Consider the following 57,085-nt stretch of genomic DNA (forward strand, 5'->3'; position numbering starts at 1 on the left):
GCCGGCTGCTGCACAGGGTGATCGACGGGGTCCGCGCCGACATGGACGCGATCCGGTTCAACACCGCGATCGCGAAGCTGATCGAGCTGACCAACGGGCTGACCCGGCTGAGCGCGACCCCGCGTGAGGTGGCCGAGCCGCTGGTGCTGATGCTGGCTCCGTTCGCCCCGCACGTCGCCGAGGAGCTGTGGCGGCGGCTGGGGCACGCCGGCTCGCTGGCGTACGCGGACTTCCCGGTCGCCGACCCGGCGCTGCTGGTCGCCGAGACGGTCACCTACCCGGTGCAGGTCAACGGCAAGGTCCGGGGCCGGATCGAGGCGCCCGCCGACGCCGACGAGGAGACCGTGCGGGCGGCGGCCCTGGAGGCGGTCGCGGCCGTCCTGGCCGGCAGGGCGCCCCGCAAGGTGATCGTGGTGAAGGGCCGCATGGTCAGCGTGGTCGCCTGACGGGCCGGGGCGCCCGGTCCGTCCGGGAAACGACGGACCGGGCGCCCCGGCGGGCAGCGCCGTCACGGGTCCCGGCGGCGGACCGCCAGCACCGTGACGAGGGCGAAGACCACAGCCCACCCCGGCGTACGCGGCCCACGCGCCGCCCACCGTGCCCCGGTGCGCGACGTCCACCCAGGCCGGTGGCTCCCCGCTCTCCAGCAGCCGCTGCCAGGCGGCGATCGGCAGGGCGTGGCGCAGCGCCGCCGACCAGCGCTCCGAGTCGTCGACGGCGGTCGGCAGCAGGAGCAGCAGCGTCGTGGCGGCCACGATGGCCGGTCGCCCGTCTGTTCACCAAGCTCGGCGCCCGGGACCGGGTGCACCTGGTCATCGCCGCCTACGACGCCGCCCTCGTCGTCCCGCCCCGGTGAGCCCCGCCCCGGGGAGCGGGGCCGCGTGGACGAGCCGGCGGCGGGCGGTCCCGGCCGGCCGTCCACCCCGGCCCGCGTCCGGCGGCCCGCCCGGTCCAGCCCTCTGCCGGATCGTCCGTCCGGTCCAGCCGTCCGCCGGACCGCCCGCCCGCCCGCCCGGCCGGCCGGTCGGTCGGTCGGTCAACGGTCCGTCGGGGCGTCCGGACCGGCGAGCAGGTCCCGGCGGCGTCGCCGTTCGGCCCGCCACCAGTTGCGTAGCAGCGCCGCGCTGGCGATCAGCCCGAGCGCGGCGGGCGCGACGGCGTACCAGTTGATCCCGTCGGGGCTGCTGGCCGCCGCGCCGACCGCCGCGTAGCCGAAGGCGGTGGGCGCGGAGGCCAGCACGCTGCCGGTCAGGAACGGCAGCAGCCGCGCGCCGGTGGTGCCGTACCCGTAGCTGACCAGGCCGAAGCCGGAGATCGGCAGTAGCCGGACGGTCATCACGCCGAGCACGCTCTGCCGGGCGAACCAGCCGTCCAGGCGGGCCAGCCGGCCACGGGCGCGTTCGGAGACGAAGTCCCGGCCGAGGGCCCGGCCGACGGCGAAGCCGAGCGCGGCGGCGAGCAGCGCCGCGCCGAGCGCGTACGCGGCCCCTTCGAGCGCCCCGAAGAGCGCGCCCGAGGCGAGGGTGACGAAGGTCCGGGGCACCAGGGCGACCAGCAGCACCGCCCCGCCGACGACGCCGGCCACCGGGGCCAGCGCACCGAGCCGCTCGACGTGCCGGGGCAGCTCGGTCAGCTCCGGTCGGGGCGCCAGGAGCACCAGCAGACCGAACCCGCCGAGCAGCAGCAGCAGGGCGGCGAAGCGGACGGCCGACTGCTGCGCGAGCAGCCGCCGGACCGTCCCGGTCACGGCCGGCGGGCGGCGACCACCGCGGCGTGGCGTTCGGCGCGCAGCCGGTCGGGCCAGGTGTCGTCGAGCGGCGGGAGCTGGTGCGCCCCGGTGGCCCAGCGCAGCAGCAGGTCGGCCAGGGCCGGGTTGCGGGCCAGCGCCGGCCCGTGCGAGTACGTGCCGAGCAGCTTGCCCCGCCAGGCCCCCTCGGTCTGCCCGTCGTTGCCGACCCCGGCGGTGACCCGGGCCAGCGGCGCCACCCCCGGCCCCAGGTGGGTGCGTCCGCCGTGGTTCTCGAACCCGCTCAGCGGCGGCACGCCCAGCCGGGGGTCGATCTCGCCGGCCAGCTCGCCGACCGCCCGGGACGGCCCCCGGTCGGATTGCAGGTCGAGCAGCTCCAGGCCCTGGCACAGGGTGCCCTTGGCGAAGAACGACCGGCCGAGGAGCTGGTAGCCGGCGCACACCCCGAAGACCACCGAGCCCTGGGCGACCGCGCGGTGCAGGCCGCCGTCGGCGAGCAGCCGCTGCGCGCCGAGCGCCTGCGGGCCGTCCTCGCCGCCGCCGAGCAGGTAGATGTCGGCGGAGGTGGGTAGCCGCTGGTCGGAGCGGACCTCCAGGACCTCGACCGGCATCCCGCGCTGCATCGCCCGCCGGGCCAGGATCAGCAGGTTGCCCCGGTCACCGTAGGTGGAGAGCAGGTCGGGGTAGATCCAGACGATGCGCAGGCTCTCAGTTGACACGGTCCAACTCCGCTCGGATGTCCTGGAACGCGGTGTAATTGGCGATGACCTCCAGCCGGCCCGCGGGCACGCTGCGGACCGCGTCGTCGAACGTCCGGACGTGCTGGAACGGCACGTCGTTGACGTCGAGGCGGACGGCCAGGTCGTAGGCCCGGTCGCCGGTGATCAGCACCTGCCGGCCGCGCAGCGGCGCGAAGTCGACGTCGAACAGCCAGGAGGTGTCCAGGCCGTCGGGGTCGCGGGCGTTGATGGACAGCAGCGTCGGGGCGTGGTCGGCCATGTCGAACGCCTCCAGCCAGCTCGCCGGGTTCTTCGCCAGCAGCAGCCGGATGTTGCGGCCGTCCCGGTCGACCTGCGCGTACCGGCCGGCGACCGAGGCCACCGAGCCGAGCCGGGAGACCGCGTCCACCGGGCGTACGCCGAACTCGGCGGCCACCGCGAGGGCGGTGGCGGCGTTGCCGATGTTCACCCGGCCGGGCAACTGGAGGACGATCTTGTGCCAGGCGCCGGTCGGGTCGACCACCCCGTCGTCCTCGACCAGCCAGTGCGGGCGGGGGCGGCGCAGCGGGCAGCCGGTGCACCACCACTGCTCACCGGAGCGCTCGATGGACGAGCCGCACTCCGGGCAGACCCAGGAGTCGTCGTGCCAGCGCTGCCCGGCGCTGAACCAGGTCACGTGGGGCGGGGTGATCCGGTGGTCGTGGCTGGCCGGCGGGGTGGCGGCCCAGACCACCATCGGGTCGTCGGCGTTGGCGATCACCCGCAGCTCCGGGTGCCGCACCAGCGCGGCCCGCCAGAGCTGCGCCATCATGGCGACCTCCTTGGCCCGGTCGAGCTGGTCGCGGGAGAGGTTGAGCAGCGCCACCACGTGCGGCTCGGTGGCCTCCATGACCTGGGCCAGGTAGTGCTCGTCCACTTCGAGCACCGCGTACGGGGTGCTGCCGGCCTTGGCCAGCGCCGAGGTGTGCCCGGTGGGCATGTTCGCGCCGAACGAGTTGGTGGCGACCGTGCCGAGCACGCCGACCGCCGCGGCGGCGAGCCGGGTGGTGGTGGTCTTGCCGTTGGTGCCCGAGACCAGGGCGATGGCCCGGCCGGCCGAGAGGTGGGCCAGCAGGTCCGGATCGATCTTGAGGCCGATCCATCCGCCGATCACCGAGCCGTCCCCCCGGCCGGCGGCCCGGGACAGCGCCGCCGCCGTGCGCGACACGGAGCTGGCCACCTTTGCCCGCAGGGGCATCTTCGCGTCCGTCACGCGAGCGAGGTTACCGGACCGGTCGGCCCGTCAGATCGCCGCCGAGGGCGAACCGTTCGGGCGGGGACACCGGACCACCCGGCGGCGGGCGGCGCGCCGGGCGGCGGGCGGTGGCGCTCCGGCCGGTCGGAAAATGATCACCCGGATGGAGTCGATCTATGTCGGGAAACGGACGCCGACGATCTACCGGTTCCGCCCTCCACTTCGCTCCACCCCCTCTGACGTGCTGTTTTGTCGTTCCGGGCGGCGCGCCACGCGGGCGATTCTGGTTGCAGGTGGAGGGAAGTGGAGTAGAGTGGGGCCCAATGGTGAGGCCGGGAGGGCCCACCGGCCCGGGGGGTCAGCGGCGCCGCGAACGCCGCTCAGGGCGAGGGGGTTTGGGCCGTGTTCCTCGGCACCCACACTCCACGCCTGGACGACAAAGGCCGGTTGATCCTTCCGGCGCGGTTCCGGGACGAGCTTGCGGGGGGTGTCGTGATCACCAAAGGGCAGGAGCGCTGCCTCTACGTCTTCCCGCTGCCCGAGTTCCAGCGGATCGCCGACCAGTTGCGCCAGCAGCCGATGACACACAAGGCCGCGCGGGCGTACAGCCGGGTCTTCTTCGCCAGCGCCCACGACGAGGTCCCCGACAGACAGGGCCGCGTCACCATCCCGGCCCACCTGCGCGCCTACGCCGAGCTCGACCGCGACCTCGTGGTGATCGGCGCGAGCACCCGGGTGGAGGTCTGGGACCGGAGCAAGTGGGACGCCTACCTCGCCGAGAGCGAGGAGGAGTTCTCCGACATCTCCGAGGGGGTGTTGCCCGGCGGTCTGTAGGGCGTGACGACGCCCGACGTACTGCGAGATCTCCAGCCGCTTCGGCGTTCCTGGCACCCCTTCCCCGGTGCCAGGGGCACGATCCAGTCTCCTCGGACCGCGATCGGGGAGCGGACGGGAGCGGATGGGGATCTGGCGGTACGACGGGGCGTCGTGGCGGCGGGACAGACAACACGAGAGAGAAGGTTCACGCCAGTGGGGGTCGACATGGGGGAGCTACGCGTCACGCACGTGCCGGTGCTGCTCGGGCGTTGTCTCGAGTTGCTGGCCCCCGCTTTGGCCCGCGGGGAGCGGACGGTCCACGTCGACGCCACGCTGGGGTTGGCCGGTCACGCCGAGGCGGTGCTGACGGCGCATCCGCGCGCCGTCCTGATCGGTCTCGACCGGGACACCGAGGCCCTGGCCCACGCCCGGGCGCGGCTGGCCCGGTTCGCCGACCGGGTCCACCTCGTGCACGCCGTCTACGACGAGCTGCCCGACGTGCTCGACCGGCTGGGCCACCCCGCGATCGACGGGATCCTCTTCGACCTCGGTGTCTCCTCGCTGCAACTGGACGAGCCCGACCGGGGGTTCGCCTACGCGCGGGACGCCCCGTTGGACATGCGGATGGACCAGACCCGGGGGACGACCGCCGAGGAGGTGGTCAACTCCTACGCCCATCCGGACCTGACCCGCCTCCTGCGGGTGTACGGCGAGGAGAAGTTCGCCGGCCGGGTCGCCTCGGCGATCATCCGGGAGCGGGAACGGTCCCGGATCACCTCGTCGGCCCGACTGGCCGAGCTGGTCCGGGACGCCATTCCCGCGCCAGCCCGGCGAACCGGGGGACACCCGGCAAAGAGAACGTTTCAGGCTTTACGGATCGAGGTAAACAGGGAACTGGCGGCGCTGGAGACGGCGCTGCCAGCCGCGCTCGACAGGCTCACCGTGGGTGGCCGCATGGTCGTCCTGTCCTACCACTCCCTGGAGGACAGGCTGACCAAGGCGGCGCTCGCCGAGCGGGTCCGCAGTAGGGGCCCGATCGACCTCCCGGTCGAACTGCCCGGCACCGGCCCGACGTTCCGGCTGCTCAGCCGGGGCGCCGAGCTGCCCGGGGAGGAGGAGGTCACGGCGAACCCCCGGGCCGCGTCGGTGCGGTTGCGTGCCGCGGAGCGGATCGACCCCGACGCGGAACGCCAGGCGGGCACCGACCGCGAACGGTACCGCCGGCGACGGCAGGGGACGCCCCAGGGGACGGGGGCGACCGGCGACTCCACAGTGGGTCAGCGGTCGGCTCCGGGCGACGGCACGGCGACGGACGACGAAGAGGGAGAGGGGGAGGGACCATGAACGTCAACAAGCGCGACCGCCGGGACATCTCCGGCGGAGGGCAGCGTACACCGCGGTCGGGGGGCCGGACCACGGCGGCACGTGCCACGACGGACGGGGTCGGCCGCACCGGGCCGGACCACGCCCACCAGCAGGGTGGGGCTCGCGCTCGGGGGACGCGCGAGTTCCCGACCCAGGGCAGCGCCGCGCTGCGGCCGGCGCAGCGGCCCGACCCGACCGACCGTCCGGGCGCCCCGCGGCTGCGGGTCGCCCCGCCGCCGCCGGTGTCGGTGCCCCGGGCGCCTTTCGTCGGGCTGGTGCTGGTCCTGGTGGTCGGCGGGGTGCTCGGCATCCTGCTGGTCAACACCAAGATCAACGAGAACGCCTTCCGGCTGGAGAAGCTCCAGCAGCAGCAGGCCAAACTCGACGTCGACGAGCAGCAGCTCAAGAAGCGCATCGCCGAGAGCGAGGCGCCGGGCAACCTCACCGCCAACGCCCGCAAGCTGGGCCTGGTGGAGTCGGACGACCCGGCCTTCATCCAACTCCCGGACGGCCGGATGATCGGGGTGCCCCGCCCGGCGGGCGGGCAGCCGGCCATCACGAGCCAGCAGGGCACGGGAGGCTGACCCGTGACTCCGAGGTCGGAGGAACCGCGCCGGGACGCCACAGGCTCCCGGCGCGGTTCGTCGCGTTCCGGGCCGGAGGAGTCCCGCCGGGACGCGCCGACCGCCCGGCGCGGTTCCGCACGCGCCGCCGGGGGCCGCGGCGGCGATCCACGCGAGCCGGGCGTCGGGGGGATCTCCGACGCCCGCGCGTACACGCCCCGGGGCCGCACCGTCCGGGAGAGCCGGGGCGACCGCGAGGAGCGCGCCGGCCGGGCCGCCGCCACCGGACGGGACGACCGGGCGATCCGCCAACCGGCCACCGGCCGGACCGAGCGCCAACCGGCCACCGGCCGGACCGAGCGCGGGGCCCGCCAGCCCGGCGTCGGGCGGACCGAACGCGAGGAACGCACCGCGGCGGCCCGCCGCGCCACCGGCGACGACCAGCGGCGTACCCCCCGGGGCGGCCGGACGGTCGATCCGTTCCGGCCGGCGTTGCAGGTGCTCGACGGCGGCCGGGTCGGCGCCCGGGCCGGCCGGCGCGGCGCCCCGACCGGCGGCCGGGCCGCGGTGATCCGCACCGTCGACCCGCGCGCCGCCGACCCCGACGACGACGCCCCGCCGCCGCGGCGTCGCCCCTCCCGCCCGGCCACCGCCCGACGGCCGGCCCGCAAGCCGCGCCGCCCGCCGAAGCTCGCCGACCCGGGCCGCCGGCTGCGACTCGGCACCCTGCTCACCCTGACCCTCTTCGCGGTCATCGGCATCCGACTGGTCGTCCTGCAGGCCGTCGAGGCCCCCGCCTACGCCGGCACGGGCGTGGAGGTCCGCACGGTGGACCTGCCGGCCCCCCGGGGAGCGATCTACGACCGCTGGGGCAACACGCTGGCGCACAGCGTCGAGGCCCGGTACGTCTTCGCCGACCCGACCCGGGTGAAGGACGTCCCGGCCGCCGCCCGGGCGCTCGCCCCGCTGCTCGGCATCCCCCAGTCGGAGCTGGCCGAGAAGATGAAGCCCCGGATCCGTGAGGACGGCGTGGCCTCCCAGTTCGAGTACCTGGCGCGGGGCGTCGACATCGGCACCGCGCGCAAGATCGCGGCGCTGGGGCTGTCCGGCATCGGCGCCCACCGCGACGAGCGGCGCGAGGTGCCCGGCGACGACCTGGCCGCCAACCTGATCGGCTTCACCAGCCCGGACATGGTCGGCCTGGAGGGGCTGGAGGCCCGCTACGACGACCTGCTCGACGGCGAGGACGGCCGGCGGGTCTTCGAGGTCGGCGCGGGCGACCTGAGCGCGCCGATCCCCGGCGGCCGTCAGGAGACGACCGAGGCGAAACCGGGCAGCTCCCTGGCGCTCACCATCGACCGGGACCTGCAGTACCGGTTCCAGGAGATCCTCTCCGACCGGATGGCCCAGGTCAGCGGCAGCACCGGCGCGGCGGTCATCATGGAGATCCCCACCGGGGAGATCCTCGCCCAGGCCAGCCACCCCACGTACAACGCCGCCGACCCGCGCAAGAGCAGACCCACCGACCGGGAGGACGCGGCCACCAGCTTCGTGGTCGACCCCGGCTCGGTGCACAAGGCGGTCACCTTCGGCGCGGCGCTCCAGGAAGGGGTGATCACTCCGGACACGACGTTCCCGGTGGAGAACAGCATCGTCAAGGGGGACACCGCCTTCTCCGACACGCACCGGGCCGACGGGCGGCGGATGAGCCTGGCCGGGATGATGGCGTACTCGTCGAACGTCGGCACCATCAAGATCGCCGACCAGCTCGGCAAGGACCGCCTCTACGACTACCAACGCCGGTTCGGGCTGGGCAAACGGACCGACGTGGGGATGCCCGGTGAGGCGTCCGGCCGGTTGCTGCCCCCCGCGCAGTGGAGCGGGTCGTCGGAAGGGTCGGTCCCGATCGGGCACAGCGTGGACGCCACCCCGTTGCAGATGGCCGCCGTGTACGCGGCGATCGCCAACGACGGCACCTGGGTCCAGCCGCGACTGGTCCGGGAGACCATCGATCCGAAGGGGAAGCGCACCCCGGCCAAGCCGCCGGTCACCCGTCCGGTGCTCAGCCCGGAGAACGCCAGGGCGCTGCGCACCATCCTGGAGGCGGTCACCACCGTGGAGGACGCCACCGGCGTCACCGCCGCCATCCCCGGCTACCGGGTCGCCGGCAAGACCGGCACCGGCTGGCGGCTGGTCGACGGGAAGAAACAGCCCGGCGAGGTGGCCTCGTTCATCGGGATGGCCCCGGCGGAGAACCCGCGCTACGTGATCGCCGTGTTCGCGCACACCCCGGGCGGGGGCGGCGGGGCGATCGCCGGCCCGGCGTTCCGCGACATGATGGGCTTCACCCTGCGGCACTACAAGGTTCCCCCGACCAGCACGCAGCCGCCGGAGTTCGTCGTCTATCCACGCTGACCAGGCAGGTCGGGACATCATCGGTAGGTGGGGACGAACCACCGGGGCGGCTGTGCGGCCCACGGCCACCGACCGGGTAGGGTCTGACGCCGTGCCCGGCAATCCACGCCCCGAGACCGTGAACGACGTCCGGCTCGGCGAACTCGCCGCCCGGCTCGGCGCCGAGCCGCCGGCCGCCGCCGCGGACCTGTCGGTGACCGGGGTGACGCACGCCAGCCAGGAGGTCCGCCCCGGCGACCTGTACGCGGCGCTGCCCGGCGCGCGTCGGCACGGCGCGGAGTTCGCCGCCGCGGCCGCCGCCGCCGGCGCGGTGGCCGCGCTCACCGACCCGGCCGGCCTGCCGGCGGTCGCCGCGGCCGGCCTGCCCGCGCTGGTGGTGACCGACCCGCGCGAGGCCCTCGGCCCGCTGGCCTCCGCCGTGTACGGCGACCCCACCGCCGGACTGACCGTGATCGGGGTGACCGGCACCGCCGGCAAGACCTCCACCGCGTACCTGGTGGAGGCGGGGCTGCGCGCCGCCGGCCACGTCACCGGCCTGATCGGCACGGTGGAGACCCGGCTCGGCGACCTGGTGGTGGACAGCGTACGGACCACCCCGGAGGCCACCGACCTGCACGCCATGCTCGCCGCCGCCCGGGAACGCGGCGTCACCGCCGTGGTCATGGAGGTCTCCAGTCACGCGCTGGCGATGGGGCGGGTCGGCGGCGTCCGGTTCGCCGTCGGCGGTTGGACCAACTTCGGCTCCGACCACCTCGACTTCCACGCCGACGCCGCCGACTACTTCGCCGCCAAGGCGAAGCTGTTCGACGGGCGCTGCGCCACCGAGGTGCTCAACCTCGACGACCCGGCGCTGCGCCCGCTGTTCCGGCCGGCCACCGTCAGCTACTCGGCCGCCGGTGACCCGACCGCCACCTGGTGGGCCGCCGACGTCGACGAGGACGGCTACGCCCAGCGGTTCACCGCGCACGGCCCGGACGGGCTCACCGTCCCCGCCGGGGTGGCGCTGCCCGGCCGGCACAACGTCGCCAACGCCCTGCTGGCGCTGGCCTGCCTGGTCGCCGTCGGGGTGGACCCGGTCACCGCCGCCGCGGGCGTGGCCGCCTGCCCGGGGGTGCCGGGGCGGCTGGAGCTGATCGGCGCGCCCGGCCCGGTGCGCGGCGTGGTCGACTACGCGCACAAGCCGGACGCCGTCGTCGCGGCGCTGGCCGCGCTGCGCGAGCTGACCGCCGGCGCCGGCCGGCTGATCTGCGTGATCGGTGCCGGCGGCGACCGGGACCGGGGGAAACGCCCGGTGATGGGAGCGGTGGCCGCGGAGGGGGCGGACGTGGTGCTGGTGACCGACGACAATCCCCGGACGGAGGACCCGGCGGCGATCCGGGCCGAGGTCCGGGCCGGCGCCGAGGCCGCGGCGACCCACCGCCCGGCCGGGACGCCGGTGACGATCCTCGACGTGGCGGGCCGCCGCGCGGCCATCGACGAGGCGGTCCGGCTGGCCGGGCCGGGCGACGTGGTCGCGGTGCTCGGCAAGGGGCACGAGCGCGGACAGGAGGTCGGCGGCGAGGTGCTGCCGTTCGACGACCGCACCGAACTGGCCGCCGCGTTGCGGGCCCGATTCGGCGACCGGGTGAGGCAGTCGTGATCCCGCTGACCCTGGCCGAGGTGGCCGCCGCCGTCGACGGGCGACTGGCCGGCGCCGACCCGCGGGCCACGGTGACCGGTCCGGTGGAGTTCGACTCCCGCAAGGTGCGCCCCGGCGGGTTGTTCGTCGCGTTCCCCGGCGAACGGGTCGACGGGCACGACTACGCCGCCGGCGCGGTGGCCGACGGCGCGGTCGCGGTGCTCGGCCTGCGGGAGGTGCCCGGCGTGCCGACGATCGTGGTCGCCGACGCGCTCGCCGCGCTGGGCAGGCTGGCCCGCGCGGTGGTGGACCGGCTGCCCGGGCTGACCGTCGTCGGGATCACCGGCTCCTCCGGCAAGACCAGCACCAAGGACCTGATCGCCCAGCTCACCGCCCGGATCGGCCCGACCGTGGCCCCGCCCGGGTCGTTCAACAACGAGCTGGGTCACCCGTACACGGCGTTGCAGGCCGGGCCGGAGACCCGCTTCCTGGTGCTGGAGAAGGGCGCGCGCGGCGTGGGGCACGTGCGGTACCTGTGCGACGTGGTTCCGCCGCGCATCTCGGTGGTGCTCAACGTCGGGGTGGCGCACCTCGGCGAGTTCGGCTCCCGGGAGGCCATCGCCCTGGCGAAGGGGGAGCTGGTCGAGGCGCTGCCGGTCGACGGGCTGGCCGTGCTCAACGCCGACGACCCGCTGGTCGCGGCGATGGCGACCCGGACCCGTGGCCGGGTCGTTGGGTACGGCGAGGCGGTCGACGCCGACGTGCGGGCCGTGGACGTGACGCTGGACGAGCGGGGGCGGCCGTCGTACACCCTGGTCACGCCGGAGGGCAGCGCGCCGGTGCGGCTCGGGCTCACCGGCCGCCACCAGGTCTCGAACACTCTCGCCGCCGCGGCGGTGGCCCGGGAGCTGGGCCTGGGCCCGGCCGAGCTGGCCGAGGCGCTCGGCACGCTGGGGCTGGTCTCCCGCCGGCGGATGGACGTCTTCGACCGGCCCGACGGGGTCACGGTCGTCGACGACTCGTACAACGCCAACCCGGCGTCGATGGCGGTCGCCCTGCGCGCCCTGGCCGGCCTGCGCCGGGACGGGCGGACGATCGCGGTGCTCGGCTACATGGCCGAGCTGGGGACCTTCGAGGTCGAGGGGCACCGGGAGGTCGGCCGACTCGCGGCCGAGCTGGGTGTCGACCGTCTGCTCGTGGTGGGCGAGGCGGCGACGCCGATCTGCGCAGGCGCTTCAGCGGTAGAAAACTGGGGAGGAGAATCGGTGCTGCTCACCGATCAGGCGGCGGCCGTCGAGGTGCTGCGAAGTGAGCTACGGCCAGGCGACGTGGTCCTGGTGAAGGGCTCCCGGTACCGCACCTGGGAGGTCGCCGACGCGCTGCGCGCCGACGGCCCGGCGGGGGTCGCCTCATGAGGGCCGTCATCGTGGCCATCGGGGTGGCCTTCCTGATCTCGCTGCTCACCACACCGATCGCGATCAAGGTGTTCACCCGGCTCAAGGCCGGGCAGCCGATCCGGGCCGAGGGCCCGATCATGCACCAGGGCAAGAAGGGCACCCCCACCATGGGCGGGGTGGTGTTCATCGTCGCCACGGTCATCGCGTACGTGGCCGGGCACCTCGCCCTGACCACCCTGCCCGACCAGCAGATCGCCCAGGTCGAGCCGACCATCACCGCGTTGGTGCTGCTCGGTCTGATGGTGTTCTCCGGCGCGGTGGGCTTCCTCGACGACTTCCTCAAGGTGCGCAAGCGCAACAGCGCCGGCCTCAACAAGCGGGGCAAGCTGTTCGGCCAGATCCTGGTCGGGGCGGTCTTCGGGGTGGTGGCGCTGTGGTACCCGAGCACCATGACCGACGTCTCCGGGGCGGCGACGAACGTCGAGACGGTCGGCGCGACCACGCTCAGCTTCATCCGGGACATCCCCGCCCTGGAGGTCGGCAAGGTCGCGTCGGTGATCATCTTCATCTTCGTGGTGATGGCGGCGACCAACGGCGTGAACCTGACCGACGGCCTGGACGGCCTGGCCACCGGCGCGTCGGTGATGGTGCTGGCGGCGTACGCGCTGATCGCGTTCTGGCAGTACCGGCACTGGTGCGCGGACCCGAACTACACCGAGGACTACTGCTACACCGTCCGTGACCCGCTGGAGATCGCGTTGATCGCGGGCGCGGCGGCCGGCGCCTGTGTCGGCTTCCTCTGGTGGAACACCTCGCCGGCCCGGATCTTCATGGGCGACACCGGGGCGCTCGGGCTGGGCGGGCTGATCGCCGGCATGGCGATGTCCACCCGTACCGTGCTGCTGCTGCCGATCATCGGCGGCCTCTTCGTGATCATCACGATGTCGGTGGTCATCCAGATCATCTCCTTCCGTACCACCGGTAAGCGGGTGTTCCGGATGTCGCCGTTGCAGCACCACTTCGAGCTGGCCGGGTGGAGCGAGGTCAACATCGTCGTCAGGTTCTGGATCATCGCGGGGATCGGCGTGGCCATCGCGCTGGGCCTGTTCTACAGCGAGTTCCTCGCCCACGTGGGCTGACGCCGCCGGCCGGCGCCGTCGGAGAAGGTCCCCTGCCATACACCAGGCGTCGGCAGGGGACCCTTCTGCGCGGCCCGACACGCCGAGAGTCGGGGTTCCGCGGGAACGGGCCGGCGGCAGCGGCCATGATGAGCGGGTGGGGGAGGACCGAGGGACCAGCAGGCCGACCGCCGGACCGCAACGTGCCGGCGGCGCGGGGACGCAGCGCGTCGGCGGGCAGCAACGGGGTGGCGGGTCGGGCGGTACGCGTACCGCCCGACCCGCCACCCCGTTGCTGCGCGGCCTGGACGCCGCCGGCGGGCTGGCGGCGCTGCGCGGCCTGCTCGCCCGGCCGCTGGCCTCCTACTACCTGCTGATCTCCAGCGCCGGCCTGCTGCTGGTCATCGGGTTGACCATGGTGTTCTCGGCGACCAGCGTCAAGGCCTACGCCGAGCAGGGCAACGCCTTCGCCGCGTTCACCAAGCAGGCGATCTTCGCGGTGATCGGCCTGGTCGCGTTCTGGGCCTGCCAGCGGCTGCCGGCGCGTACCTTCCGGGTGCTGGGCCTGCCGGTGCTGGGCCTGTCCGTGGTGCTGCTGTTGCTGCTGAACCTGCTGCTGGCGTACGGATCGCTGGCGGACACCGCGCCGCGCGTCGGCCCGTTGGAGGCGAACCTGCTCTGGCTCTACCTCGGGCCGATCCAGGTGCAGCCGTCCGAGCTGGCGAAGTTCGGCCTGGTGCTGTGGGGCGCCGACGTCATCGCCCGCAAGGGGGTCAAGCTGGGCTGGTGGCGGGAGCTGGCCACCCCGCTGTTCCCGGCGGTGGCGCTGCTGTTCGTGCTGGTCGGCTACAACGACCTGGGCACCATGCTCTGCCTGCTGGCCCTGGTGGTCGGCCTGCTCTGGGCGGCCGGGGTGCGGATGCGGGTGTTCGCCGCGCTGTCGGTGGTCGGGCTGGCCGGCATCGGCCTGCTGGTCGCGGTCGCCTCGCTGGGGGCCGGCTCCGGCGAGAAGGGCGAGCAGAACTACCGCCTGGCCCGACTGACCATGTTCATCAAACGCCCGGACGACTGCAACCTGGCCGACTGCTACCAGGCCGACCAGGCGCGTACCGCGATCGACCTGGGCGGCTGGTTCGGCGCCGGGCTGGGGCAGGGCAAGCTCAAGTGGGACTGGCTGCCCGCCGCCAACAACGACTTCATCTTCGCGGTGATCGCCGAGGAGTTGGGGGTGGTCGGCTGCGCGGTGGTGCTGGCGCTGTTCGCCGTGCTCGCCTACACCGGGCTGCGGATCGCCCGTCGGGTCGACGACCCGTTCCGCCGACTGGCCGCCGCCGCCGTCACCACCTGGCTGGTCAGCCAGGCCGTGATCAACATCGGTGGCGTGGTGGGATTGCTGCCGATCACCGGTCTGCCGTTGCCGTTCATCTCCGACGGCGGCAGCGCCCTGGTGGTGACGCTCGCCGCGATCGGGATGCTCGCCTCGTTCGCCCGCGCCGAGCCGGACGCGGCCCGGGCCCTGCACGCCCGTCCGCCCGCCCGATGGGTCCGACTAGTCTGGGCCCCGCTGCCGCCGCTTCCCGGCCGGCGTCGCCGCCCGGCGACGCCCCCGACCGCCCGCGGGCCCGTGCCCCGGTCGCGCGCGCGGCAGGACGACGACGAGACCGCGCCGCGCGGCGCCCGGACCAGCCGGACGCGCGCCGGGTCGGCGAGTGAGAGGAGACGCTGATGGGTCCGCTGCGTTCGGTGGTGCTCTGCGGAGGTGGCACGGGAGGACACATCTACCCGCTGCTCGCCTTCGCCGACTGCCTGCGCCGGCACGACCCGGGCGTCCGGATCACCTGCCTGGGCACCCCGAAGGGCCTGGAGAACGAGCTGATCCCGCCGCACGGCTACGACCTGCGGACCATCCCGGCGTACCAGCTTCCCCGCTCGGTCAACCTGAACCTGGTCAAGACCCCGGGTCGGATGTGGACCGCGGCCCGCGCCGCCGGCAAGGTCATCGACGAGGTGCGCGCCGACGTGGTCGTCGGCTTCGGTGGGTACGTCTCGGTGCCCGGCTACCTGGCGGCCTGGCGACGGGAGCTGCCCATCGTGATCCACGAGGTGAACGTGCCGCCGGGGGTCGCCAACCGGATGGGCATGAAGTTCACCAGGCACGTGGCGGTCGGCTTCCCGCACCAGCCGCGGCAGGCCGAGGCGCTGCGCGACGCCCGGGTGGTCGGGGTGCCGCTGCGCCGGGGCATCGCCGGGCTGGACCGCGCCGCCCAGCGCGCCGCCGCCCGGGCCCGCTTCGGGCTCCGCCCCGACCTGCCGGTGCTGTTCGTCGCCGGTGGCTCGCAGGGCGCCCGGTCGATCAACCTGGCCGTCTCCGGGGCGGCGAAGGAACTGGCCCGCCACGGCATCCAGGTGTTGCACGTGATGGGCGCGCGCAACGAGCCGGTGCCGGTCCCGACCGACCTGCCGGTGCCGTACGTGAGCCTGCCCTACCTGTCCGAGATGGAGCTGGGGTACGCCGCCGCGGACCTGATGCTCGGCCGGGGCGGCGCCATGACCTGCGCCGAGGTGGCCGCGATCGGGCTGCCCACGATCTACGTGCCGTACCCGCACAGCAACCAGGAGCAGAAGCGCAACGCGCTGCCGGTGGTGGAGGCCGGCGGCGGTCTGCTCGTCGACGACGCCGAGCTCACCCCGGACTGGCTGGAGCGTACGGTGATCCCGCTGATCCGGGACCCGCGCCGGCTCGCCGCGATGGGCGCCGCCGCCGCGAACTACGGCCGGCGCGACGGCGACGAGGCGCTGCTCCGCTTCGTCCACGAGGCAGTGGCCCGGTGACCCGGGTCGGCAGCACGAGCCCGGCGCCCGGCGCCGGCGCGACGGGAAGGTACCGCTCATGAACACCGTACGGTTCTCCCCGGCCGGCACGCTGACCGCCGAGGATCTGGGCACCATCCACCTGATCGGGGTGGGTGGGGTCGGGATGAGCGGCCTGGCCCGGCTCTTCCTGACCCGGGGCATCCGCACCACCGGCAGCGAGCTGCGGGAGTGGCCGTCGCTGGCCGGTATGCGCGCGCTCGGCGGCACCGTCCACATGACCCACGAGACGGCCAACCTCGACGGCGTCGACACGGTCGTCTACTCCTCGGCCATCCCGCAGGACCATCTGGAGCTGGTGGAGGCCCGTCGGCGTGGCCTGCGGGTGCTGCACCGCTCCGAGGCCCTGGCCGCGGCGATGACCGGCCGCCGGGCGGTCGCCATCGCCGGCACGCACGGCAAGACCACCACCACCTCGATGGTGACCATGGTGCTCCAGCAGGCCGGCGAGGATCCGTCCTTCGTGATCGGCGGGGAGATCTCCGAGGTCGGCTCGGGCGCGCACCACGGCACCGGGCAGTACTTCGTGGTGGAGGCCGACGAGAGCGACAGGTCCTTCCTGATCTACCGGCCGTTCGTCTCGGTGATCACCAACATCGAGCCGGACCACCTCAACACGTACGGCGACTTCGCCACGCTGAAGGCCGCGTTCGCCGACTTCGCCCGGCTGACCGATCCGGCCGGTCTCGTGGTCACCTGCGCCGACGACCCGGGCGCCCGGGAGCTGGCCGCCACGCTGCGCGCCGAGGGCCGGCGGGTCCACACCTACGGCGAGTCGCCCGACGCCGACCTGCGGCTGTCCGACATGGTCTCCTCGGCCCGGGGCGTGCGCTACCTGGCCGAGGTGGACGGCCGGTCGCTGGGCGAGTTCCAGTTGCCGGTGCCGGGTCGGCACATGGGGCTCAACAGCGCCGCCGCGGCGCTCACCGCGTACCTGCTGGAGTTGCCGGTGACCGCGGCGGAGGCCGCGCTGGCGGCTTTTCCCGGGGTGCGGCGGCGGTTCGAGCGCAAGGGCGTCGCCGACGGCGTGCTGGTCTACGACGAGTACGCCTACCACCCGACCTCGATCACGTTGGCGCTGCGGACGCTGCGCGAGGTGGCCGGGGACGGCCGGCTGATCGTGGTGTTCCAGCCGTACCGGCTCTACCGGACCCGGGACCTGCAGGCCGAGATCGCCGAGGGGCTGGCCATCGCCGACGAGGTGGTGCTGCTGGAGGTGTTCGGCCCGGGTGAGCTGCGGCAGCCGGGGGAGGGCTCGGCGGCGCTGATCGAGGCGGTCGACCTGCCCGCCGAGCGTAAGGTCTTCGTCGACTCCTGGGAGGCCGTGCCGGTGGAGGTGGCCCGCCGGGCCCGCCCCGGCGACGTGGTGGTGACCATGGGCGCGCCGCCCATCTCGCTGATGGGTGACCTGCTCCTCGACGCGCTGCTGGCCCGTACCGGGGATCCGGGCGCCGCCGGCACGACCGTGGGCCCGGACGGCGACGCGGCGCGTCCGGCCGGATGAGTCCCGGTCCGGCGCGGGGTCGCGCCGCCGGCGTGGATTCCGGCGGCGGTCGACGTGGCCCGGCCCGACGGTGGCAACTGGTCCGGGCGGGCAGTGACGCGGTCCCGCCGTCGACCCGGCGGTTCATGCGCCGGGCCCGGCAGCGCCGGATGCGGGCCGCCCTGCCGTGGGCGGTGGCCGGCGTGGCGCTGGCGCTGTCCGGGCTGGTGGCCTGGCTGCTGCTGGGCACCGGCCTGTTCGGCGTGCGGGAGGTCCGGGTGGTCGGGGCCGACCTGGTCACCCCGGTCCAGGTCCGGGGGGCGGCGGCGGTGCCGGACGGGGTGCCGCTGGCCCGGGTGGACCTGGCCGCGGTGGCGGCCCGGATCGGGAAGCTGCCCCCGGTGGAGCGGGTGGCGGTGCGCCGGGACTGGCCGGACGCCCTGGTGGTGCAGGTGGTGGAGCGGACCCCGGTGGCGGTGGTGCCGCGGGGGGACCGGTTCCTGGTGGTGGACCGCGCCGGGGTGGTGTTCCGGGACGAGCCGAGCCGTCCGGCGGGGCTGCCGCTGGCCCGGGTGGCCCGGCCGGGCGCGTCGGATCCGGAGACCCGGGCGGCGTTGCAGGTGTTGGCCGCGCTCACCCCGCCGCTGCGCGAGGCGTTGGTGGAGGTGACCGTGGAGGGGCTGGCGCGGATCACGGTGCGGCTCTCCGGTGACCGGACGATCGTCTGGGGCGACGCGACCCGGGGTGACGACAAGGCCCAGGTGGCGACCAGTCTGCTCGGTCGGAAAGCTGACACCATCGACGTGAGCGCGCCGGACGTGGTCACCTTCCGTTGAGTCGTCCGGTACGCGGCACGACCGGATCCGCCCCGGCCCGGGCGACCGGGGATCCGGAAAAGGTGAGGCTTGCCGCGATCCGGGACGACACGCCGAGCAGGTCCTTGGCTCATCGCGTGGCGGCGCTTACGTTGCCCCGAAGAGAAGCAATAGTTGACATAACTGTAAGCCTCTAGTAGAGGGTTAGGGTTAGCCCTTCTCCTCGCGGGTGATAGTTGACGTCGGCGGCGATCCGGGGCGGCCGTGGCGTCGGCGTGGCCAATCTCGAAGGGAAAGGACCGGAGATGACACCTCCGCACAACTACCTGGCGGTCATCAAGGTCGTCGGCATCGGGGGCGGCGGCGTCAACGCCGTCAACCGGATGATCGAGGTTGGGCTCAAGGGCGTCGAGTTCATCGCGATCAACACGGACGCGCAGGCGTTGCTGATGAGCGACGCCGACGTCAAGCTCGACGTCGGCCGGGAGCTCACCCGGGGGCTCGGCGCGGGCGCCAACCCGGACGTCGGCAAGAACGCCGCCGAGGACCACCGCGACGAGATCGAGGAGGTCCTCAAGGGGGCCGACATGGTCTTCGTGACCTGCGGCGAGGGCGGCGGCACCGGCACCGGCGGCGCCCCGGTGGTGGCCAACATCGCCCGTAAGCTCGGCGCGCTCACCATCGGCGTGGTCACCCGGCCGTTCTCCTTCGAGGGCAAGCGTCGTCAGGTCCAGGCCGAGGCCGGGATAGACGAGCTGCGCAACCAGTGCGACACCCTCATCGTCATCCCGAACGACCGGCTGCTGGCCCTCGGCGACCGGGGCATCAGCATGATGGACGCCTTCCGCACCGCCGACCAGGTGCTCCTCTCCGGCGTCCAGGGCATCACCGACCTGATCACCACCCCGGGTCTGATCAACCTGGACTTCGCCGACGTCAAGAGCGTGATGAGCGGCGCGGGCAGCGCGCTGATGGGCATCGGCAGCGCCCGCGGCGAGAACCGCGCGGTCGAGGCGGCCGAGGCGGCCATCTCCAGCCCGCTGCTGGAGCAGAGCATGGACGGCGCGCGGGGCGTGCTGCTCTCCATCGCCGGCGGCTCCGACCTGGGCCTGTTCGAGATCAACGACGCGGCCCAACTGGTCACCGACGCGGCCCACCCGGACGCCAACATCATCTTCGGCGCGGTCATCGACGACGCCCTCGGCGACGAGGTGCGGGTGACCGTGATCGCCGCCGGCTTCGACGGTGGCGCGCCCGCGTACAAGGCGGTCGAGCCGGCCCGCAAGAGCAACCAGAACCAGCCGACCACGCCGCCGGCCCCGGTGACCACGCAGAGCGCCATGCCCCCGCCCACCCAGTCGCCGCGTCGCGTCCTCTTCGACGACGTCGACGTGCCCGACTTCCTCAAGAACGGGTCCTGAGCCGCGCCGATGACCGATCGAGCCACCCCCGACCGCCGTGCCGAGCTCGCCGCCGGGCTGGCCCGGGTCCGGGCCAGGATCGCCGACGCCTGCGCCGCCGCGGGGCGGGACGACGCCGACGTGACCATGGTCGCGGTGACCAAGACCTACCCGGCCGGTGACGTGCTCGCCCTGGCCGACCTGGGCGTCGTGGACATGGGCGAGAACCGCGACCAGGAGGCGGCGCCGAAGGCCGCCGAGGTCGCCGCGGCCGGGTCGACCCCCCGGTGGCACTTCGTCGGCCAGCTCCAACGCAACAAGTGCCGCTCGGTGGCCCGTTACGCCGACGTGGTCCAGTCGGTGGACAGCGTCCGGCTGGCCGAGGCGCTCGACGGGGCGGCCGGCCAGCTCCGGGACCGTCCGCTGGAGGTGCTGGTCCAGGTCAGCATCGACGGCGACCCGGCCCGGGGTGGGGCGCTCCCGGGCTCGACCGACCCCGACCGGGGGCTGCTCCGGGTGGCCGAGAAGGTGGCCGCCGCCGGTGCTCTCCGGCTGGCCGGGCTGATGGCGGTGGCCCCGCTGGGCGGGGACCCGGAGCGCGCGTTCGCCCGACTCGCCGAGGTGGCCCGGGGCTTCCGGGCGGCCCATCCGACGGCGGTCGCGCTCTCCGCCGGGATGAGCGGCGACCTGGAGGTCGCGATCCGGTACGGCGCGACACATGTCCGCGTCGGCAGCGCGTTGCTCGGCATGCGTTCCACGCTGCGGTAGCCTGGCCGGGGAAGCGCAAATTACAACAGTGTTGTTTGGGCCGGCGTCCCCGTGTCGGGGGTCAGGCGGACGACCGCGAATCGTCCGCCCGGGGTTGCCGGGCCGTTGGGCGGGGGATGGCCCACCCGCGACACGCGACACGGGCACGGGGGCGCGTGCCGCACGGCGGACGGAAGGGCGCGGCGATGGGTGCACTGCGCAAGGCGGGGGTCTGGCTCGGTCTCGTCGAGGAGGACGACGAGCGGGGCTACGACGACGGTGGCTACGACAAGGGGGGCTACCGGGAGTCGCGGTACCGGCAGAGCCGGTACGCCGAGGAGTTCGCCGACGAGAACGACGACGAGGACGACGAGCCGCCCACGCCCCGGCCACGGGCGGGCGAGCGGAGCCGGCTGTCCGAGCGGGCCGGCGCGCGCGCCGACAGCGACCGGACCGAGTCCGACCGGCCGGAGCGTCCGGAGCGGGCCGAGCGGGCCAGCGTCCGGTCCATCACCCGGTCGGGCGCGGACGCCTCGGGCGCGCTCACGTACCACACCCGGGACAATCTCGCCCTGGCGCCGCAGGCGCAGCCCCGGGAGCGGGCCGTGGTCGCCGAGGAGGAGCAGCGGTACCAGATCACCACGCTGCACCCGACCACGTACCGGGAGGCCCGGACGATCGGCGAGCACTTCCGCGACGGCGTGCCGGTGATCATCAACCTCACCGAGATGGACGAGGCGGACGCCCGCCGTCTGGTGGACTTCGCCGCCGGACTGGCCTTCGGCCTGCGGGGTACGATCGAGCGCGTGACCAACCGGGTGTTCCTGCTCTCGCCGGCCAACGTCCAGGTCACCGCGGAGGACAAGGCCAAGATCGCCGAGGGCGGCTTTTTCAGCCTGGGTTAACACCCCCCGAACGAGGGACGTCGCCTGTCGTGTTGTCGATCGTGCTGCAAGTGGTCTACCTGGTTCTCTACGTCTTCCTGCTGCTCCTGCTGGCCCGGTTCGTGCTGAGCGCCGTGCTCCAGTACGGTCGTCGCTGGCAGCCGGGACGGGGAGCGTCGGTGGGACTGGAATCCGTGTGGAGCGTCACTGATCCGCCTCTCAAGGCGTTGAGGCGAGTGATCCCTCCGCTGCGGATTGGTACCGTGAGCATCGACCTGGCTTCCCTTGTGCTCCTGGTTATCCTGTTCGTGCTGATGGAGTTCGTGTTAAGGCGGCTGATCCTCGGGTGAGCACCCGGGGCCCAGCCCGCTACGCGGCCGCAACTGACCCGAGGAGTTTCGATGCCGCTTACCCCGGCCGACGTCCACAACGTCGCCTTCAAAAAGCCGCCGATCGGCAAGCGGGGGTATGACGAGGAGGAGGTTGACGCCTTCTTGGACGAGGTCGAGCGCGAGCTGGCCCGTCTGATAGAGGAGAACAACGAGCTCCGCGCCCAGGTGGAGCGCGGAGGTCGGGGCGGCGCGCCCGCCGGCCCCGGCGCCGACGCCCGTCTCGCCGCCGAGCTGAACGACGTCAAGGCCCAGCTCGACCGGGTGCAGCGCGACAAGGCCGCGGCCGAGCAGGCCGCCCGCGCGATGCAGGCCGAGCTGGAGCAGGTCCGCACGCAGGGCGCTCCGGCCGCCACCGGCGACGGTGAGCAGCAGGCGCTGCGGGTGCTGATGATGGCCCAGCGCACCGCCGACGACCACCTCTCCGACGCCCGTCGTGAGGCCGACCAGCTTCTCTCCGAGGCCCGGTCGAAGGCCGAGGAGGTCACCCGCGAGGCCCGCGCCAAGGCCGACGCGCTGGAGCGGGACGCCCGGCAGCGGCACCAGGAGGCCATGGGTGGCCTGGACGCCAAGCGCACCGCGCTGTCCAAGCACATCGAGGAGCTCAAGCAGTTCGAGCGCGAGTACCGCACCCGGCTCAAGGCGTACCTGGAGAGCCAGTTGCGTGACCTGGGCGCCCGCGGCCAGGACATCGAGGCCGACCTCAACGGCAGCGAGGGCGCCCGCAGCGTGGGCGGTGGCGGACTCGCCACCGCCGGCCTGGGCGGCGCGTACGGCGCAGGGCGCTCCAACGCCCTCGAAGCCGGGCACTGAGCCCGACCCACACCGGAACCGGTTCGGACACGACGCGGCGGGGGTGAGCCGTGATAGTCGGCAGTCTTCTGCTCATCCTCGTCGCCGTCGTGCTCCTGGTGGCCGGGCTGGTCGGCGGGTCCAGCCTCCTGCTGGTCTCCTCCATCGCGGCCAGTCTGCTGGCCGCCGTGGCTCTCGTGGTGGGCGCCCGCCAGGCGGCCGCCGCCCGGGTCGCGGCGGAACAGGGCACGGACGGGCCCGACGGCGACCGTCCGCGCCGGGTTGACGTCGCGGCGACCGGCGCCGCCCGCAGGTCGGACGCCGACCACACGACCGACGCCGGTCACGCGACCGCGCCGGATTCCGGCCACCCGGTCGGCGCCGGCTATCCGACCGGGCCGGATGCCGGCTATCCGGCCGACACCGGCTTCGCGGCCGACGCCGTGCGGGCGACCGCGCCGGATTCCGCCGACCCGGCCCGGCCCCGCACCGAGCAGACCGTGCCGGTCCAGTTCGTCCCCGCCGGGGCCGACGACGACGGATGGCGGCAACCATCCGAGCCGTCGACGGTCGCGGCGGCGCCGTCCGACCCGCGTGCCCCCGACGCCAGGGCCGCCGCGGCTCCGGCCGACGAGCCGGACGTTCAACCGGTCGACCCGGCCGACGCGGCCCGGGTGGCCCGGCTCGACGACGAGGTGCTGGTGGTCGACGGCCGACCCCGCTACCACCTCGCCGACTGCGTGCGCCTGATCGGCCGGGACCCGGAGGCGCTACCGGTGTCCGAGGCGGTGGAGCTCGGCTTCACCCCCTGCGCGGACTGCGCCCCGGACACCGCGCTGCTGGCCGCCGACTCCCGGCCGTCCTGACCACGTGCTGGCGGACGACACGCTCACCGTCGCGGTCCGGGTGAAGCCGGGGGCCGCCCGGGTCCGGGTGGGCGGTCGGTTCGACGGGCCGTACGGCCCGGCCCTGGTCGTCGCGGTGCACGCGCCGCCGGTGGACGGGCGGGCCACCGAGGCGGCCCGGCTGGCCCTGGCCCGCGCGCTCGGCGTACGGCCGGCGGCGGTGTCGTTGCGGGCCGGCGCGGCCAGCCGCGACAAACTCTTCGTGGTGGCCCACCCGGATCCCGTGGTGGCGCAGGCGCTGTCCCGGCTGCGGGACGGGTCGGGCGGGTGACCCGGCTGGGTCGGCGACGCCGGTGACCACCGAGCTGGACGTCGCGCTCCTGGTGGGGGCGGCGGTGCTGCTGGTGGCGGTCGGCGCGGTCCGGTTCTCCACCCGGCTCGGGCTGCCGAGCCTGCTGGTCTACCTGGCGCTCGGCGTGGCGATCGGCCGGTCCGGGCTGGGCATCCGGTTCGACGACGCCGAGCTGACCCGCGTCCTCGGTTTCTGCGCCCTCATCGTGATCATCGCGGAGGGTGGACTGACCGCCCGGTGGAGCGCCCTGCGGCCGGTGCTCGGGCTGGCCGCCACGCTGTCCACCGTCGGGGTGCTGGTGAGCATCGTGGTGGTGGGGCTCGCCGTGCACCTGCTGCTCGGGCTGGACTGGCGGCTGGCGCTGCTCTACGGCGCGGTGCTGTCGTCGACCGACGCCGCCGCGGTCTTCGCCACCCTGCGCCGGCTGCGTCTGCCGCCCCGGCTGGTGGCGACCCTGGAGGCCGAGTCGGGGATGAACGACGCCCCGGTGGTGCTGCTGGTGGTGCTGCTGTCCCGGGGGTTCCCGCTGCCCCACCCGTGGTGGCAGGAGACGCTCCTGATCGGCTACGAGCTGGTCGGCGGCGCCCTGGTGGGTCTCGCCGCCGGGTGGCTCGGCCGGTCGGCGTTGCGCCGGGCGGCGCTGCCCTCGGCGGGGCTCTACCCGATCGCGGTGGTCGGCTTCACCGTGCTGGCGTACGCGGCCGGGGCGTTGCTGCACGCCTCCGGTTTCCTCGCCGTCTACGTCGCGGGGGTGCTGCTCGGCAACGCCCGGCTGCCGCACCGGCAGGCGATCCTGGGCTTCGCCGACGGGTTGGCCTGGTTGGCGCAGATCGGGCTGTTCGTGCTGCTCGGCCTGCTGGTGACCCCGGCGCGGCTGGACGAGGCGGTGCTGCCCGCGCTGGTCGCCGGGCTGGCGCTGCTGTTCCTGGCCCGGCCGGTGAGCGTGGCGCTGTCGGCGGCGCCGTTCCGCTTCGGCCTGCGGGAGCAGGCCTTCCTGTCCTGGGCGGGGCTGCGCGGCGCGGTGCCGATCGTGTTGGCCACCATTCCGCTCTCCGAACGGGTGCCCGGCGCGGACCGGCTCTTCGACTCGGTCTTCGTGCTGGTGGTGATCTTCACGGTGGTGCAGGCCGGGACGCTGGCGTCGGCGGCCCGCCGGCTGCGGGTGACCGCGCCGGCGGAGGCCGCGGAGCTCCGGGTGGAGACGGCCCCGTTGGAGCGGATGCGGGCCGACCTGCTCCAGGTGGCCGTGCCGGCCGGCTCCCGGCTGGCCGGCGTGCACGTGGACGAGTTGCGGCTGCCGCCGGGCGCGTCGGTGACCCTGGTGACGCGGGACGGCGGCGGGTTCGTGCCGGGGCCGGACACCCGGCTCAGGGTGGGCGACGGTCTCCTGATCGTGGCGACCGTGGAGGCGCGGGACGCGGCGGAGCGTCGGCTGCGGGCGGTCAGTCGGCGGGGCCGGCTCGCCCGGTGGTTCGGGGAGGACGGCGCGGACCGAGGCGATTGACGCAGGTTGCCCCTTTACCCCGATTGGTCATTGTTCGGAACTGAAATACGGGATCCTGGTGCGGCACGTTGTCGGACGCCTGTACGTTCCGTATTCTTGCGATTCTCCGGAGTGCGCGGCTGCTGCCGCGCGCCCCTTTTGTTGGTGGGGGACGCCAGGCTGACCAGCCGCGGCGGCGCCCCTCCAGGCACCGGCGATCGGCGCGGGTGCCGCGGCCGAGGGAGGCACGATGGCGAAGCCAGCCGACACCAGGACCGCCGGACGCAAACCGGCGGCGAAGGGCACCCGCAGCGCCGCGGAGACCGAGAAGATCCGGGCCGCCCTGGCGGCCCGCCGGGACGAGTTGCGCGCCGAGTACGATCAGACCCTGAGTGAGATCACCGAGCTCCAGCGCGACCGGTTGACCGACTCGGCCGGCGACGACCCGGCCGACACCGGCTCCCGGACCTTCGAGCGGGAGCAGGAGATCTCCCTCGCCAACAGCATCCTGGAACGGATCACGCAGGTCGAACGGGCGCTGGAGCGGCTCGACGAGGGCGGCTACGGCTGGTGTGAGCGGTGCGGCAACCCGATCCCGGTGGAGCGGCTCGCCGCCTTCCCGGCGGCGACCCTCTGCGTGACCTGCAAGCAGCTGGAGGAGCGACGCTGAGGTGTCGTCGCTCCCCGGCCCCGGATGGAGAGCCGGTGAGCGATCACCGCGGAGCGTCGATGGGGAGCAGATGACGGCAGCACGGCCGACCGGGCCCGTAACCGCCGAGCCGGGCGGGGGCGTGGCCCGGCGCCGCGCGGTCGTGGTGCTCGCCCTCACCGCCGGGTCCGCGTTCCTGGCCGATGTCTCCACCAAGCACATCGCGCTGGCCACCCTCGACGACCGTGAGCCGGTACGGCTGCTCGGCGGCGCGGTCTACCTCACCCTGACCCGCAACAGCGGCGCGGCGTTCAGCCTCGGCGCCGACCACACCTGGGTGTTCTCGGTGATCACCCTGGGCGTGATCGGCTGGATCGGCTGGATGGCGCTGCGGCTGCGGTCGACGCCCTGGGCGGTGTCGCTCGGCCTGGTGCTCGGCGGGGCGCTGGGCAACCTCGCCGACCGGATCTTCCGGGCGCCCGGGCACTTCGTCGGGCACGTGGTCGACATGGTCAGCCTCTTCGACCCGTACGGGCGGGTGTGGCCGGTGTTCAACCTGGCCGACAGCGCCCTGGTCAGCGGGGTGGCCCTGGCCATCGGGCTGGAGCTCACCGGGCGTCGACGCGACGGCGGGCGGGTCGGCCGGGGCGACCCGGACGCCGCGCCGGACGGGGCCCCGACCACGACCGACGCCGTCCAGCGGGAGCGCGCGTGAGCGCCCCCGGTGGCGGCGACCACCGTTCCCTGCCGGTCCCCGACGGCCTCGACGGGATGCGCCTCGACCAGGCCGTGGCCCGGCTCTTCGGGCTGTCCCGCACCGCCGCCGCCGCCCTGGTCGACGCGGGCGACGCGATGGTCGACGGCGTCGCGCGGCCCAACTCGCACAAGGTCAAGGCGGGGTCCTGGCTGGACGTCACCCTGCCCGCGCCGGTCGCCCCGCCCACCGTGGTGCCGCAGGCCGTGCCCGGCCTGCGGGTGGTCCACGCCGACGACGACATCGTCGTGGTGGACAAACCGGTGGGGGTGGCCGCCCACCCCAGCCCCGGCTGGACCGGCCCCACCGTCATCGGTGGGCTCGCCGCGATCGGGCACCGCATCTCCACCAGCGGCGCGGCCGAGCGGCAGGGCGTGGTGCACCGGCTCGACGTGGGCACCACCGGGATCATGGTGGTCGCCAAGAGCGAGCAGGCGTACACCGCGCTGAAGCGGGCGTTCAAACACCGCGAGGTCGACAAGCAGTACCACGCCGTCGTGCAGGGCCACCTGGATCCGCTGCGCGGCACCGTCGACGCCCCGATCGACAGGCACCCGCACCACGACTACCGCTGGGCGGTGGTCTCCGGCGGCAAGCCGAGCGTCACCCACTACGACACGGTCGAGGCGTTCCCGGCGGCGAGCCTGGTCGACGTGCGGCTGGAGACCGGCCGGACCCACCAGATCCGGGTGCACTTCTCCACGCTGCGCCATCCGTGCGTCGGTGACCTGACCTACGGCGCGGACCCCACCCTGTCGGCCCGGCTGGGCCTGTCCAGACAGTGGCTGCACGCCCGCGCGTTGAGCTTCCTGCACCCCCGAACGGGGGACGAGGTCCGCTTCGTCAGCGACTACCCTGACGACTTGGACCGCGCGTTGCGCCGCCTGCGTGACTGAGCCGGGCGCCCACCGGCGGTCCACGAGCGCCGAGGTGAGGAGAGGACGGTCGGGTGCGTACCGGTGAGCTGTTGCGCCGACTGGACCAGCGGCTCCTGCCGCCGTTGGCGCGGGCCCTGACCGGCCGGAGCGACGCCCGGCCCCGGGCGCTGGCCTGGGTCGCGTTCGCCTCGGTGGGCGCGGTCCTGTTCACCGCGGTCTGGACGACCGGCCGGCCGCCGGCGGGCGATCGCACGGTGGGCGAGGTCACCCGGGTCGGGGTGGGCGACGGCGACTCCATCCCCGGCTATCTGCGCGCCGCCGACGACGAGCTGGCCGCGCTGCCCGACCCGGCGCCGTCCGGTGCGGCCACCTGGGCCCTGGTGTCGCTGGCCGAGTACCTCCCCCCGGCGCGGCTCGCCCCGGTGCTGGGCGACATCGGGGTCTCCGCGGTGTTCGGCCGGGTGCCGCTGCCCGGCCGGCAGACCGAGATCGTCCGGATTCCGGCGCTGCGGGTGCCGGACGACGTGGTCGCCGGGATGACCGAGCTGGCCGTCCGCAAGGACCGCGAGGCCGCGGACTACCGCGCCCGGGGCGCGGAGCTGGCCGGCGGCGATCCGCAGGCCCGGGAGCTGCGCGAGTGGTACGACAGCAGCGCGCGGGTGGCGGCGGCCGAGGCGGCGGCGTACCGGGCCGGGTGCTCGTGCGTGTACGCGGCGGTGGTCCGCGCCGAGCCGGCCAAGCTGCGGTCGGTGGCCGGTCGACCCGGTGTCCGCGCGGTCGATCCCGCGCCCGAGGTGCGGCGGCTGGACCGGACGGTCTTCACCCCGCCCCTGCCCGAGCAGCGGGACGAGGCCCGCCCGCCGGCCGACACGGAGCTGCCGACCGTGCCGTCGTCGCCCCGGACGAGCCCGGCCCCGTCGGCCACCGGGTCGACCGGCGCGCCGGCCACCGGGTCGACCGACGCGCCGGCCACCGGCCCACCGAGCGTTCCGGCGCCGACCACCGCCGGGCCCGCGCCGACCACCTCCGTCGCGCCCGGGGGCGTCCCGTCGCCCGTGCCCACGACGGCGCCCTCGACCGCGGCGATCGACGGGAGCGATTCCGCACCGACACCGTGAGACCGGCGACGGGGAGGTGCGCGTACCGGTGTGCTCCGAATAGGGTTGACTTCGTAGCCTGTCGGGCGGAGATCGATGGCGCTGGGAGGGCGAGCCTTGGACGGCACCGAGACCGGTTGGGGTCGCTCGGCCGAACCAGCACCACGTTGGCGCACGCTTCTCGACCGGGCTCGCCTCGGTGGTCGCGGCGGCGTGGAGCCGGCCGAGGTCGATCCACGGGCGGACGAGCCGTTCCTGCCCCCGGCCGACGAGCCCTTCCTGCCCCCGGCCCCGGACCCGCTGCCCCGGCGTGGCGGCAACGGGTACGCCGGCCGGGCCCGCCCGGTCGAGCCCGGCTACGGCCCCGAGCCCGGCTACCGGCCGGATCCGACGTACTCTGCTGATTCCGGCTATTCGCCTGATTCCGGCTATTCGCCGGAGCCCGGTCGCCCGACCGACGCCGGGTACCGGGCCGAACCCGGCTACCGGCCCGAGCCGGGGTACCGCGGCGAGCCGGCCCGCCCGCCGGCGGACGCCTACCCGGCCGAGCCGACGTACCGCTCCGAGGTGGGCTACCGGTCCGAGGCGGGCCGTCGAGCCGAGGCGGGCTACCGGGCCGGCCCCGGCTACCGGGCGGACCGGGGTCACCGCGCCGAGCCGGCGTACCAGCCCGAGCCGCCGTATCAGGCCGAGCCGGCGTACCAGGCCGAGCCGCCGTACCAGCCCGAGCCGGCGTACCAGGTCGAGCCCGAGCCGCAGCCCCGTTCAGAGCTCGCACGTCGGACCGGGCCGGGGTACCCGGTCGAGCCGGTCTACCGGGCCGGCCCGCCCCACCCGGCGAACCCGGTCGGCCCGACGCGCCAGCCCGGCCAGACCACTCCGGGCGGCCTGACGCGCCAGCCCGATCCGGCGCAGCCGGCCGGTCCGACGCGTCAGGTCGGTCCGGGCTACCAGGCGGAGCCGGCGTACCGGGCCGATGCGGGGTACCAGACCGAACCGGCGTACCTGGCGGACCGCTCGTACCCGGCGGAGCCGAAGCCGCCGGCCGAGTCGCGCTACGCGCTGCTGGAGCAGTACCGGCACAACCCGGCCGGCCACGCCGCCGAGAGCCGGTACCGGACCCCGGACAACGGCTACCGCCAGGAGCCGGGCCACCCGCCGGTGGCGGCACGGGCGGCGGTGCCCACGGTCACCGACCGCGGCTACCCGGCCCGGTTGGAGTGGCGACCGCCGGTGGCCGCCGGGTCCGACCAGGACCGGGCGGCGGCGATCCTGCGGCGGGACTTCGGCAGCCCACGGGTGCTCGCCTTCGCCAACCCCAAGGGCGGCGTGCACAAGACCACCGCCACCGTGCTGGCCGCCGCGACCATCGGCAGCGTACGCGGTCGTGGCGTGCTGGCCTGGGACGACAACGAGCTGCGCGGCACGCTCGGACTGCGCGCCGGCAGCGCCCGGCACGCCCGCACCATCCGGCACCTGATCAACGACCTCGCGACCATCGAGATCACCCAGGGCGCCGACCTGACCGAGCAGCTCGACGACTACCTGCGGCACGCCTCCGACGGCTCGTACGACGTGCTGGCCGGCGAGGAGAGTCCGCGCTTCGCCCAGAAGCTCGACAAGCACACCGTGCAGCGGGTGCTCGACCTGCTGCGCCGGACGCACGACGTGATCTGTGTGGACACCGGCAACAACGTGGAGAGCGCCAACTGGCGTACCGTCATGCAGGCCGCCGACCAGCTCGTGCTCACCACGGTGCCCCGCGAGGACGCGGCGTTCAGCGCCGACTGGATGCTCGACTGGCTGCACGAGGTCGGCATGGGCGAGCTGGCCGACAACGCGGTCACCCTGCTGTCCTGTCCCAACCCGGAGCGCTCGTCGCTGCTGGACGACTTTCAGCGGCACTTCGCGACCCGCACCAGGGCGGTAACCGTGGTGCCGTACGACCCGGCCCTGGAGACCGGCTCGTCGATCGAGTACCACCAGCTCCAGCCGGAGACCCGGCAGGCGTGGCTGCGGGCCGCCGGGGTCATGCTGGAGCCGTTCGGCCGGTGAGCCCCACCCTGCCACCGCGGGCCCGGCACGTCGCGCCGGCCTGAGAGGATCACCGGGTGAGCCCGGCGAATTCCGACCCCGACCCCGACCGCGCCGACGCGACGTCCCCGCCGCCCCCGAGCGCCGCGTCCCCGTGGGCCGAACCGGCCGTCCCGTCGCCACCCGACGACCCGGCCCGTCCCGGCCCGCCTGTCCCGCCCGGCGGGCCCGTCCCGGCCGGCACGGTCCGCCGACGGGCCGTGCTGGCCGCCACGGTGACGCTCGTCCTCACCGTGCTGGGCGCCGGGCTCGGCCTGCTCTGGGTGGCGCTCGCCCCCGGCACCCCGGTGGTCCGCACCGCCGACGGGGCGGTCTACGCCGAGCCACAGCCCGAGCAGCCGATCGCGGCGGACGGCTGGTTCAGCCTGCTCGGCCTCGGCTTCGGGGTGCTCGCCGCGATCGGGCTGTGGCTCCTGCTGCGCCGGCACCGGGGCCCGCTCGGCCTGTTCGCGGTGGTGCTCGGTTGTCTGGGCGCGGCGGTGGTGGCCTGGCGGCTGGGCCGGACGATCGGCCTGTCCCGGTACGAGCGGCTGCTGACCGAGGCCCCGGTCGGCGTCGGCTTCGACCGGCCCGTCGACCTGCGCGCGGGCGGGATCGAGGTGTACTTCGGCGTGCTGCCCCTGCCGTACGGGGACCTGCTGCTGCCGGCGTTCGCCGCCGCCGTCACGTACACCCTGCTGGCCGGCTGGTCGCGGTGGCCGTCGCTGCGCCCCGAGCCGGTCGACCTCAGTTGGGCGCCGGCGGCCCCGACAGCTCCCGCAGCGGCACCGGAACCGCCCGCACCTGACGCAGCAGAGCCGCCTCGCGGTTGAGCAGCCGCAGCTCGGCGCGGAGCCGGTCGGCGGTGTCGTCAACGGCGAGCAGCCGCTGCCGGTCGGCGACGGTCAGCGCGGCGGTCGCCGCGACCAGGTGGGACAGCACGGTCGGATCCTCCGGCAACTGCTCGGCGATCGCCTCCGGGTCGGGTCGGACCAGGCCGAGGTACTGCCGGAAGACCGCGATCACCCGGGCGGCGAGCACGCCGGTGACCTCGTCCGGCTCGGCCGGCTCGGGCAGCCACTCCACCTCGGCGGTCAGATACGGCGCGGAGCGCTCGTCGACCGAGGTGAGCCGGAACCGCCGCCGGCCCACGGTCACCACGTCGAAGCCGCCGTCGGGCAGCTCGGTGACCTGCCGCAGCTCCGCCGTGCAGCCCACCTCGTACAGGGTGACCCCGGCCAGCCCGACCGGCGACCCGTCGGGCGGGGCGGGCGGGGCGACCTCGGAGCCGCGCCGGATCGCCACCACCCCGAACTCGCGGGGCACGCCGTCCGGCAGCTCCACCAGGCGCCGGATCAGCGCCCGGTAGCGTTCCTCGAAGATGTGCAGGGGCAGCACCAACCCCGGGAAGAGGACTGTCCCGAGCGGAAACACCGGCAGCCGCGCAGTCACGCCGTCGAGGGTAGCCCGATCGACGCCGACGTGGCTGGCCTCACCGTCCCGCCGTACGGACGCCCCGGGGCCCTCGCGACCGGGCCGCCTAGACTCGCAGGTGTGCTGAACCGGATCGACCTGCGCGGGAGCACCCGTGACCCGCGCCGTCTGCTGCCCCGTGCCCAGCTCGACGTCTCCGTGGCGGTCGAGCGGATCCGTCCGATCGTGGAGGCGGTCCGGGAGCATGGCTACTCCGCGATCCGCGAGGCGAGCGAACGTTTCGACCAGGTGGCCCCGGCCCGGCTCCGGGTGCCGGCCGAGACGATCGCCGCCGCCGAGGGCGCCCTCGACCCGCAGGTACGCGCCGCGCTGCTGGAGTCGATCGCCCGTGCCCGCCGGGTCCACGCCGACCAGCGGCGCGTCGACCACACCACCCGGGTGGCCCCGGGCGGCACGGTCACCGAACGCTGGCTACCGGTGGACCGGGTCGGCCTCTACGTCCCCGGCGGCCTGGCGATGTACCCGTCGACGGTGGTGATGAACGTGGTCCCCGCCCAGGCGGCCGGGGTCCGGTCGCTGGTCGTGGCCAGTCCGCCGCAGCGGGACAACGACGGCCTGCCCGACGCCCGGGTGCTCGCCGCGTGCGCGCTGCTCGGCGTGGACGAGGTGTACGCGGTGGGCGGCGCGCAGGCGGTGGCGATGCTGGCGCACGGGTCCACCACCGACGCCGAGGGCCTGACCACCTGTGACCCGGTCGACATGATCACCGGGCCGGGCAACATCTGGGTGACCGCCGCCAAGCGGCTGCTGCGCGGGGTGGTCGGCATCGACGCCGAGGCCGGGCCGACCGAGATCGCCATTCTCGCCGACGACACCGCCGACCCGGCGCACGTCGCCGCCGACCTGATCAGCCAGGCCGAGCACGACCCGCTCGCGGCGAGCGTGCTGGTCACCCCGTCGACCGTGCTGGCGGACGCGGTCGACGCGGAGCTGGCCCGGCAGGTGCCGGCCACCAAGCACGCCGACCGGATCGGCACGGCGCTGGGCGGTGAGCAGAGCGGCGTCGTCCTGGTCGACGACCTGACGGCCGGGCTGCGGGTGGTCGACGCGTACGCCGCCGAACACCTGGAGATCCAGACCGAGAACGCCCGCGAGTGGGCGCTGCGGGTACGCAACGCCGGGGCGATCTTCGTCGGCCCGTGGTCGCCGGTGTCGCTCGGCGACTACTGCGCCGGCTCCAACCACGTGCTGCCCACCGGCGGCTGCGCCCGGCACTCCTCGGGCCTGTCCGTGCAGTCCTTCCTGCGCGGCGTCCACCTGGTGGAGTACACCCAGGAGGCGCTGCGCGAGGTGGCCCCGCACGTGGTCGCCCTGGCGACCGTGGAGGACCTGCCCGCGCACGGCCAGGCGGTCACCGCCCGCTTCCCGCAGGCCCGCCCGTGACCGGCATCGACGACCTGCCGATCCGCGACGACCTGCGCGGTCTGTCGCCGTACGGGGCGCCGCAGCTCGACGTGCCGGTGCGACTGAACACCAACGAGAACTCGTACGCGGTGCCCGAGCCGGTGGCCGAGGCGATCGGCAAGGCGCTCGCCGCCGAGCTGCGTGACCTCAACCGCTACCCGGACCGGGACGCCGTGGCGCTGCGCGCCGACCTGGCCGGTTACCTCGGGCACGGGCTGACCGTCGACCAGGTGTGGGCGGCCAACGGCTCCAACGAGATCCAGCAGCAGCTCCTCCAGACCTTCGGCGGGCCGGGCCGGCTGGCGTTGGGCTTCACCCCGGCGTACTCGATGCACCCGCTGCTGGCGTTGGGCGCCGGCACCGCCTGGCAGCCGGCCCGCCGCGGCGCGGACTTCGGCCTGACCGCCGACGGCGCGGTCGCCCAGGTCCGCGAGTACCGGCCCGACGTGGTGTTCCTCTGCTCGCCGAACAACCCCACCGGCACCGCGCTGGACCCGGCGGTGGTGGCCGCGGTGCTGGACGTGGCCCCCGGCATGGTGGTGGTCGACGAGGCGTACGCCGAGTTCGCCCGGCCCGGCACGGTCAGCGCCCTGGCCCTGCTGCCCGGTCACCCCCGGCTGGTGGTGACCCGGACGATGAGCAAGGCCTTCGGGTTCGCCGGCGGCCGGCTGGGCTACCTGGCGGCCGACCCGGCCGTGGTGGCGGCGGTGCAGCTCGTCCGGCTGCCGTACCATCTCTCGGCGCTGACCCAGGCCGCCGCCCGCGCGGCGCTGGCCCACCGCGACGCCCTGCTCGGCACGGTGACCGCGATCATGGCGCAACGCGACCGGATCGTGGCCACCCTGCGGGCCCGGGGGCTGCGGGTGGCCGACAGCGACGCCAACTTCGTCCTGTTCGAGGTCGGTGGCGACCAGACGGTGGCCTGGCGGGCCCTGCTCGACGCCGGGGTGCTGGTCCGCGACGTGGGCCTGCCCGGCTGGCTGCGGGTCACCGCCGGCACCCCCGCCGAGACCGACGCGTTCCTCTCAGCCCTTTCTGCGATGGAGAAACCAACATGAGCCGGACCGCCCGGGTGGAGCGGATCACCAAGGAGACCAAGGTCCTGGTCGAGATCGACCTGGACGGCGCCGGCGCGGCGGAGATCAGCACCGGCGTCGGCTTCTACGACCACATGCTGAACCAGATCGCCAGGCACGGCGGCTTCGACCTCACCGTGCGGACCGTCGGCGACCTGGAGATCGACGCCCACCACACGATGGAGGACACCGCGCTCGCCCTGGGCGCCGCGTTCGACCAGGCGCTGGGGGACAAGGCCGGCATCCGGCGGTACGGCTCGGCGACCGTCCCGATGGACGAGGTGCTGGTCCGCGCCGCGGTGGACCTGTCCGGCCGCCCGTACGTGGTGCACGACGAGCCGGTGCTGGCCCCGTACATCGGGCCGGTGTACCCGACCAGCATGACCCGGCACATCTGGGAGTCGTTCGGCCAGGCGGCCCGGATCACCCTGCACGTGGACGTGCTGCGGGCGGCCCGCCCCGGCGGCCACCCGGACGCGCACCACGTGGTGGAGGCGCAGTTCAAGGCGGTGTCCCGGGCGCTGCGCGAGGCCACCGCGATCGACCCCCGGTCGGCCGGCGTGGTGCCCAGCACCAAGGGCGCGCTGTGACCGCGTCCGCGCCCGGCCCGGCTGTCGTGCCCGGCGCCGGCGCTGTCGTCGGGTGGGCGCGGCGGGAGGGCCGCTGATGTCGGGGGTGCTGCCGGCGCTGCTGCTGATCCTCGGCGGCGTCCTGGTCGGCGGGGTGTGGTCGCTGCGCCGGCAGGGGGCGTCCCGGGGGGCGGTCGTGGTGACCGCGGTGCTCGCCGTGCTGGCCACCGCCGGGGGCGTGCTGTGGCTGATCCCGGAGGTGACGTCGTGAGCCGGGTCGTGGTGCTCGACTACGGGTCGGGCAACCTGCGTTCGGCGGAGCGGGCGCTGGAGCGGGCCGGGGCCTCGGTGACGGTCACCGCCGACCTGGCCGCCGCCGCCGGGGCGGACGGACTGGTGGTGCCCGGGGTGGGCGCGTACGCGGCGTGCATGGCCGGGATCGAGGCGCTCGGCGCGGGGCCGGTGATCGCCGACCGGGTGACCGCCGGCCGTCCGGTGCTCGGCATCTGCGTCGGCATGCAGGTGCTGTTCGGCTACGGCGAGGAGCACGGCGTGGTGACCAAGGGGCTGGGCCTGCTGCCCGGCGGGGTGACCCGGTTGGCCGCCCCCCGGCTGCCGCACATGGGCTGGAACACGGTCCGCCCGCCGGCCGGCTCGACGCTCTTCGCCGACCTGCCCGAGGAGAGCCGCTTCTACTTCGTGCACTCGTACGCGGTGACCGACGTGCCCGCGCTGACCGCGGCCGGCGTGGCGGTCACCACCGCGCGGCACGGCACGGACTTCGTCGCCGCGGTGGAGCGGGGCGCCCTGTCGGCCGCGCAGTTCCACCCGGAGAAGTCCGCCGACACCGGCGCCGCCCTGCTGCGCAACTGGCTGGCCACGCTGTGACCGGTCCGGCCCGTCGCGGTGACCGGAGTGGCCGGTGAGCAAGGAACGCGCCCGGCTCCGGGCGGCCCGGGAGGCCGAACGCGAACGCCAGCGGGCGGCCCGGGCCCGTACGGTGGCCCGCCGGCAACGTCGGCGGGCGCTGCTGCGCCGGTTGCGTCCGCGCTGGCGGGGGCGACGCACCGGGCGGCTGCTGGCCCGGCGCAGCCGGGCCGAGCGCGCCGGCATCGTGGTGCTGACCCTGGCGGTGCTGGCGTTGATCTGGACGCTGGTGCCCGACCCCGCGTTGCGGATCCTGCTCGTCGTGCTGTTGCTGCTGGTCCTGCCGGCGGTCGTGGTGATCGCCCTGGACCGTCGCACCTGATCCGCCCCCGCACCTGATCCACCGTCGTACCTGATCCACCGTCGTACCTGACCGAGGAGAACACGTTGACTCTGACCCTGCTCCCCGCCGTGGACGTCGCCGACGGCCAGGCCGTCCGTCTCGTCCAGGGCGCCGCCGGCAGCGAGACCACGTACGGCGACCCGCTGGAGGCGGCGCTGGCCTGGCAGCGCGACGGCGCGGAGTGGATCCACCTGGTCGACCTGGACGCGGCCTTCGGGCGGGGCTCCAACGCCGGGCTGCTCGCCGACGTGGTCCGTCGGCTGGACGTGCGGGTGGAGCTCTCCGGCGGCATCCGGGACGACGCGTCGCTGCGGGCCGCGCTGGCCACCGGCGCGACCCGGGTCAACATCGGCACCGCCGCGCTGGAGGACCCCGAGTGGTGTGACCGGATCTGCGGCGAGTTCGGCGACCGGGTGGCGATCGGGCTGGACGTGCGGGGCCGTACCCTCGCCGCCCGGGGCTGGACCCGCGACGGCGGCGACCTGTACGAGGTGCTGGAGCGGCTCGACAAGGCCGGCGCCTCCCGGTACGTGGTGACCGACATCACCAAGGACGGCACCATGCGCGGGCCGAACCTGGACCTGCTGCGTGCGGTGTGCGCGCGTACCGACGCGCCGGTGATCGCCTCCGGTGGCGTCTCCACCCTCGACGACCTGCGCGCCCTGGCCACCCTGGAGCCGGTCGGCGTGGAGGGCGTGATCGCCGGCAAGGCGCTCTACGCGGGCGCGTTCACCGTCGCCGAGGCCCTCCGGGCCCTGTCCGAGGAGCAGTGATCCATGCCGAACCGGGAGATCCACCTGGCGTCCCGACCGCAGGGCTGGCCGACGGCGGAGAACTTCCGCCTGGTCGAGACGGCGGTGCCCGGCGCCGCCGACGGGCAGCTCGTGGTCCGCAACCTGGTCATGTCGGTCGACCCGTACATGCGGGGGCGGATGAACGACGTCAGGTCGTACGTGCCGCCGTTCCGTCTCGACGCCCCGCTCGACGGCGGCGCGGTCGGCGAGGTGGTGGAGAGCCGGGCCGCCGGTTTCGCGCCCGGGGACGTGGTGGCGCACCGCCTCGGCTGGCGCGAGTACGCCCTGCTCGACGCCGCCGACGCCCGGAAGGTGGACCCGACGCTGGCCCCGGTGAACGCGTACCTGAGCGTGCTCGGCATGACCGGGATGACCGCGTACGCCGGGCTGCTGGAGGTGGCCGGGATGCGGCCGGGCGAGACGGTCTTCGTCTCCGCCGCGGCCGGCGCGGTGGGCAGCCTGGTCGGGCAGATCGCCAGGCTGCGGGGCGCGGCCCGGGTCGTCGGCAGCGCCGGCTCGCCGGCCAAGGTGGCCCGGCTGCGTGAGCTCGGCTTCGACGCGGCGTTCGACTACCACGACGCCCCGGTTGCCGAGTCGCTGGCCGCCGCCGCCCCGGACGGCGTCGACGTTTACTTCGACAACGTCGGCGGCGACCACCTGGAGGCGGCGATCGGCGCGTTGCGCCCGCACGGCCGGGCGGCGATCTGCGGCATGATCGCCCAGTACAACGCGACCGAGCCGCCGCCCGGGCCCCGCAACCTCGCCATGGTGATCGGCAAGCAGCTCACCCTGCGCGGGTTCCTGGTCCTCTCCTACGAGCACCTGCGGGAACAGTTCGTCCAGGAGATGTCCGGCTGGCTGCGCGACGGGCGGCTGCGCTACGACGAGACGGTCGTCGACGGGCTGGCGCAGGCGCCGGAGGCGTTCATCGGCCTGCTGCGCGGCGAGAACCTCGGCAAGATGCTGGTCCGGCTCTGACGGCGCGGGTGGCGGCGTCGTGCGGCGGGAGGCCCCGTCGTGCGGCGGGAGGTGGCGTCGTGCGGCACGGGACGGTGGAAGGGGCGCCCGGTAGGCTCGCGGGCATGACGGTGGCGGTACGGGTGATCCCCTGTCTCGACGTGGACGCCGGACGGGTGGTCAAGGGGGTCAACTTCGTCGACCTGCGCGACGCCGGCGACCCGGTGGCGCTCGCCGCCGCGTACGACCGGGCCGGCGCGGACGAGTTGACCTTCCTGGACGTGACCGCCTCCTCCGACGCCCGGGGCACCATGCTCGACGTGGTCCGCCGGACCGCCGAGACGGTCTTCATCCCGCTCACCGTCGGCGGCGGGGTGCGCAGCGTCACCGACGTCGACGTGCTGCTGCGTGCGGGGGCGGACAAGGTCGGGGTGAACACCGCGGCCATCGCGCGTCCCGAGCTGATCGCCGAGATCGCCGAGCGGTTCGGCCGGCAGGTGCTGGTGCTCTCCCTGGACGTGCGCCGCGACCCGACCGGCGGCACCGGCAGCGGGTTCGAGGTGACCACGCACGGCGGCCGGCGGGGCACCGGTCTGGACGCGGTCGACTGGGCGCGCCGGGTGGCCGAGCTGGGCGCGGGGGAGATCCTGCTCAACTCGATGGACGCCGACGGCACGAAGGCCGGGTTCGACCTGGCGCTGATCTCCGAGGTCCGCGCGGTGGTCGACGTGCCGGTGATCGCCTCGGGCGGGGCCGGCGCGGTGGCGCACTTCCCGCCGGCGGTCGCCGCGGGCGCCGACGCGGTGCTCGCGGCCAGTGTCTTCCACTTCGGGGAGCTGGGCATCGGCGAGGTCAAGGACGCCCTGCACGCCGCCGGGCACCCGGTGCGCCGCCCCTCGGTGGCCACCCCGGCCGGCTGAGCCGCGCCGCCCGGCCCGGCCCGGAGCGCCCGTCCCGTTCCCGGGCCGGCGGGGCCCCGGCCGGGCGGGAACGCGTCGTCCCTGGCGGCCCAGGCGGGTCAGGCGGTACTTCGGGTCAGCGGCGCCCGTGGGCCGGGCCGTCGTCCTCGGGCGAGCGGCGGGGCGTCGGGACGGACCGTTTGACGTACTCGTGCACCGCGGCGGTGTGCTCGTGCTCGTCGAGCACCCAGTCGCCGTGGCCGGGCGCGTGCCGTCGGGTCAGCGCGGTCTGCACGGTGTCCACCATGGTGGACATCCCGACGTGCGGGCGGTTCCGCCAGAGCTGCTCACCGGCGGGGGTGACCCGGAACCAGCCGTCGGTCACGCTGACCAGGCCCGCCCCGGCCAGCCGGCGGACCGCCGTCTGCACCTCGTGCCGGTCCGGGATCGCCTGGTTGAGGTGGTCGGCGGTGGAGAGCACGTCGGTGAGGCGTACGCCCTCGGGCCGTCGGCTCGCCGGGGCCCGGCGGTGCCGTCCGGCCCCGCTGGCGATGACCAGTGACACGAAGATCCAGGCGTCCGTCCAGTGCCATCCCTCAGCCCCCATGGGGAAATGATGCCGGCTGTCGAGCCCGGAGTAAAACATCCGGTTTCCGACTCGGGAGGGGGCCGCAGCTCAGCCCGGTCGGCGGCGAGGTCGGCCGGCGTGGCGGACCGGTCGCTCCGGACCTCGGAGTGGACGCGTCCCGCGCCGGGCGACCGGTCGGACCCGGCGGCCGGCCCGGTGGCGGGCCCGCTGACCTCCCCCGGGGCGGAACCGACGCCCCACTGCCGGGCCGGTCACGCCCACGCCGTTTACTCGCCGCCCCTGGCCCCGGCCCCTGGCCCCTGGCCCCGGCCCCCGGCCTTGGCCTGACCGGCGCCGGTGCCCGGACCCGACCACCCCTGCGGTCGCCGCTATGCCGAGGGTGGCCCCCGGACGGGGCGGACGGGATGGGCGCTCGTCACGATCGGTAAGACCCGGGCCGGAAGCTGCTGTCACTTCTCGGCCCTTTGCTCTGCACCCACGACCGCGCCAGACACATCCCGTAGTGAACCGTTGGCGCTCTTATCTGCGGTGCCGTTGTCGACTGAGCTGCTCAGCCCACCTGATGCTGATACGGGTGCAGAGCAAAGGCTGGCGGGGGCTACAGGTTCCTTGCCCTGACCTCACGCTGAGTCACTCTGGGGCGCCAGGCCAGGGCGGTCACTTTCGGTGCAAGCCGGTGCTCCAGCGGCGGCAGCGGCAGCGGCGGCGGCGTCGCCTGCCGCGCCGCCGTCGCCTTTCGCGCCGGCCGTCGGAGGTGGCCAGCACACCGCCCGGACTTCCGCCACCCCGGGGGCGTGCCTGGTGAGGCCACCGAACCGGCGGTGGATTCCCGGTTGCCGCGACCGGTGCCACATGCCAATCTGAAGGCCAATCCGCAGGCGGGAGAGCCAATCGGGGGGAGTGGCGGTGACCGGTCAGGTCCGCGGGGGGCAACTGGCCCGCCTGCTCGGCCAGTGGCATGCGCTGCCCGGCCGTCGCCGGCACCCCGACTACGCCGCGCTGGCCGGTTCCGTCCGAGGGCTGCTCGCCGACGGCCGCCTGCCCCTGGGGGTGCGCCTGCCGGCCGAGCGGGAGCTCGCCGAGGCGCTGCGGATCAGCCGTACCACGGTCACCGCCGCCTACCGGGAGCTGCGGGAGAGCGGTCATCTGACCAGCCGGCGCGGCGCGGGGAGCTGGACCACCCTGCCCGGCGGGCACCGGGTGGCCAGCTCCGGCCTGTGGACCCCGCAGGACGACCTGGACATGATCGACCTGGGTATCGCGGCGCTGGCCGCCCCGCCGGAGCTGGTCCCGGCGACCCGGGCCGCCGCCGAGGACCTGCCCCGCTACCTGGGCAGCGCCGGCTACCACCCGACCGGCATCATCGAGCTGCGCGAGGCGGTCGCCCGGCACTACACCGGGCGGGGGCTGCCCACCAGCCCCGAGCAGATCATGGTCACCAACGGCACCCAGCACGCGCTGGACCTGGTGCTGCGGCTGGTGCTGCCGCCCGGCGGCGGCGTGCTCGTCGAGTCACCCACCTATCCCAACGCGTTGGCCGCCCTGTCCGCGCGGCGGGCCCGCGTCGCCACCCACGGTCTCGCCCTGGACGCCGGCTGGGACGCCGAGCTGCTGCTGGGCAGCATCCGCCAGTCCCGGCCACGACTGGTGTACGTGATCCCGGACTTCCAGAACCCGACCGGCCACCTCATGCCGGTCGAGCTGCGCGAGCGGGTCGTCGGCGCGGCCCACGCGGCGGGCGCCGACGTGGTGGTCGACGAGTCCTTCGTCGACCTGCCGCTGGACGACACCCCGCTGCCCCCGCCGACCGCCACCTTCGACAGGCACTCCCGCGTGGTCAGCATCGGCGGGATGAGCAAGCCGTACTGGGGTGGGCTGCGGATCGGCTGGGTGCGCGCGTCGGCCCCGCAGGTGCAGCGGCTCGCCGCCACCCGGATCGGGGTGGACATGGCCAGCCCGGTGCTGGAGCAGCTCGTCGCCGTCCACCTGCTCGCCGACGGGGAGCGCATCGTGGCCGCCCGGCGGGCGTTGCTGACCGCCCAGCGGAACGCGCTGCTCGCCGCGCTGGCCGACCGGCTGCCGCAGTGGCGGGTGGCCGTGCCGCCGGGCGGGGTGACGCTCTGGGCCGAGCTGGACGGGCCGGTCTCCAGCGCCCTGGCCCGCGCCGCCGAGGAGGTCGGCGTACGTCTCGCGCCCGGCCCCCGGTTCGGCCTGGACGGCACCCTGGAGCGGTTCCTGCGGCTCCCGTTCACCCTGCCCGCCGCCGACCTGGTCGAGGCGGTGCAGCGGATCGCCGCGGTCCGCTACGACCTGGACCGGGCCGGCCGGCAGCCGTGGCGGGAGCCGTCGGTCATCGCCTGAGCCGGCCGTGCCCGTGCGCCCCCGGGAGCGCGCCGGACGGCGGCGCCGGCGGCCGAACGGGTTGTCGGCCGGCCGCCGGTCGGGCGCCCGTCAGAGCTCGGCGAGCGCGCCGTCGTACATCCTGTCGATCTCGGCGGCGAAGTTGCTCTCGACCCCGCGCCGCTTGATCTTCAGGGACGGGGTGATCTCGCCGTCCTCGATGGTCAGGTCCCGCGGCAGGATGGTGACCTTCTTGATGGTCTCCCAGCGGTTGAGCCGGCCGTTGAGCTCCGCGACGTACCCCTCGACCATCTCCTGCGCCTGCGGCGAGGCGGCGATCGCGGGGTAGTCCCGCCCCTCCAGCGGGCCGCCGACGGCCCAGGTCCGGATGGCGTCCGGGTCCAGGGTGACCAGCATGGTGCAGTAGTTGCGGGCCTGACCGATCACCACCACCTGGGAGGTGTACGGGCAGATCGCCTTGAACAGGCCCTCGATGTGCGACGGCGCGATGTACTTGCCGCCGGAGGTCTTGACCAGGTCCTTCTTCCGGTCGGTGATGCGCAGGTAGCCGTCGGCGTCGAGGGAGCCGATGTCCCCGGTGCGGAAGAAGCCGTCCTCGGTGAACGCGGCGGCGGTCTCCTCGGGCAGGTTGTGGTAGCCGCGCATCACCGGCCGCCCGCGCAGCAGGATCTCCCCGTCGGTGTCGATCCGGCACTCCAGGTCGCCCATGGCCGGGCCGACCGTGCCGATCCGGAGCGCCCCCGGCCGGTTGACGAAGTTGCCGGCGCTGGACTCGGTCAGCCCGTAGCCCTCGGAGATCGGCAGGTTCGCGGCGGCGAAGAAGGTGGCGATCTCGGCGCTGAGCGGGGCCGCGCCGGAGACCAGCACCCGGATCCGGCCGCCGAGCCGGGCCTGGATCTTGCTGAAGACGAGCTTCTCGGCGAGCCGGTGACGCAGCCGGAGCCCGGTCGGCACGGGCTTGCCGGCCTGTTCCAGGGCGATCTTCTCCTTGCCGGTGCGGACCGCCCAGGCGAAGATCTTCGCCTTCGCGCCGCCGGCGTCCTGGGCGGTGGTGACCGACTTGTTGTAGACCTTCTCGAAGACCCGGGGCGCGCCGCACATCAGCGTCGGCCGGATCACGGAGAGCAGCTCGACCAGCTTCTCCACCCGGCCGTCGACGTAGGTCGCCAGCCCCACGTGGGTCGCCCCGCAGAGCAGCGTCTTGCCGAACGAGTGGGACAGCGGCAGCCAGAGGTACTGGAGGTCGTCGGGGCGCAGCAGCCCCACGTCGGCCTGGGCCACGCCCTCCCAGCACCAGCCGCCGTGCAGCAGCTCGACGCCCTTCGGCCGGCCGGTGGTGCCGGAGGTGTAGATCAGCGTGGCGAGGTGGTCCGGCCCGAGGCCGGCGACGATCCCGTCGATCAGGCCGGGCTCGGCGTCCAGGGCCAGCGTGCCCCGTTCCTCCAGCTCGGCGAGGGTGAGCTGGGCGACGGCGGCGGACGGGTCGGCCTCGCCGTCGAAGAGGACCACGTGGGTCAACGCGGGCAGGTCGGCGCCGGCGAGCTTGGCGGCCTGGGCCGGATTCTCCGCGAACAGCACCCGGGAGCCGGAGTCGGCGACGATGTAGCGGGTGTCCTCCGGCTCGGTGGTCGGGTAGACCGTGGTGGTGGCCCCGCCCGCGCACATGATGCCCAGGTCGGCGACGACCCAGTCCAGCCGGGTGTTCGCCAGGATGGCCACCCGGTCCTCGAGGCCGATGCCCAGCCCGTGCAGGCCGGCGGCGACCGCCTTGGCCCGGTGCGCCATCTGCGCCCAGGTCAGCCAGACCGGCCCCGAGTCGTCGGGGGCGGGATGGGCGAACGCGTGGCGATCCGGGGTGGCCGCGACGCGCTTGAGGAACATGTCGGGGATCGAACGGTACGGTACATCGAGAGCCATCGCTGCAGCCGCCTTCAGGGGTGGGTACGTGACGGTCGTCACGCTGGTCTGCGGTTACCGAAGGGTATTGCGTACCCCCGCGGATCGGCTAGCCCCGGGCGGCCGGCGCGCCGTCGGCGGCCGGACGCGAGGTCAGAAACCGAGCGGAGCGGCACGTAACCGCTCGACCAGCGCCGCCGCCCCGTCGAGCTGCGCCCGGGCCGCCCGCTGCCGCCCGGAGAGGAAGATCGTCAGCTCGCTCGGCGGACCGACCACCCGCAGCGGCTCGCCGCCGCGCCCGCACCGGAACTCGCCGTGCCCGGGCGCCTGCACCAGCAGCGCCGCCGGGAACCGGCGCAACGCCAGCCGGCCCAGCGGGGCGACCCGTTTCCACAGCGCCCCCTGCAGACCGGCCGACAGCTCCCGGGGCTGCCAGTCGGGGGACGCCCGGCGGACGTCCTCGTGGTGGATGAAGAACTCCATCGTGTTGACCAGCTCGTCGGTCAGCGGGTTGCTCAGCGGGCTCCACACCGGCGGTCGACGCACCTGCGCCACCAGCTCCGCCCAGGGCTGCCCGGCCAGCCGCAGCCGCACCCGCTCGGCGTACCCGCGCAGCGGCGGCAGCAGGATGCCGCCCGCGGCGTCCGGGCGGCGCTCGCGGACCACCAGGTGGGCGGCGAGATCCCGGGTCGACCACCCCTCGTTGAGCGTCGGGGCGTCCGGGCCGAGGGTCAGCATCAGGTCGGCGAGCGCGTGGCGCTCCGCTCGGGCGTACCGCGACATGCCCCGATGGTAGGCCGGTACGCCGGAAACGGCCTCCCCGGACCGCCGGGTCGTGCCGGAATCCGCCCCCCGGGCGGCGCGGCCGGTGGCCAGCGGTAAGGATGAAGGAGAATACTGGCGGCTTACGGCGGGGGATGTGGAGTGTCGAGCAAGACGAGTGCGGACGTGCTGGCCCGGGGCCTGCGGGTCCTCGGGCGGGCCATCCGGGAGCAACCACGCATCTTCGCGGTCGCGGTCGCGGGCAGCGTGCTCTTCGGCGCCATGGTGATCGGCAGCGCGTACGTGATCGGCGCGGTGGTCGGCGACGTGGTGGTGCCGTCGGTCACCCGGGGGGCGGTCGAGGTCCAGGCGCTGGCCCTGGCCGCCGCGGTCCTGATCGGGATCAGCCTGCTCCGGGTGGTGGCCATCTTCGGCCGCCGGCTCGGCGCCGGCTACATGCAGTACCGGCTCCAGGCCAGCTACCGTCGCCAGGTCACCCGGCGGTACCTGGACCTGCCGCTGTCCTGGCACCAGCGGCACGCCACCGGCACCCTGCTGTCCAACGCCAACTCCGACGTCGAGGCGATCTGGTACCCGATCGCGCCGTTGCCGTTCGCGGTCGGCACGCTGGTCATGGTGGTCGGCGCGGTCGCCGCGCTGTTCGCCACCGACTGGGCGCTGGCGCTGGTCGGGCTGGCCGTCTTCCCGGCCCTGTTCACCCTCAACGTGGTCTACTCCCGGCGGATGGCCCCCCGGCAGGCCCGGGCGCAGCGGCTGCGCGCCGAGGTCAGCGGCATCGCGCACGAGAGCTTCGACGGCGCGCTGGTGGTCAAGACCATGGGCCGGGAGGCCCAGGAGACCCGGCGGTTCGGCGCCCGCGCCGGCGAGCTGCGCGACGCGCTGATCTCCGTCGGCCGGCTGCGTGGCCTGTTCGACCCGCTGCTGGAGACCCTGCCCAGCGTCGGCACGCTGGCCGTGCTGGTGGTCGGCGCGGCCCGGCTGAGCCAGCAGGCGATCACCGTCGCCGAGCTGGTCAGCGTGGCGTTCCTGTTCACCGTGCTGGCCGTGCCGGTCCGGGCGATCGGCTGGGTCCTGGCCGAGCTGCCGCGCAGCGTCGCCGGCTGGGACCGGGTGCAGCAGGTGCTCGGCGCGACCGGCGAGATGACCTACGGCGGGCGGACGCTCGACCCGGCCGCCGGGGCCGCCACGCTCGCCTTCGCCGACGTGTCGTTCCACTACGAGCCGGCCGAGGCGCACCTGCCCGGCGCCCAGGTGCTCGGCGAGGTCACCTTCACCGTGCCGGCCGGCCGGACGGTCGCCCTGGTCGGGCCGACCGGCGCCGGCAAGTCCACCATCGCCGCCCTGGCCGTCCGGCTGGTCGACCCCGACCGGGGCACGGTCGCGCTGGACGGCGTCGACCTGCGGGAGCTGGCCGGGGCCGCGCTGGCCGGCGACGTCGCGCTGGTCGCCCAGGTGCCCTTCGTCTTCGACGACACCGTGCGCGCCAACATCACCCTCGACCGGGCCGGCATCGGCGACGACGACGTGTGGGCGGCGCTGCGCCTGGCCGAGGCGGACGGCTTCGTCGCCGCCCTGCCCGACGGGCTGGACACCATGGTCGGCGAGCGGGGCACCTCCCTCTCCGGTGGTCAGCGGCAGCGCCTCACCCTGGCCCGGGCGCTGGCCGGCCGACCCCGGCTGCTGGTGCTCGACGACGCGACCAGCGCCGTCGACCCCCGGGTGGAGGCGGCCATCCTGGCCGGTCTGCGCGGGGCGGCGGCCGACGGCGGCGCGGCGGGCGCCTCGATCCTCGTGGTGGCGTACCGGCGGGCCACCATCGCCCTCGCCGACGAGGTGATCTACGTCGAGCAGGGTCGGGTGGTGGCCCGCGGCACGCACGCCGACCTGCTCGCCACCGTGCCCGGCTACGTCGACCTGGTCACCGCGTACGAGCAGGCCGAGCAGGAGCGGGCGGAGTCCCGCCCGTACCAGGACCCGGAGGTGGTCCCGGTGACCACCGGCCTCGAAGTGGAGTTGGACCGGTGACGGTGGGCACGGACGAGAAGATCACCCAGGTCGCCGGCGCCCGGCCGGCGGACCGGCGACCGGAGACGGCCTGGCAGACGTTGAAGCGGGGGCTGAGCCTCTCCCCGGAGCTGCGGGTCGGGCTGGCCACCACGCTGGCCCTGGCGCTGGTGTACATGGTGGGTCGGGTCGCCGTGCCGGTGGCCGTGCAGCAGGGCATCGACCGGGGCGTGGTCGACGGCATCGACCTGGACGTGATCGGGACGGTGGTGGCGCTGACCGTGGCGACCCTGGTCGTCACCACGTCCTGCGGCTACCTGATGATGCGGCGGCTGTTCACGGTCAGCGAGACCGCCCTGGCCAACGTCCGGACGAGGGCGTTCCGGCACGTGCACGACCTGTCGATGCTGCACCAGCAGTCCGAGCGGCGCGGCTCCCTGGTCTCCCGGGTGACCAGCGACGTGGACCAGATCACCCAGTTCCTCCAGTGGGGCGGGGTGATCCTGCTGATCAACCTCGGTCAGCTCGTGGTCACCACGGTCGTCATGGCCGTCTACTCCTGGCAGTTGACGCTCGTGGTGTACGCCGCCTTCCTGCCGGCGCTGCTGATCATCCGCGCCCTGCAACGGCGGCTCGCCACCGCGTACGGGCTGGTGCGGCAGCGGATGGGCGCGCTGCTGGCGGCGATCGGGGAGAGTGTGGTCGGCGCGCCGGTGATCCGGGCGTACGGGGTGTCCGCGCGGACCGCCCGCCGGCTGGACGCGGCGATCGACGACCACCGGCGGGCGCAGCAGCGCGCCATCCGGTTCAGCATCCTGGGCAGCTCCGTGGGTGAGCTGGCGGCCGGGCTGGCGCTGGCCGGGGTGGTCGTGGTCGGGGTGACCCTGGGCGCGGACCGGACGTTGTCGGTCGGCCAGATCACCGCGTTCCTGTTCCTGGTGACCCTGTTCATCCAGCCGGTGCAGATCGCCACCGAGGTGCTCAACGAGGCGCAGAACGCGATCGCCGGCTGGCGGCGGGTGCTCGACGTGCTCGACCTGTCCCCGGACGTGGCGGACCCGGGGGAGCAGGGCCGGGAGCTGCCGCCGGGCCCGCTGGACGTCCGGTTCGACCGGGTCGGTTTCGCGTACCCGGGCGGGCCGCCGGTGCTGCACGACATCGACCTGGGCATCGCGGCGAAGACCCGGGTGGCGGTGGTGGGCGAGACCGGCAGCGGCAAGACCACCTTCGCCAAGCTGCTCACCCGGCTGATGGACCCGACCAGCGGCGCGGTCTGCCTCTCCGGGGTGCCGCTGGACCGGGTGCGGTTCGACTCGCTGCGCTCCCGGGTGGTGATGGTGCCGCAGGACGGTTTCCTGTTCGACGCCACGGTGGGGGAGAACGTCCGGTTCGCCCGTCCGGAGGCGACCGACGAGCAGCTCGTCGCCGCGTTCACCGAGCTGGGGCTGCTCGACTGGCTGGAGGGCCTGCCGGCCGGGCTGGACACCCCGGTCGGGGAGCGCGGCGAGGCGCTCAGCGTGGGGGAGCGGCAGTTGGTGGCGCTGGCCCGGGCGTACCTGGCCGACCCGGACCTGCTGGTGCTGGACGAGGCGACCAGCGCGGTCGACCCGGCCACCGAGGTGCGCCTGCAGAAGACCCTGGACGCGGTGACCCGGGGACGCACCACCCTGGCCATCGCGCACCGGCTCTCCACCGCGCAGGCCGCCGACGAGGTGATCGTGGTGGACCGGGGCCGGGTGGTGCAGCGGGGCCCGCACGACACGCTGGTCCGTGACCAGGGCTCGGTGTACGGGCAGCTCTACGCCTCGTGGCTGGAGCAGACCCGGTGACCGGCCGGGCCGGACCCGCCGGCCCGGCCCGGCCGGCTCAGGTGGGGAAGACGCCGTCCAGCGGGCCGTCCAGGTAACGCTGCACGGCCGGTCCGACCGCCGCCACCAGGGTCTCCGGGGGTACGGAGGCCACCGGCTCCAGCCGGATGACGTACCTCATCAGCACCAGTCCGGCCATCTGGGTGGCGGCCAGCGAGCCGCGCAGCGGCAGCTCGGCCGGGTCGGCGCCGAGCTGCTGGAGGACCCGGCGCAGGATCTGGGTCACCAGGAACTCCCGCAGCAGCCGGGCGGTCCAGTCGGTGGTCACCGCCGAGCGCAGCAGGGCGACCCCGGCGACTCCGGCCGGGGAGTCCCAGACGCCGAGGAACATCCGGACCAGCCGTTCCCCGACCCGCGCCGGATCACCGTCGAGCACCCCGGGCAGCAGCTCGCCCGGGTCGACCGGCGCGTTCATCGCCGCCAGGAAGAGCTTGTCCTTGCCGCCGAAGTAGTGGTGGACCAGGGCCGGGTCCACCCCGGCCGAGCCGGCGATGGCGCGCACCGACGCCGCGTCGAAGCCCCGTTCGGCGAACATCGCGCGCGCCGAGGCGAGGATCGCCTCCCGGGTGTCCGGCCTGCCGGGCCGCCGTCCGGTCCGTCCGCTCATCGTCGCCCTTCCCGCGTCGCCCTTCCCGCGTCGCCCTTCCCGCGTCGCGCCACCCCGCCGGGGTCGCCGGCCCCCGTCCGTCGACCCCGGCGCTGCTCTGCCCGCCGGTCAGGGCCCGCCGGTCAGCGGCTGCGGCGACGCAGGGTGGCCGCGGCCAGCGCCAGGGCCAGCAGGGCCGACCCGGCCACCACGGTCAGGTCCCGCCACATCGTGCCGGTGGGCTCGGCGTGCGCGCCGACCTCCTGCAACGCCTCCACCGCGTACGTCAGCGGCAGCGCGTCGCCGACCGCCTGGAGCCAGCCGGCCATCTCCGGCCGGGCGACGAACAGCCCGCAGAGCAGGATCTGCGGGATCACCACGACCGGCATGAACTGTACGGCCTGGAACTCGGTGCGGGCGAAGGCGCTGCACAGCAGACCCAACGCCATGCCCAGCAGCGCGGTGACCACGGCGATGACGACGACCAGCCCGGCGCTGCCCGCCGTCTCCAGGCCGAACAGCGCGTACGCGACCGCGGCGGCCACCCCGGCCTGGGTCGCCGCGGCGAGGCCGAGGGCGAGGGCGTACCCGCCGAGCAGGTCGAGCCGGGCAAGCGGGGTGGTGAGCAGCCGCTCCAGCGTCCCAGAGGTGCGTTCCCGCAACATCGCGATGCTGGTCACCAGGAACATGATGGTGAACGGGAAGAGCCCCAGCATGATCAGCGCGACCCGGTCGAAGGGGCGGGGCTGCCAGGGTGGGGCGGTCTGCTCGGCGTACATGGCGTAGACCAGCGCGAGCAGCACGCCGGGCACCACGACCAGCAGCGCGACGGTCCGTCGGTCGTGGCGGAGCTGACGCAGCACCCGCCCGGCGGTGGCCGCCGTGACGCGCGGGCTCACGACTGCTCACCCTGGCTCTCGGCCGCCCGGATCAGGCGCAGGAACGCCTCGTCCAGGTCGGCCACCCCGGCCCGGTCGCGGACCCCGTCGGGGGTGTCGTCGGCGAGCAGCCGGCCCTGCCGGATCAGCAGCAGCCGGTCGCAGCGGGCGGCCTCGTCCATCACGTGGCTGGAGACCAGCAGGGTGACGCCGTCGGCGGCCAGCGCGTGGAACCGGGCCCACAGGTCGGCGCGCAGCACCGGGTCCTGCCCGACGGTCGGCTCGTCGAGCACGATCAGCTCCGGTCGGCCGACCAGGACGCAGGCCAGCGAGGCCCGGCTGCGTTGCCCGCCGGAGAGGGCGCCGACGAGCTGCCCGGCCGCCGCGGCCAGCCCCACCTCGGCGACCGCCCGGTCGGCGTCGGCCCGGCTGCGCCCGTACACGGCGGCGAAGTAGCGGGCATTTTCCCGCACGGTCAGGTCGGCGTAGACGCTCGGGGCCTGGGTGAGGTAGCCGACCTGGCGGCGCAGGGTCGGCGCGCCGGCGGGCCGGCCGAGCACGCGCACCGTGCCGTCGGTGACCACCTGCACCCCGACCACGGCCCGCATCAGGGTGGTCTTGCCGCTGCCGCTCGGCCCGAGCAGCCCGGTCACCGCGCCCCGGGGCACCGTGCCGGTGATGCCGTGCAGCACCCGCCGCCCGCCCCGGTCCACCACCAGGCCACGCAGCTCGATCGCAGGTCCCATCCGCTCCTCCAGAATTCATCACCTAATGAATTCCACGCTACCCACCCCCACCACCCCTCCGCAACACCTCCACCGGCCGGTGGGGGTGGGGTGGGGCGGAGGGCGTGCGGAACAATGGGGCACTGTGCCCGTACCTGATGCGCCGGTGAGCGGCGCCACCACCCAGCCGCACCGCCCGTCGTCGCTCGACCCGGCCGTCGCGGCCCGGCTGCGTCGCGGCCCCGACGGCCTGGTCGCCGCCGTGGTCCGCCAGCACGACTCCGGCGAGGTGCTGATGGTCGCCTGGATGGACGACGAGGCCCTGCACCGCACCCTCACCACCGGGCGGGCCACCTACTGGTCCCGCAGCCGGCAGGAGTACTGGGTCAAGGGCGCCACCTCCGGCCACCACCAGCACGTCCGCTCGGTGGCCCTGGACTGCGACGGCGACGCGTTGCTGGTCAGCGTCGACCAGGTCGGCCCGGCCTGCCACACCGGCCAGCGAAGCTGCTTCTTCGTCGACCTGCCGGTCAGCGGGGGCGGGGTGGACGGCCGATGACCGACGGCGTGGTGAGCCCCGACCAGGCCACCTTCACCGACCTGGCGTCCCGCTGGCGGGTCGTCCCGGTCACCCGCCGGCTGCTGGCCGACGCGGAGACCCCGGTCGGGGTCTACCGCAAGCTCGCCGGCGGGCCGGGCACCTTCCTGCTGGAGTCCGCCGAGCAGGGCGTCGGGTCCGCCGGGCTGGCCTGGTCCCGGTACTCCTTCATCGGCGTGCGCAGCAGCGCCACCCTGGTCGAGCGGGACGGCGTGGCGACCTGGCTCGGTCGACCGCCGGCCGGGCTGCCCACCACGGGCGAGCCGGCCGGGGTGCTGCGCGACACCGTCGCCGCCCTGGCCGGGCCGGCGTTCGACCCGGCCAGCGGCATGCCGCCGCTGACCGGCGGCATGGTCGGCTACCTCGGGTACGACCTGGTCCGCCGGTTCGAGAAGCTGCCCACCCGCACCGAGGACGAGCTGGGCGTGCCCGAGCTGGGCATGATGCTCGCCACCGACCTGGTGGTCCTCGACCACTACGAGGGCTCGGCGATCCTCATCGCCAACGCGGTGCTGCCCCCGCTGGACGAGCCCGACCGGGACGCCCGGGTGGCCGCCGCGTACCACCACGCGATCGGTCGGCTGGACGCGATGACGTCGGCGCTGTCCCGGCCGATCCCGCCGATGATCTCCACCGTCGACCGGCCGCCGGTCGGCGAGGTGGCCTCCCGCACGGCCGAGGGGAACTACCCCAAGGCGGTCGAGTCGGCCAAGGAGGCGATCCGGGCCGGCGAGTGCTTCCAGATCGTGCTGGCCCAGCGCTTCGAGCGGCGTACCGACGCCGACCCGCTGGACGTCTACCGGGTGCTGCGCACCACCAACCCCAGCCCGTACATGTACCTGCTGCGGTTCGACGACTTCGACATCGTCGGCTCCTCCCCGGAGGCGCACCTCAAGGTCACCCACGCCGAGGACGGGCAGCGCCGGGCGCTGCTGCACCCGATCGCCGGCACCCGCCCCCGGGGCGGCGACCCCGAGCACGACGCCCGGCTCGCCACCGAGCTGCTGGCCGACCCGAAGGAACGGGCCGAGCACGTGATGCTCGTCGACCTGGGCCGCAACGACCTGGGCCGGGTCTGCCGGCCGGGCACGGTCGAGGTGCCGGAGTTCGCCACCATCGAGCGGTACAGCCACGTCATGCACATCGTCTCGACCGTGGTCGGCACGCTGCGGGCCGACCGCACCGCGTTCGACGCGCTCGCCGCGACCTTCCCCGCCGGTACGCTCTCCGGCGCGCCGAAGGTCCGCGCCATGGAGATCATCGAGGAGTTGGAGCCGGTCCGGCGGGGCCTCTACGGCGGCACGGTCGGCTACTTCGGCTTCGGCGGCGACCTGGACATGGCCATCGCGATCCGTACCGCGCTGCTCCGCGACGGCTGGGCGTACGTGCAGGCCGGCGCGGGGATCGTGGCCGACTCCGATCCGGCCGCCGAGGACCGCGAGACCCGGGCCAAGGCGGCGGCCGTGCTCGCCGCGATCGCCGCCGCCGAGACCCTCCGGCCGGCCCGGTGAGCCCGGACCACCCCGGGCGGGCCGCGCCGATGAGCGCCGCCACCGGCCCCGATCCCGGGCGGTACGCCGACGCCGTGCCGACTCCCGGTCGGGACGCCGTGCCGACCAGCGCCGACAGCGGGCCGGGCCCGGGGCGGGACGCGTCGGCGGGGGGCCGGCGCGAGCTGACGTACGCGACGCTGCTCTGCCTGGTCGGGGCGGCGCTGGCGGTCTGGGCGGCGACCCGGACCTGGTCGGTCGAGGTGACCGTGCGCCCCGCCCCGCTGCCGGCCGTGCGCGCGGACCGGTCCGGGGCCGCCCTGCTGCCCTGGCTGCCCGCGCTGGGCGTGGTCGCGCTCGCCGGCGCGGGCGCGGTGCTCGCCACCCGGGGCCGGCTCCGGCGGGCGCTCGGGGCGTTGATCCTGCTGCTCGGCGTGGCCGTGACGGCCGGCGGCGGGTACGGCCTGACGGCCGCCTTCGACGGGGAGGTCAGCCGGCAGTGGCCGGCGTCGTGCCTGCTCGGCGGCGTGTTGACGGCCGTCGGCGGGGCCTGGGTCGGGTGGCGTGGCCAGCGTTGGCCGGCGATGGGCGCCCGTTACGAGCGGCCGGTCGCCGCCCCGCCCCGGGCCGGCACGCCCGCCCGGGGCGCCACCGACGCCTGGGACGCCCTCGACCGGGGCGAGGACCCCACCGCCACCTGAGTGCCGCTCGGGGCGGCGGTGAGCTCGGCGGCCAGCCGGTCCAGCTCGGCGCGGCGGGCGGCCCGGGCCCGGTCGGCGCAGACCGCTTCCCAGGCGTTGCCCCGGGCGGTGCGCGCCCGCTCCGGGCCGATCACGGCCCGCTCCAGGGTGTGCACCATCCCGACCGCGAGCGAGGCGGCCGTCCGGGAGATCGTGGTCAGTCCGATGGTCGGCGTCACTCGGCCAGTACTCATGATCACTCCGCAACGAGGGTCGTGGCGTCCGTGCGGCGGACCCGGTTCGAGTCTGCCCGACGTCGATGCTCCGTGTTTCACGTTTCACCGTGATAACCGCCGCATCAACAGCCGGGGGGACGAACCCGTGGCCAGGGCCGGTGGGGCCGGAGCGGTCCGCTGGCCCGGTCGGCCGGCTCGGTCGCATCCCGGCAACAAGCCGGACATGGTGTCATGATGATGAGGATGATCGATGCGTCCGGTGGTGGGGGACGGCGGGATGGTCGCGGTGGTCGTACCGTCTGGTCGCTCTGCGTGGTTTTGCGCTCACCGGAAGTCGGTCATTATGCCCCAGCCCATCTCGTGAGGCGCGCCATACCCCCCCACCTGGGGTCCAGGCCCGCCACCTAGCATCGGCCCATGACACCCGGAGAGGGGAGTCCGTTGGTGACTGCGGAGCATGCGCACGCGGAGGGGGACCAGCCCGGATCGACGGGACCCGCCAGCGTGCTCGACGAGATTCTGGCCGGCGTACGCGAGGACGTCGCCCGGCGGCAGGAGCAGATCCCGATGGAGCGGATCCGCGAACTCGCCGCCGCCGCACCGCCCCCGCTGGACGCGTACGCCGCCCTGCGACGACCCGGCGTGGCGGTGATCGCCGAGGTGAAACGCTCCTCCCCGTCCCGGGGACAGCTCGCCGAGATCGCCGACCCGGCCGAGCTGGCCGGGGAGTACGCCGCCGGCGGCGCGCGGGCGATCAGCGTGCTGACCGAGGGGCGCTGGTTCGGCGGCTCGCTCGACGACCTGGCCGCCGTCCGGGCCGCCGTGCAGGTCCCGGTCCTGCGCAAGGACTTCGTGGTCTCCAGCTACCAGGTGCACGAGGCCCGCGCGCACGGGGCCGACCTGGTGCTGCTGATCGTCGCGGCCCTGGAGCAGAACGCCCTGGTCGGGCTCCTGGAGCGGATCGAGTCGCTTGGGATGACCGCCCTGGTCGAGGTGCACGACGAGGAGGAGGCCGACCGGGCCCTGGAGGCCGGCGCCCAGGTCATCGGGGTCAACGCCCGGGACCTGCGCACCCTGGAGGTCGACCGGTCGGTGTTCGAGCGGATCGCGCCCGGTCTGCCGAGCAGCGTCGTCAAGATCGCCGAGTCGGGGGTGCGCGGGCCGCACGACCTGATCCGGTACGCCTCCGCCGGAGCGGACGCCGTCCTGGTCGGCGAGGGCCTGGTCACCCAGAAGAGCCCCCGCGAGGCGGTGGCCGAGCTGGTCAACGCCGGCAACCACCCGGCCACCCCCCGCCCGGTGCGGTGAGCCGCGCCGGCTGACCGTCCCCGTACCGGCCGACCCGAACAGCGAGAGAGGACCCGCATGAGCGCCAACCCGCCGGCACCCCGCCCCGCCGCCGAGGTGCCCGACAGCGCCGGTCACTTCGGCCGGTACGGCGGCCGGTTCGTCCCGGAGGCCCTGGTGGCCGCCCTGGACGAGCTGGACGCGGCGTGGCGCAAGGCGATGGGCGACGAGGAGTTCCTGGCCGAGTTCGACGCGCTGCTGCGCAACTACGCCGGGACCCCGTCGCTGCTCTACCCGGCCCACCGGTTCTCCGCGAAGGTCGGCGCGCGGGTGCTGCTCAAGCGGGAGGATCTCAACCACACCGGGGCGCACAAGGTGCGCAACGTGCTCGGCCAGGCCCTGCTCACCCGGCGGATGGGCAAGACCCGGGTGATCGCCGAGACGGGGGCCGGGCAGCACGGCGTGGCCACCGCGACCGCCGCCGCCCTGTTCGACCTGGAGTGCGTGGTCTACATGGGCCAGGTCGACACCGAGCGGCAGGCGCTCAACGTGGCCCGGATGCGGATGCTCGGCGCCACGGTCGTCCCGGTCACCAACGGCTCGCGCACCCTCAAGGACGCGATGAACGAGGCGATGCGGGACTGGGTGGCCAACGTCGACCAGACCCACTACCTGATCGGCACCGCCGCCGGCCCGCACCCGTTCCCGGCGATGGTCCGCGACTTCGTCAAGGGCATCGGCGAGGAGGCGCGGCAGCAGTGCCTCGACCAGACCGGCGCGCTGCCGGACGCGGTCGCGGCCTGCGTCGGCGGCGGTTCCAACGCGCTCGGCATCTTCCACGCCTTCGTCGACGACACCGACGTGCGGCTGTACGGCTTCGAGGCCGGCGGGGACGGCGTCGACACCGACCGGCACGCGGCCAGCATCACCGGGGGCCGGTCCGGGGTGCTGCACGGCACCCGCACCTACGTGCTCCAGGACGCCGACGGGCAGACCGTGGAGTCGCACTCGATCTCCGCCGGCCTGGACTACCCGGGCGTCGGCCCGGAGCACGCCTGGCTGCACGACAGCGGCCGGGCCCGGTACGAGCCGGTCACCGACGACGAGGCGATGGCCGCGTTCGAGCTGCTCTGCCGCACCGAGGGCATCATCCCGGCGATCGAGAGCTCGCACGCGCTGGCCGGCGCGCTGAAGATCGCTCCCCGGCTCGCCGCCGAGCTGGGCCGGGAGCCGGTCATCGTGGTCAACCTCTCGGGGCGGGGCGACAAGGACGTCCACACCGCCGGCGGGTACTTCGGCATCCTCGACAAGGAGTGAACGGATGAGCCGGATCGGGGTCGCCTTCGACAAGGCGCGGGCGGACGGGCGGGCCCTGCTGATCGGCTGCATGCCGGCCGGCTTCCCGACCGTCGACGGGAGCATCGCCGCGATGACCGCCATGGTCGAGGCCGGCGTCGACGTGATCGAGATGGAGATCCCGTACTCCGATCCGGTGATGGACGGCCCGGTGATCCAGAAGGCGAGCGACATCGCCCTCGCCGGCGGGGTCCGTACCGCCGACGCGGTGCGGATCGTCGAGGCGGTCGCGGCCACCGGCGCGCCCGTGGTGACGATGACCTACTGGAACCCGATCGAGCAGTACGGCGTCGACGCGTTCGCCCGGGACCTGGCCGCCGCCGGGGGCACCGGCCTGATCACCCCCGATCTCATCCCCGACGAGGCCGACGAGTGGCTGGCCGCCTCGGACGCCCACGGCCTCGACCGGACCTTCCTGGTGTCCCCGTCGTCCACCGACGCGCGTCTGGCGATGACGGTCGCGCACTGCCGGGGCTTCGTCTACGCCACCGCGGTGATGGGGGTGACCGGGGCCCGGGCGCAGACCTCGGAGGCGGCGCCCACCCTGGTCGGCCGGGTCCGGGCGGTCACCGATCTGCCGGTCGGGGTCGGTCTCGGCGTGGGCACCGGCGCGCAGGCCGGCACCGTGGGCGGCTACGCCGACGGGGTGATCGTGGGCAGCGCGCTGATCCGCTGCCTGCTCGACGCCCCCGACCAGACCGCGGGCCTGACCGCGTTGCGGGCCCTCTCCGCCGAGCTGGCCGAGGGTGTCCGCGCCCCTCGACCGGCCTGACCCACCCGC

At 74.8% G+C, this 57,085-nt stretch carries 53 protein-coding genes and 2 pseudogenes (1 of these 55 only partly in view); 44 read left to right on the forward strand and 11 right to left on the reverse strand.

Annotated elements, in window-relative coordinates; genetic code table 11:
- Positions 1-446: the 3' end of a leucine--tRNA ligase gene (leuS, locus tag O7606_RS00985; RefSeq protein WP_281597082.1), read on the forward strand. Its footprint begins 2,389 nt before the window's first position; only the last 446 of its 2,835 coding nucleotides appear in the window; the start codon falls outside the window, past its left edge; the stop codon is at positions 444-446.
- 590 nt (positions 447-1,036) lie between these two features.
- On the opposite strand, the gene O7606_RS00990 is transcribed toward leuS, so the two are convergent.
- The 3 genes from O7606_RS00990 to O7606_RS01000 are packed head-to-tail and all read right to left on the reverse strand — an operon-like array spanning position 1,037 to position 3,703.
- Positions 1,037-1,747 carry a VTT domain-containing protein gene (locus O7606_RS00990; RefSeq protein ID WP_281597083.1) on the reverse strand — a complete coding sequence of 237 codons (711 nt, stop codon included), beginning with the start codon at positions 1,745-1,747 and terminating at the stop codon, positions 1,037-1,039.
- Positions 1,744-2,466, reverse strand: a complete 723-nt coding sequence (locus tag O7606_RS00995) for a glutamine amidotransferase (protein ID WP_281597085.1) — start codon at positions 2,464-2,466, stop codon at positions 1,744-1,746. The genes O7606_RS00990 and O7606_RS00995 overlap by 4 nt, the downstream gene beginning before the upstream one ends.
- The gene (locus O7606_RS01000; protein WP_281599427.1) at positions 2,456-3,703 is read right to left on the reverse strand and encodes a MurT ligase domain-containing protein; all 1,248 of its coding nucleotides are present in this window, start codon (positions 3,701-3,703) and stop codon (positions 2,456-2,458) included. The genes O7606_RS00995 and O7606_RS01000 overlap by 11 nt, the downstream gene beginning before the upstream one ends.
- A gap of 399 nt (positions 3,704-4,102) precedes the next feature.
- On the opposite strand from O7606_RS01000, the gene mraZ reads away from it, so the two are divergent.
- The 25 genes and pseudogenes from mraZ (at position 4,103) to O7606_RS01125 (ending at position 31,337) form a co-directional block, all read left to right on the forward strand.
- Positions 4,103-4,534, forward strand: coding sequence for a division/cell wall cluster transcriptional repressor MraZ (mraZ, locus tag O7606_RS01005; protein ID WP_281597086.1), 432 nt, complete (start codon positions 4,103-4,105; stop codon positions 4,532-4,534).
- Between the two features lie 207 nt (positions 4,535-4,741).
- The gene (rsmH, locus tag O7606_RS01010; protein WP_281599428.1) at positions 4,742-5,860 is read left to right on the forward strand and encodes a 16S rRNA (cytosine(1402)-N(4))-methyltransferase RsmH; all 1,119 of its coding nucleotides are present in this window, start codon (positions 4,742-4,744) and stop codon (positions 5,858-5,860) included.
- Entirely contained in the window at positions 5,857-6,465 is a 609-nt protein-coding gene (locus O7606_RS01015; RefSeq protein WP_281597087.1) for a hypothetical protein, read from the forward strand. Before rsmH ends, O7606_RS01015 begins: the two co-directional genes overlap by 4 nt.
- Before the next feature lie 171 nt (positions 6,466-6,636).
- A complete protein-coding gene (locus O7606_RS01020; protein WP_348651150.1) occupies positions 6,637-8,859 on the forward strand; it encodes a penicillin-binding transpeptidase domain-containing protein in 2,223 nt (740 codons plus the stop codon).
- A gap of 91 nt (positions 8,860-8,950) precedes the next feature.
- Positions 8,951-10,498, forward strand: coding sequence for a UDP-N-acetylmuramoyl-L-alanyl-D-glutamate--2,6-diaminopimelate ligase (locus O7606_RS01025; protein WP_281597088.1), 1,548 nt, complete (start codon positions 8,951-8,953; stop codon positions 10,496-10,498).
- Positions 10,495-11,892: a UDP-N-acetylmuramoyl-tripeptide--D-alanyl-D-alanine ligase gene (murF, locus tag O7606_RS01030; RefSeq protein ID WP_281597089.1), complete on the forward strand. Its 1,398-nt coding sequence runs from the start codon at positions 10,495-10,497 to the stop codon at positions 11,890-11,892. Before O7606_RS01025 ends, murF begins: the two co-directional genes overlap by 4 nt.
- A complete protein-coding gene (gene mraY, locus O7606_RS01035; RefSeq protein WP_281597090.1) occupies positions 11,889-13,013 on the forward strand; it encodes a phospho-N-acetylmuramoyl-pentapeptide-transferase in 1,125 nt (374 codons plus the stop codon). The genes murF and mraY overlap by 4 nt, the downstream gene beginning before the upstream one ends.
- Before the next feature lie 301 nt (positions 13,014-13,314).
- A complete protein-coding gene (locus O7606_RS01040) occupies positions 13,315-14,718 on the forward strand; it encodes a putative peptidoglycan glycosyltransferase FtsW (RefSeq protein WP_281599430.1) in 1,404 nt (467 codons plus the stop codon).
- Positions 14,718-15,824 carry an undecaprenyldiphospho-muramoylpentapeptide beta-N-acetylglucosaminyltransferase gene (gene murG, locus O7606_RS01045; RefSeq protein ID WP_281597091.1) on the forward strand — a complete coding sequence of 369 codons (1,107 nt, stop codon included), beginning with the start codon at positions 14,718-14,720 and terminating at the stop codon, positions 15,822-15,824. The genes O7606_RS01040 and murG overlap by 1 nt, the downstream gene beginning before the upstream one ends.
- A 58-nt stretch (positions 15,825-15,882) precedes the next feature.
- The gene (gene murC, locus O7606_RS01050; RefSeq protein WP_281597092.1) at positions 15,883-17,367 is read left to right on the forward strand and encodes a UDP-N-acetylmuramate--L-alanine ligase; all 1,485 of its coding nucleotides are present in this window, start codon (positions 15,883-15,885) and stop codon (positions 17,365-17,367) included.
- Between the two features lie 32 nt (positions 17,368-17,399).
- Positions 17,400-18,182, forward strand: a complete 783-nt coding sequence (locus O7606_RS01055) for an FtsQ-type POTRA domain-containing protein (protein ID WP_281599431.1) — start codon at positions 17,400-17,402, stop codon at positions 18,180-18,182.
- 284 nt (positions 18,183-18,466) lie between these two features.
- On the forward strand, positions 18,467-19,582 hold the full coding sequence (ftsZ, locus tag O7606_RS01060) for a cell division protein FtsZ (protein ID WP_281597093.1): 1,116 nt from the start codon (positions 18,467-18,469) through the stop codon (positions 19,580-19,582).
- Between the two features lie 9 nt (positions 19,583-19,591).
- A complete protein-coding gene (locus O7606_RS01065) occupies positions 19,592-20,329 on the forward strand; it encodes a YggS family pyridoxal phosphate-dependent enzyme (RefSeq protein ID WP_281597094.1) in 738 nt (245 codons plus the stop codon).
- A gap of 185 nt (positions 20,330-20,514) precedes the next feature.
- On the forward strand, positions 20,515-21,213 hold the full coding sequence (sepF, locus tag O7606_RS01070) for a cell division protein SepF (RefSeq protein WP_281597096.1): 699 nt from the start codon (positions 20,515-20,517) through the stop codon (positions 21,211-21,213).
- Between the two features lie 29 nt (positions 21,214-21,242).
- The gene (locus tag O7606_RS01075) at positions 21,243-21,542 is read left to right on the forward strand and encodes a YggT family protein (RefSeq protein ID WP_281597097.1); all 300 of its coding nucleotides are present in this window, start codon (positions 21,243-21,245) and stop codon (positions 21,540-21,542) included.
- A gap of 51 nt (positions 21,543-21,593) precedes the next feature.
- Positions 21,594-22,394: a DivIVA domain-containing protein gene (locus O7606_RS01080; RefSeq protein ID WP_281597098.1), complete on the forward strand. Its 801-nt coding sequence runs from the start codon at positions 21,594-21,596 to the stop codon at positions 22,392-22,394.
- 599 nt (positions 22,395-22,993) lie between these two features.
- Positions 22,994-23,239: pseudogene (locus O7606_RS01085) on the forward strand (hypothetical protein); the annotation flags it as partial.
- Positions 23,240-23,243: 4 nt separating this feature from the next.
- Positions 23,244-23,549, forward strand: coding sequence for a DUF167 domain-containing protein (locus O7606_RS01090; RefSeq protein WP_281597099.1), 306 nt, complete (start codon positions 23,244-23,246; stop codon positions 23,547-23,549).
- A 22-nt stretch (positions 23,550-23,571) separates the two neighbouring features.
- Positions 23,572-25,074, forward strand: coding sequence for a potassium/proton antiporter (locus O7606_RS01095; protein WP_281597100.1), 1,503 nt, complete (start codon positions 23,572-23,574; stop codon positions 25,072-25,074).
- 229 nt (positions 25,075-25,303) lie between these two features.
- Positions 25,304-25,723 (forward strand): TraR/DksA C4-type zinc finger protein, encoded by a 420-nt coding sequence (locus O7606_RS01100; protein ID WP_281597101.1) that lies wholly within the window; start codon positions 25,304-25,306, stop codon positions 25,721-25,723.
- 70 nt (positions 25,724-25,793) lie between these two features.
- A complete protein-coding gene (lspA, locus tag O7606_RS01105) occupies positions 25,794-26,417 on the forward strand; it encodes a signal peptidase II (protein ID WP_281597102.1) in 624 nt (207 codons plus the stop codon).
- A gap of 56 nt (positions 26,418-26,473) precedes the next feature.
- Positions 26,474-27,352: an RluA family pseudouridine synthase gene (locus O7606_RS01110; RefSeq protein WP_281599432.1), complete on the forward strand. Its 879-nt coding sequence runs from the start codon at positions 26,474-26,476 to the stop codon at positions 27,350-27,352.
- A gap of 53 nt (positions 27,353-27,405) precedes the next feature.
- Positions 27,406-28,452, forward strand: coding sequence for a hypothetical protein (locus tag O7606_RS01115; protein WP_281597103.1), 1,047 nt, complete (start codon positions 27,406-27,408; stop codon positions 28,450-28,452).
- Positions 28,453-28,998: 546 nt separating this feature from the next.
- Positions 28,999-30,486 (forward strand): AAA family ATPase, encoded by a 1,488-nt coding sequence (locus tag O7606_RS01120; protein WP_281599433.1) that lies wholly within the window; start codon positions 28,999-29,001, stop codon positions 30,484-30,486.
- Positions 30,487-30,542: 56 nt separating this feature from the next.
- Positions 30,543-31,337: a DUF2567 domain-containing protein gene (locus O7606_RS01125; RefSeq protein ID WP_281597104.1), complete on the forward strand. Its 795-nt coding sequence runs from the start codon at positions 30,543-30,545 to the stop codon at positions 31,335-31,337.
- On the opposite strand, the gene O7606_RS01130 is transcribed toward O7606_RS01125, so the two are convergent.
- The gene (locus O7606_RS01130) at positions 31,252-31,956 is read right to left on the reverse strand and encodes an LON peptidase substrate-binding domain-containing protein (RefSeq protein ID WP_281597105.1); all 705 of its coding nucleotides are present in this window, start codon (positions 31,954-31,956) and stop codon (positions 31,252-31,254) included. The two genes, O7606_RS01125 and O7606_RS01130, sit on opposite strands and share 86 nt — an antisense overlap.
- Before the next feature lie 102 nt (positions 31,957-32,058).
- On the opposite strand from O7606_RS01130, the gene hisD reads away from it, so the two are divergent.
- The 9 genes from hisD (at position 32,059) to hisF (ending at position 38,988) form a co-directional block, all read left to right on the forward strand.
- Positions 32,059-33,381 (forward strand): histidinol dehydrogenase, encoded by a 1,323-nt coding sequence (hisD, locus tag O7606_RS01135; protein WP_281597106.1) that lies wholly within the window; start codon positions 32,059-32,061, stop codon positions 33,379-33,381.
- The gene (locus O7606_RS01140) at positions 33,378-34,460 is read left to right on the forward strand and encodes a histidinol-phosphate transaminase (RefSeq protein ID WP_281597107.1); all 1,083 of its coding nucleotides are present in this window, start codon (positions 33,378-33,380) and stop codon (positions 34,458-34,460) included. Before hisD ends, O7606_RS01140 begins: the two co-directional genes overlap by 4 nt.
- Positions 34,457-35,068 carry an imidazoleglycerol-phosphate dehydratase HisB gene (gene hisB / locus O7606_RS01145; protein ID WP_281597108.1) on the forward strand — a complete coding sequence of 204 codons (612 nt, stop codon included), beginning with the start codon at positions 34,457-34,459 and terminating at the stop codon, positions 35,066-35,068. The genes O7606_RS01140 and hisB overlap by 4 nt, the downstream gene beginning before the upstream one ends.
- Before the next feature lie 76 nt (positions 35,069-35,144).
- Positions 35,145-35,318, forward strand: a complete 174-nt coding sequence (locus tag O7606_RS01150; RefSeq protein WP_281597109.1) for a hypothetical protein — start codon at positions 35,145-35,147, stop codon at positions 35,316-35,318.
- The gene (hisH, locus tag O7606_RS01155) at positions 35,315-35,935 is read left to right on the forward strand and encodes an imidazole glycerol phosphate synthase subunit HisH (protein WP_281597110.1); all 621 of its coding nucleotides are present in this window, start codon (positions 35,315-35,317) and stop codon (positions 35,933-35,935) included. The genes O7606_RS01150 and hisH overlap by 4 nt, the downstream gene beginning before the upstream one ends.
- Before the next feature lie 34 nt (positions 35,936-35,969).
- The gene (locus tag O7606_RS01160) at positions 35,970-36,296 is read left to right on the forward strand and encodes a hypothetical protein (RefSeq protein WP_281597111.1); all 327 of its coding nucleotides are present in this window, start codon (positions 35,970-35,972) and stop codon (positions 36,294-36,296) included.
- A 65-nt stretch (positions 36,297-36,361) separates the two neighbouring features.
- A complete protein-coding gene (gene priA, locus O7606_RS01165) occupies positions 36,362-37,090 on the forward strand; it encodes a bifunctional 1-(5-phosphoribosyl)-5-((5-phosphoribosylamino)methylideneamino)imidazole-4-carboxamide isomerase/phosphoribosylanthranilate isomerase PriA (RefSeq protein WP_281597112.1) in 729 nt (242 codons plus the stop codon).
- Positions 37,091-37,093: 3 nt separating this feature from the next.
- Positions 37,094-38,089: an NADP-dependent oxidoreductase gene (locus O7606_RS01170; RefSeq protein WP_281597113.1), complete on the forward strand. Its 996-nt coding sequence runs from the start codon at positions 37,094-37,096 to the stop codon at positions 38,087-38,089.
- Between the two features lie 104 nt (positions 38,090-38,193).
- On the forward strand, positions 38,194-38,988 hold the full coding sequence (gene hisF, locus O7606_RS01175) for an imidazole glycerol phosphate synthase subunit HisF (RefSeq protein WP_281597114.1): 795 nt from the start codon (positions 38,194-38,196) through the stop codon (positions 38,986-38,988).
- Between the two features lie 115 nt (positions 38,989-39,103).
- On the opposite strand, the gene O7606_RS01180 is transcribed toward hisF, so the two are convergent.
- Positions 39,104-39,574, reverse strand: a complete 471-nt coding sequence (locus O7606_RS01180; RefSeq protein ID WP_281597115.1) for a hypothetical protein — start codon at positions 39,572-39,574, stop codon at positions 39,104-39,106.
- A gap of 888 nt (positions 39,575-40,462) precedes the next feature.
- Here O7606_RS01180 and O7606_RS01185 point away from each other — a divergent pair.
- Positions 40,463-41,917: a PLP-dependent aminotransferase family protein gene (locus O7606_RS01185; RefSeq protein ID WP_281597116.1), complete on the forward strand. Its 1,455-nt coding sequence runs from the start codon at positions 40,463-40,465 to the stop codon at positions 41,915-41,917.
- A gap of 90 nt (positions 41,918-42,007) precedes the next feature.
- On the opposite strand, the gene O7606_RS01190 is transcribed toward O7606_RS01185, so the two are convergent.
- Together O7606_RS01190 and O7606_RS01195 are read right to left on the reverse strand one after the other, a co-directional pair.
- Positions 42,008-43,834: a long-chain fatty acid--CoA ligase gene (locus O7606_RS01190; protein ID WP_281597117.1), complete on the reverse strand. Its 1,827-nt coding sequence runs from the start codon at positions 43,832-43,834 to the stop codon at positions 42,008-42,010.
- Positions 43,835-43,966: 132 nt separating this feature from the next.
- Positions 43,967-44,596, reverse strand: coding sequence for a TIGR03085 family metal-binding protein (locus O7606_RS01195; RefSeq protein WP_281597118.1), 630 nt, complete (start codon positions 44,594-44,596; stop codon positions 43,967-43,969).
- A gap of 141 nt (positions 44,597-44,737) precedes the next feature.
- On the opposite strand from O7606_RS01195, the gene O7606_RS01200 reads away from it, so the two are divergent.
- Positions 44,738-46,621 (forward strand): ABC transporter ATP-binding protein, encoded by a 1,884-nt coding sequence (locus O7606_RS01200; RefSeq protein ID WP_281597119.1) that lies wholly within the window; start codon positions 44,738-44,740, stop codon positions 46,619-46,621.
- A 2-nt stretch (positions 46,622-46,623) separates the two neighbouring features.
- Entirely contained in the window at positions 46,624-48,429 is a 1,806-nt protein-coding gene (locus O7606_RS01205; protein WP_281599434.1) for an ABC transporter ATP-binding protein, read from the forward strand.
- 37 nt (positions 48,430-48,466) lie between these two features.
- Here the strand turns inward: O7606_RS01205 and O7606_RS01210 are convergent, their stop codons facing one another.
- The 3 genes from O7606_RS01210 to O7606_RS01220 all read right to left on the reverse strand — a co-directional run bounded on the left by O7606_RS01210 (position 48,467) and on the right by O7606_RS01220 (position 50,678).
- Positions 48,467-49,075, reverse strand: a complete 609-nt coding sequence (locus tag O7606_RS01210) for a TetR family transcriptional regulator (RefSeq protein ID WP_281597120.1) — start codon at positions 49,073-49,075, stop codon at positions 48,467-48,469.
- Between the two features lie 122 nt (positions 49,076-49,197).
- Positions 49,198-49,953: an ABC transporter permease gene (locus O7606_RS01215; protein WP_281597121.1), complete on the reverse strand. Its 756-nt coding sequence runs from the start codon at positions 49,951-49,953 to the stop codon at positions 49,198-49,200.
- Positions 49,950-50,678 (reverse strand): ABC transporter ATP-binding protein, encoded by a 729-nt coding sequence (locus tag O7606_RS01220; RefSeq protein WP_281597122.1) that lies wholly within the window; start codon positions 50,676-50,678, stop codon positions 49,950-49,952. Before O7606_RS01220 ends, O7606_RS01215 begins: the two co-directional genes overlap by 4 nt.
- Before the next feature lie 124 nt (positions 50,679-50,802).
- Here O7606_RS01220 and hisI point away from each other — a divergent pair, with 124 nt between their 5' ends.
- The 3 genes from hisI to O7606_RS01235 are packed head-to-tail and all read left to right on the forward strand — an operon-like array spanning position 50,803 to position 53,446.
- Positions 50,803-51,216 carry a phosphoribosyl-AMP cyclohydrolase gene (gene hisI / locus O7606_RS01225; RefSeq protein ID WP_281597123.1) on the forward strand — a complete coding sequence of 138 codons (414 nt, stop codon included), beginning with the start codon at positions 50,803-50,805 and terminating at the stop codon, positions 51,214-51,216.
- A complete protein-coding gene (locus O7606_RS01230; RefSeq protein ID WP_281597124.1) occupies positions 51,213-52,766 on the forward strand; it encodes an anthranilate synthase component I in 1,554 nt (517 codons plus the stop codon). The genes hisI and O7606_RS01230 overlap by 4 nt, the downstream gene beginning before the upstream one ends.
- A gap of 29 nt (positions 52,767-52,795) precedes the next feature.
- Positions 52,796-53,446 (forward strand): Trp biosynthesis-associated membrane protein, encoded by a 651-nt coding sequence (locus O7606_RS01235; protein ID WP_281599435.1) that lies wholly within the window; start codon positions 52,796-52,798, stop codon positions 53,444-53,446.
- Between the two features lie 14 nt (positions 53,447-53,460).
- Here O7606_RS01235 and O7606_RS01240 read toward each other — a convergent pair.
- A pseudogene (locus O7606_RS01240) lies at positions 53,461-53,679 on the reverse strand (hypothetical protein); the annotation flags it as partial.
- 486 nt (positions 53,680-54,165) lie between these two features.
- Here O7606_RS01240 and trpC point away from each other — a divergent pair.
- From trpC to trpA, 3 genes are read left to right on the forward strand one after another with little or no spacing between them, the layout of a single operon-like run.
- On the forward strand, positions 54,166-54,969 hold the full coding sequence (trpC, locus tag O7606_RS01245) for an indole-3-glycerol phosphate synthase TrpC (RefSeq protein ID WP_281599437.1): 804 nt from the start codon (positions 54,166-54,168) through the stop codon (positions 54,967-54,969).
- A gap of 57 nt (positions 54,970-55,026) precedes the next feature.
- Positions 55,027-56,265 carry a tryptophan synthase subunit beta gene (gene trpB, locus O7606_RS01250; protein WP_281597125.1) on the forward strand — a complete coding sequence of 413 codons (1,239 nt, stop codon included), beginning with the start codon at positions 55,027-55,029 and terminating at the stop codon, positions 56,263-56,265.
- Positions 56,266-56,269: 4 nt separating this feature from the next.
- Positions 56,270-57,076: a tryptophan synthase subunit alpha gene (trpA, locus tag O7606_RS01255; protein WP_281597126.1), complete on the forward strand. Its 807-nt coding sequence runs from the start codon at positions 56,270-56,272 to the stop codon at positions 57,074-57,076.
- The last annotated feature ends 9 nt before the right edge of the window (positions 57,077-57,085 follow it).

The organism is Micromonospora sp. WMMD882 (assembly GCF_027497255.1).
Classification (GTDB): domain Bacteria; phylum Actinomycetota; class Actinomycetes; order Mycobacteriales; family Micromonosporaceae; genus Micromonospora.

Bases quoted from the DNA above. Each gene is read 5' to 3' on its own strand.
- O7606_RS01000 (WP_281599427.1), bottom strand. From the start codon at position 3,703: ATGCCCCTGCGGGCAAAGGTGGCCAGCTCCGTGTCGCGCACGGCGGCG.
- rsmH (WP_281599428.1), top strand. From the start codon at position 4,742: ATGGGGGAGCTACGCGTCACGCACGTGCCGGTGCTGCTCGGGCGTTGT.
- O7606_RS01015 (WP_281597087.1), top strand. From the start codon at position 5,857: ATGAACGTCAACAAGCGCGACCGCCGGGACATCTCCGGCGGAGGGCAG.
- mraY (WP_281597090.1), top strand. From the start codon at position 11,889: ATGAGGGCCGTCATCGTGGCCATCGGGGTGGCCTTCCTGATCTCGCTG.
- murG (WP_281597091.1), top strand. From the start codon at position 14,718: ATGGGTCCGCTGCGTTCGGTGGTGCTCTGCGGAGGTGGCACGGGAGGA.
- murC (WP_281597092.1), top strand. From the start codon at position 15,883: ATGAACACCGTACGGTTCTCCCCGGCCGGCACGCTGACCGCCGAGGAT.
- ftsZ (WP_281597093.1), top strand. From the start codon at position 18,467: ATGACACCTCCGCACAACTACCTGGCGGTCATCAAGGTCGTCGGCATC.
- O7606_RS01065 (WP_281597094.1), top strand. From the start codon at position 19,592: ATGACCGATCGAGCCACCCCCGACCGCCGTGCCGAGCTCGCCGCCGGG.
- sepF (WP_281597096.1), top strand. From the start codon at position 20,515: ATGGGTGCACTGCGCAAGGCGGGGGTCTGGCTCGGTCTCGTCGAGGAG.
- O7606_RS01080 (WP_281597098.1), top strand. From the start codon at position 21,594: ATGCCGCTTACCCCGGCCGACGTCCACAACGTCGCCTTCAAAAAGCCG.
- O7606_RS01100 (WP_281597101.1), top strand. From the start codon at position 25,304: ATGGCGAAGCCAGCCGACACCAGGACCGCCGGACGCAAACCGGCGGCG.
- lspA (WP_281597102.1), top strand. From the start codon at position 25,794: ATGACGGCAGCACGGCCGACCGGGCCCGTAACCGCCGAGCCGGGCGGG.
- O7606_RS01110 (WP_281599432.1), top strand. From the start codon at position 26,474: ATGCGCCTCGACCAGGCCGTGGCCCGGCTCTTCGGGCTGTCCCGCACC.
- hisB (WP_281597108.1), top strand. From the start codon at position 34,457: ATGAGCCGGACCGCCCGGGTGGAGCGGATCACCAAGGAGACCAAGGTC.
- O7606_RS01150 (WP_281597109.1), top strand. From the start codon at position 35,145: ATGTCGGGGGTGCTGCCGGCGCTGCTGCTGATCCTCGGCGGCGTCCTG.
- O7606_RS01170 (WP_281597113.1), top strand. From the start codon at position 37,094: ATGCCGAACCGGGAGATCCACCTGGCGTCCCGACCGCAGGGCTGGCCG.
- hisF (WP_281597114.1), top strand. From the start codon at position 38,194: ATGACGGTGGCGGTACGGGTGATCCCCTGTCTCGACGTGGACGCCGGA.
- O7606_RS01180 (WP_281597115.1), bottom strand. From the start codon at position 39,574: ATGGGGGCTGAGGGATGGCACTGGACGGACGCCTGGATCTTCGTGTCA.
- O7606_RS01190 (WP_281597117.1), bottom strand. From the start codon at position 43,834: ATGGCTCTCGATGTACCGTACCGTTCGATCCCCGACATGTTCCTCAAG.
- O7606_RS01195 (WP_281597118.1), bottom strand. From the start codon at position 44,596: ATGTCGCGGTACGCCCGAGCGGAGCGCCACGCGCTCGCCGACCTGATG.
- O7606_RS01210 (WP_281597120.1), bottom strand. From the start codon at position 49,075: ATGAGCGGACGGACCGGACGGCGGCCCGGCAGGCCGGACACCCGGGAG.
- O7606_RS01220 (WP_281597122.1), bottom strand. From the start codon at position 50,678: ATGGGACCTGCGATCGAGCTGCGTGGCCTGGTGGTGGACCGGGGCGGG.
- O7606_RS01230 (WP_281597124.1), top strand. From the start codon at position 51,213: ATGACCGACGGCGTGGTGAGCCCCGACCAGGCCACCTTCACCGACCTG.
- O7606_RS01235 (WP_281599435.1), top strand. From the start codon at position 52,796: ATGAGCGCCGCCACCGGCCCCGATCCCGGGCGGTACGCCGACGCCGTG.
- trpB (WP_281597125.1), top strand. From the start codon at position 55,027: ATGAGCGCCAACCCGCCGGCACCCCGCCCCGCCGCCGAGGTGCCCGAC.
- trpA (WP_281597126.1), top strand. From the start codon at position 56,270: ATGAGCCGGATCGGGGTCGCCTTCGACAAGGCGCGGGCGGACGGGCGG.